45 protein-coding genes, 1 tRNA gene and 2 pseudogenes (1 of these 48 cut by a window edge) are annotated in these 57,671 nt (G+C 54.5%); 24 read left to right on the top strand and 24 right to left on the bottom strand.

The features are described from left to right. Window positions 1-985: 985 nt before the first annotated feature. Both gnd and C7123_RS00735 read right to left on the bottom strand, forming a co-directional pair. A complete protein-coding gene (gene gnd / locus C7123_RS00740; RefSeq protein ID WP_069175438.1) occupies window positions 986-2,437 on the bottom strand; it encodes a decarboxylating NADP(+)-dependent phosphogluconate dehydrogenase in 1,452 nt (483 codons plus the stop codon). 387 nt (window positions 2,438-2,824) lie between these two features. After that, the gene (locus C7123_RS00735) at window positions 2,825-3,052 is read right to left on the bottom strand and encodes a hypothetical protein (protein WP_069175437.1); all 228 of its coding nucleotides are present in this window, start codon (window positions 3,050-3,052) and stop codon (window positions 2,825-2,827) included. Between the two features lie 200 nt (window positions 3,053-3,252). Between C7123_RS00735 and C7123_RS00730 the strand changes: the two genes are divergently transcribed. The 7 genes from C7123_RS00730 (at window position 3,253) to C7123_RS00695 (ending at window position 13,880) form a co-directional block, all read left to right on the top strand. Continuing rightward, complete coding sequence (locus C7123_RS00730; protein ID WP_069175436.1) at window positions 3,253-3,858, top strand: cob(I)yrinic acid a,c-diamide adenosyltransferase; 606 nt, start codon at window positions 3,253-3,255, stop codon at window positions 3,856-3,858. Between the two features lie 6 nt (window positions 3,859-3,864). Next, window positions 3,865-4,113, top strand: coding sequence for a hypothetical protein (locus C7123_RS00725; RefSeq protein ID WP_069175435.1), 249 nt, complete (start codon window positions 3,865-3,867; stop codon window positions 4,111-4,113). A gap of 204 nt (window positions 4,114-4,317) precedes the next feature. After that, a complete protein-coding gene (gene cobJ, locus C7123_RS00720) occupies window positions 4,318-5,727 on the top strand; it encodes a precorrin-3B C(17)-methyltransferase (protein ID WP_069175434.1) in 1,410 nt (469 codons plus the stop codon). Next, the gene (locus C7123_RS00715) at window positions 5,720-6,928 is read left to right on the top strand and encodes a bifunctional cobalt-precorrin-7 (C(5))-methyltransferase/cobalt-precorrin-6B (C(15))-methyltransferase (RefSeq protein WP_069175433.1); all 1,209 of its coding nucleotides are present in this window, start codon (window positions 5,720-5,722) and stop codon (window positions 6,926-6,928) included. Before cobJ ends, C7123_RS00715 begins: the two co-directional genes overlap by 8 nt. 687 nt (window positions 6,929-7,615) lie before the next feature. Next, window positions 7,616-9,559: a precorrin-4 C(11)-methyltransferase gene (gene cobM, locus C7123_RS00705; protein ID WP_083206890.1), complete on the top strand. Its 1,944-nt coding sequence runs from the start codon at window positions 7,616-7,618 to the stop codon at window positions 9,557-9,559. After that, entirely contained in the window at window positions 9,556-11,358 is a 1,803-nt protein-coding gene (gene cbiD / locus C7123_RS00700; RefSeq protein ID WP_069175432.1) for a cobalt-precorrin-5B (C(1))-methyltransferase CbiD, read from the top strand. The genes cobM and cbiD overlap by 4 nt, the downstream gene beginning before the upstream one ends. Window positions 11,359-11,564: 206 nt before the next feature. Next, on the top strand, window positions 11,565-13,880 hold the full coding sequence (locus tag C7123_RS00695; RefSeq protein ID WP_069175431.1) for an outer membrane beta-barrel family protein: 2,316 nt from the start codon (window positions 11,565-11,567) through the stop codon (window positions 13,878-13,880). 40 nt (window positions 13,881-13,920) lie between these two features. On the opposite strand, the gene C7123_RS00690 is transcribed toward C7123_RS00695, so the two are convergent. From C7123_RS00690 to C7123_RS00680, 3 genes are read right to left on the bottom strand one after another with little or no spacing between them, the layout of a single operon-like run. Beyond that, a complete protein-coding gene (locus C7123_RS00690; protein ID WP_069175430.1) occupies window positions 13,921-14,265 on the bottom strand; it encodes a type II toxin-antitoxin system RelE/ParE family toxin in 345 nt (114 codons plus the stop codon). Continuing rightward, a complete protein-coding gene (locus tag C7123_RS00685; protein WP_037984668.1) occupies window positions 14,255-14,503 on the bottom strand; it encodes a hypothetical protein in 249 nt (82 codons plus the stop codon). Before C7123_RS00685 ends, C7123_RS00690 begins: the two co-directional genes overlap by 11 nt. Before the next feature lie 39 nt (window positions 14,504-14,542). Then, window positions 14,543-15,904, bottom strand: a complete 1,362-nt coding sequence (locus tag C7123_RS00680) for a CoA-binding protein (protein ID WP_069175429.1) — start codon at window positions 15,902-15,904, stop codon at window positions 14,543-14,545. Between the two features lie 468 nt (window positions 15,905-16,372). Here C7123_RS00680 and C7123_RS00675 point away from each other — a divergent pair, with 468 nt between their 5' ends. The 3 genes from C7123_RS00675 to C7123_RS00665 all read left to right on the top strand — a co-directional run bounded on the left by C7123_RS00675 (window position 16,373) and on the right by C7123_RS00665 (window position 19,811). Next, the gene (locus tag C7123_RS00675) at window positions 16,373-18,598 is read left to right on the top strand and encodes a TonB-dependent receptor (RefSeq protein ID WP_069175428.1); all 2,226 of its coding nucleotides are present in this window, start codon (window positions 16,373-16,375) and stop codon (window positions 18,596-18,598) included. 165 nt (window positions 18,599-18,763) lie between these two features. After that, entirely contained in the window at window positions 18,764-19,087 is a 324-nt protein-coding gene (locus C7123_RS00670; protein ID WP_069175427.1) for a cation transporter, read from the top strand. 109 nt (window positions 19,088-19,196) lie between these two features. Next, window positions 19,197-19,811, top strand: coding sequence for a flavin reductase family protein (locus tag C7123_RS00665; protein ID WP_159049783.1), 615 nt, complete (start codon window positions 19,197-19,199; stop codon window positions 19,809-19,811). A gap of 462 nt (window positions 19,812-20,273) precedes the next feature. Here C7123_RS00665 and C7123_RS00660 read toward each other — a convergent pair whose 3' ends face one another. Beyond that, the gene (locus C7123_RS00660; protein ID WP_237269324.1) at window positions 20,274-21,977 is read right to left on the bottom strand and encodes an LTA synthase family protein; all 1,704 of its coding nucleotides are present in this window, start codon (window positions 21,975-21,977) and stop codon (window positions 20,274-20,276) included. 697 nt (window positions 21,978-22,674) lie between these two features. On the opposite strand from C7123_RS00660, the gene C7123_RS00655 reads away from it, so the two are divergent. The 6 genes from C7123_RS00655 to C7123_RS00625 all read left to right on the top strand — a co-directional run bounded on the left by C7123_RS00655 (window position 22,675) and on the right by C7123_RS00625 (window position 32,546). Continuing rightward, window positions 22,675-24,024: a TolC family protein gene (locus C7123_RS00655; RefSeq protein WP_237269323.1), complete on the top strand. Its 1,350-nt coding sequence runs from the start codon at window positions 22,675-22,677 to the stop codon at window positions 24,022-24,024. A gap of 253 nt (window positions 24,025-24,277) precedes the next feature. Next, on the top strand, window positions 24,278-25,531 hold the full coding sequence (locus C7123_RS00650; protein ID WP_069175425.1) for an efflux RND transporter periplasmic adaptor subunit: 1,254 nt from the start codon (window positions 24,278-24,280) through the stop codon (window positions 25,529-25,531). A gap of 429 nt (window positions 25,532-25,960) precedes the next feature. After that, window positions 25,961-28,351 (top strand): FtsX-like permease family protein, encoded by a 2,391-nt coding sequence (locus C7123_RS00640; protein WP_237269322.1) that lies wholly within the window; start codon window positions 25,961-25,963, stop codon window positions 28,349-28,351. A 212-nt stretch (window positions 28,352-28,563) separates the two neighbouring features. Next, entirely contained in the window at window positions 28,564-29,058 is a 495-nt protein-coding gene (locus C7123_RS00635; RefSeq protein WP_069175423.1) for a hypothetical protein, read from the top strand. 367 nt (window positions 29,059-29,425) lie between these two features. Continuing rightward, entirely contained in the window at window positions 29,426-30,100 is a 675-nt protein-coding gene (locus C7123_RS00630) for an ABC transporter ATP-binding protein (RefSeq protein ID WP_037996689.1), read from the top strand. Window positions 30,101-30,182: 82 nt separating this feature from the next. Beyond that, window positions 30,183-32,546 (top strand): ABC transporter permease, encoded by a 2,364-nt coding sequence (locus C7123_RS00625; RefSeq protein ID WP_069175422.1) that lies wholly within the window; start codon window positions 30,183-30,185, stop codon window positions 32,544-32,546. On the opposite strand, the gene C7123_RS00620 is transcribed toward C7123_RS00625, so the two are convergent. Both C7123_RS00620 and C7123_RS00615 read right to left on the bottom strand, forming a co-directional pair. Then, the gene (locus tag C7123_RS00620; RefSeq protein ID WP_159049782.1) at window positions 32,533-32,907 is read right to left on the bottom strand and encodes a hypothetical protein; all 375 of its coding nucleotides are present in this window, start codon (window positions 32,905-32,907) and stop codon (window positions 32,533-32,535) included. The two genes, C7123_RS00625 and C7123_RS00620, sit on opposite strands and share 14 nt — an antisense overlap. Before the next feature lie 81 nt (window positions 32,908-32,988). After that, window positions 32,989-33,243, bottom strand: coding sequence for a hypothetical protein (locus C7123_RS00615; protein WP_069175420.1), 255 nt, complete (start codon window positions 33,241-33,243; stop codon window positions 32,989-32,991). A 135-nt stretch (window positions 33,244-33,378) separates the two neighbouring features. Between C7123_RS00615 and C7123_RS00610 the strand changes: the two genes are divergently transcribed. Together C7123_RS00610 and C7123_RS00605 are read left to right on the top strand one after the other, a co-directional pair. After that, window positions 33,379-35,760, top strand: coding sequence for an ABC transporter permease (locus C7123_RS00610; RefSeq protein WP_069175419.1), 2,382 nt, complete (start codon window positions 33,379-33,381; stop codon window positions 35,758-35,760). Window positions 35,761-36,007: 247 nt separating this feature from the next. Further along, window positions 36,008-36,081, top strand: a tRNA-Asp gene (locus C7123_RS00605). 113 nt (window positions 36,082-36,194) lie between these two features. Here the strand turns inward: C7123_RS00605 and mobV are convergent. Then, on the bottom strand, window positions 36,195-37,490 hold the full coding sequence (gene mobV, locus C7123_RS00600) for a MobV family relaxase (RefSeq protein ID WP_107490551.1): 1,296 nt from the start codon (window positions 37,488-37,490) through the stop codon (window positions 36,195-36,197). Between the two features lie 648 nt (window positions 37,491-38,138). Between mobV and C7123_RS00595 the strand changes: the two genes are divergently transcribed. The 6 genes and pseudogenes from C7123_RS00595 to C7123_RS13495 all read left to right on the top strand — a co-directional run bounded on the left by C7123_RS00595 (window position 38,139) and on the right by C7123_RS13495 (window position 45,306). Continuing rightward, complete coding sequence (locus C7123_RS00595) at window positions 38,139-39,725, top strand: META domain-containing protein (RefSeq protein WP_069175418.1); 1,587 nt, start codon at window positions 38,139-38,141, stop codon at window positions 39,723-39,725. Beyond that, window positions 39,725-40,966: a trypsin-like serine peptidase gene (locus tag C7123_RS00590; protein ID WP_159049781.1), complete on the top strand. Its 1,242-nt coding sequence runs from the start codon at window positions 39,725-39,727 to the stop codon at window positions 40,964-40,966. Before C7123_RS00595 ends, C7123_RS00590 begins: the two co-directional genes overlap by 1 nt. Before the next feature lie 1,275 nt (window positions 40,967-42,241). Further along, the gene (locus C7123_RS00585) at window positions 42,242-43,204 is read left to right on the top strand and encodes a hypothetical protein (RefSeq protein ID WP_069175416.1); all 963 of its coding nucleotides are present in this window, start codon (window positions 42,242-42,244) and stop codon (window positions 43,202-43,204) included. Between the two features lie 89 nt (window positions 43,205-43,293). Then, on the top strand, window positions 43,294-43,857 hold the full coding sequence (locus C7123_RS00580) for a reprolysin family propeptide-containing metallopeptidase (RefSeq protein ID WP_159049780.1): 564 nt from the start codon (window positions 43,294-43,296) through the stop codon (window positions 43,855-43,857). Between the two features lie 15 nt (window positions 43,858-43,872). Next, window positions 43,873-44,322 (top strand): annotated as a pseudogene (locus C7123_RS13535) (M12 family metallo-peptidase); the annotation flags it as partial. A gap of 87 nt (window positions 44,323-44,409) precedes the next feature. After that, entirely contained in the window at window positions 44,410-45,306 is an 897-nt protein-coding gene (locus tag C7123_RS13495) for a T9SS type A sorting domain-containing protein (protein WP_083206885.1), read from the top strand. 428 nt (window positions 45,307-45,734) lie between these two features. On the opposite strand, the gene C7123_RS00565 is transcribed toward C7123_RS13495, so the two are convergent. The 15 genes and pseudogenes from C7123_RS00565 to C7123_RS00490 form a co-directional block, all read right to left on the bottom strand. Next, the gene (locus tag C7123_RS00565; RefSeq protein ID WP_069176374.1) at window positions 45,735-46,184 is read right to left on the bottom strand and encodes a DUF3408 domain-containing protein; all 450 of its coding nucleotides are present in this window, start codon (window positions 46,182-46,184) and stop codon (window positions 45,735-45,737) included. Window positions 46,185-46,378: 194 nt separating this feature from the next. After that, entirely contained in the window at window positions 46,379-46,687 is a 309-nt protein-coding gene (locus C7123_RS00560) for a helix-turn-helix domain-containing protein (protein WP_069175413.1), read from the bottom strand. Window positions 46,688-46,690: 3 nt separating this feature from the next. Beyond that, the gene (locus tag C7123_RS00555) at window positions 46,691-46,960 is read right to left on the bottom strand and encodes a helix-turn-helix domain-containing protein (RefSeq protein ID WP_069175412.1); all 270 of its coding nucleotides are present in this window, start codon (window positions 46,958-46,960) and stop codon (window positions 46,691-46,693) included. Between the two features lie 372 nt (window positions 46,961-47,332). After that, window positions 47,333-48,410: pseudogene (locus tag C7123_RS00550) on the bottom strand (tyrosine-type recombinase/integrase). 217 nt (window positions 48,411-48,627) lie between these two features. Then, the gene (locus tag C7123_RS00545; protein ID WP_069175409.1) at window positions 48,628-49,473 is read right to left on the bottom strand and encodes a DNA adenine methylase; all 846 of its coding nucleotides are present in this window, start codon (window positions 49,471-49,473) and stop codon (window positions 48,628-48,630) included. A gap of 257 nt (window positions 49,474-49,730) precedes the next feature. Then, a complete protein-coding gene (locus C7123_RS00540; RefSeq protein WP_069175408.1) occupies window positions 49,731-50,705 on the bottom strand; it encodes a hypothetical protein in 975 nt (324 codons plus the stop codon). Window positions 50,706-50,795: 90 nt separating this feature from the next. Continuing rightward, entirely contained in the window at window positions 50,796-51,299 is a 504-nt protein-coding gene (locus tag C7123_RS00535) for a hypothetical protein (protein ID WP_069175407.1), read from the bottom strand. Window positions 51,300-51,529: 230 nt separating this feature from the next. Further along, window positions 51,530-51,976: a hypothetical protein gene (locus C7123_RS00525; RefSeq protein ID WP_069175405.1), complete on the bottom strand. Its 447-nt coding sequence runs from the start codon at window positions 51,974-51,976 to the stop codon at window positions 51,530-51,532. A gap of 18 nt (window positions 51,977-51,994) precedes the next feature. Then, window positions 51,995-52,495 carry a phage virion morphogenesis protein gene (locus tag C7123_RS00520; RefSeq protein WP_069176373.1) on the bottom strand — a complete coding sequence of 167 codons (501 nt, stop codon included), beginning with the start codon at window positions 52,493-52,495 and terminating at the stop codon, window positions 51,995-51,997. 145 nt (window positions 52,496-52,640) lie between these two features. Then, entirely contained in the window at window positions 52,641-55,265 is a 2,625-nt protein-coding gene (locus tag C7123_RS00515) for a phage portal protein family protein (RefSeq protein WP_069175404.1), read from the bottom strand. 128 nt (window positions 55,266-55,393) lie between these two features. Then, window positions 55,394-55,813 carry a phage protein Gp36 family protein gene (locus C7123_RS00510; RefSeq protein WP_037996522.1) on the bottom strand — a complete coding sequence of 140 codons (420 nt, stop codon included), beginning with the start codon at window positions 55,811-55,813 and terminating at the stop codon, window positions 55,394-55,396. Between the two features lie 31 nt (window positions 55,814-55,844). Continuing rightward, window positions 55,845-56,630, bottom strand: coding sequence for a hypothetical protein (locus C7123_RS00505; RefSeq protein ID WP_083206882.1), 786 nt, complete (start codon window positions 56,628-56,630; stop codon window positions 55,845-55,847). After that, window positions 56,627-56,824, bottom strand: a complete 198-nt coding sequence (locus C7123_RS00500) for a hypothetical protein (RefSeq protein WP_083206881.1) — start codon at window positions 56,822-56,824, stop codon at window positions 56,627-56,629. The genes C7123_RS00505 and C7123_RS00500 overlap by 4 nt, the downstream gene beginning before the upstream one ends. Then, window positions 56,821-57,351 carry a glycoside hydrolase family 108 protein gene (locus C7123_RS00495; RefSeq protein WP_069175403.1) on the bottom strand — a complete coding sequence of 177 codons (531 nt, stop codon included), beginning with the start codon at window positions 57,349-57,351 and terminating at the stop codon, window positions 56,821-56,823. Before C7123_RS00495 ends, C7123_RS00500 begins: the two co-directional genes overlap by 4 nt. A 19-nt stretch (window positions 57,352-57,370) precedes the next feature. Next, a protein-coding gene (locus C7123_RS00490; protein ID WP_083206880.1) for a phage holin family protein crosses the window boundary here: on the bottom strand, window positions 57,371-57,671 show its 3' portion. The gene runs 185 nt beyond the window's last position; 301 of the gene's 486 nt are visible here — the last part of the coding sequence; its start codon lies beyond the right edge, outside the window; the stop codon is at window positions 57,371-57,373.

Raw genomic sequence — 57,671 nt, 5'->3', positions numbered from 1 at the left:
TTTTGATCTGAAAAATGATCATGAAAAATTTCATCTCTTTCTTTTTGATCTAAAAAATAATCATGCGAAACGATATAGCAGGTATTTCTGTAGGGGCGTATTGCATACGCCCCCTTAGGATGTCCCCAAAAGGAACGTATGATTAGAAATCCAGATACATGTAGAGCGTATGCAATACGCTCCTACCCTGACGGACGAAAAGATCTATCCCTAAGATCAATTTTGGGGTTATGCAAAATGGAATGATCCTTTTTTTGATCTGAAAAATGTTCATGCAGAATCGATTATACCTCTATTGGAATCGAGAAAGAGTTATGCGAAATGGCACGACCCTTTTTTTGATCAAACAGAGACCTATGCAAAATGTATTGACCTTTTATTTGAATCGATAAATAGTTATGCGAAATAGAACGACCCTTTTTTTGATCTAAAAAATAGTCATGTGAAACGATATAGCAGATATTTCTGTAGGGGCGTATTGCATACGCCCCCTTAGGATGTCCCCAAAAGGAACGTATGATTAGAAATCTATGTACATGTGGGGCGTATGCAATACGCCCCTACCCTGACGGACAAAAAGGTCTATTCCTAGGATCAATTTTGGGGTTATGCGAAATGGTATGACACTTTTTTTGATCTAAAAAATGGTCATGCAAAATCGATTATCCCTCTATTTGAATCGAAAAAATGTTATGCGAAACGGCATGACCATTTTTTTGATCTGGAAAATGGTTATGCAGAATCGATTATACCTCTATTTGAATCGAAAAAGGAGTATGCGAAACGGCAGGAAAAGATTTCTGGAACATGTTTTTGAGAGGTGTTTTTGAGGCACTTATTTTGAGGGAGTATTTTTCTTTGTTGTGAGGTGGAAATAGTTTAGATTAAAGGGGAAAAAGGGACGATAGGGGCAAAAAAAGTCCTGCCAGAGGGAGAAAATGAAGCTCCACATCTGGCAGGACGGTCATTTTTTAGCTATATTTCTTCACGCCGTATAGGTTGAGGCCGATGTGTCGCCACCTTTTCCTGTCCAATTGGTGTGGAAGAAGGTTCCGCGCTCACGATCGACGCGTTCGTAAGTGTGCGCCCCAAAAAAGTCGCGCTGCGCCTGTAAGAGGTTGGCCGGCAGACGCTCCGTGCGGTAACCATCGAAGTAGGAAAGCGCCGCGCTCATCGATGGCACAGGAATTCCGTTCGTGACGGCCGACGCCACCACGCTTCGCCAACCAGATTGGGCCGTGAGAACTTTCTCCTTGAAAAATGGATCCAAAAGAAGGTTCGTGAGGTTCGGCATGCGGTCAAATGCCTCCTTAATTTTGCCCAAGAAGACCGACCGGATGATGCATCCACCGCGCCACATGAGCGCGATGCCGCCGTTGTTGAGATTCCAGCCGTAAGTGTGGGCCGCCTGACGCATCAGGGCATAACCTTGGGCGTAAGAAACGATCTTGGCGGCGTACAGGGCGTCGTGCAGGTCGCTGAGGAAGGCCGCGCGATCGCCCGCGAACGTCTTTTTCGGCCCAGAAAGTTCTGCGGAGGCCGCCACGCGTTCCTCTTTCATCGCAGAAAGGCTGCGGGCAAACACCGCCTCCGTAATTAGCGTCAGGGGGACACCCTCGTCGAGGGCCGCGATGGCTGTCCACTTGCCGGTGCCCTTCTGGCCGGCCGCGTCGAGGATATAATCGAGCGTATATGCGCCCGTGTCGTCGCGATAGGCCAAAATATCTCGGGTGATTTCGATCAGGTAACTGTCCAAATCTCCCTCGTTCCACTTGGCAAACACGTCGTGCATCTCCGCGTTCGACATTCCGAGCAAATCTTTCATGATTTGGTACGTCTCGCAGATCAATTGCATGTCGCCATATTCTATGCCGTTGTGCACCATCTTGACAAAGTGGCCAGCGCCGTCCTCGCCGACCCAATCGCAGCAAGGCATGCCGTCGGCTTTGGCGCAGATGGATTGAAAGATGGGCTTCACGAGCGGCCATGCGGCCGTGGAACCTCCCGGCATCATCGACGGGCCGTTAAGAGCACCCTCTTCACCGCCCGAGACGCCTGTTCCGATGTAAAATAAGCCCTTGCTTTCCACATACTTCGTTCTTCGGATCGTATCGGGGAAGTGCGTATTTCCCCCGTCAATAATTACGTCGCCAGATTCGAGGTGGGGGAGTAGCTGCTCGATCAAATCGTCGACAGCAGGCCCCGCCTTGACCAGCATCATCACCTTTCGCGGCCTTCGGATGGCCCTGCAAAACTCCGCGATCGTATGCGTGGCGATAAATTTTTTGCCGCGCCCTCTCCCGTTCACGAAATGGTCCACTTTTTCCGTCGTACGGTTATACACGGCCACCGTATAGCCCTTACTTTCCATATTGAGCACCAGATTCTCGCCCATCACGGCGAGTCCGATCAGCCCGATGTCTGCCAAATTCTCCATTTGATTGTTCTATTATATAGTTAGGGGTTGTATGTGATACGTTTTAAGAGACTATTTTTCAGCTCTATTCGTCATAAGTCTTGCTTGATCGATGAAGACATGCGTTCGGGATCTCTTCTGCACGGCCAAACGTCATGAATAATGACTTCCAAACCTTGATTCTCTATTCGATAGATTAATTTGTAGCGCTTGTCTGCAACGATCGATAGGGAGAGATGGGGTGCTTCAGATCGGTTTCTATTCGTCCTGCGGTGGAGAAGATGGAAAGCGTTTTTGCAGCATTCAATAATCGCTTCAATAAATGTCTCGCACCTTGTTCACTAATTGCTGCATGATACGAATAGATCTCATTCAAAGTGATCCAAGCCCTTTTTGTCCAACGAACTTTTATGTCCATTCAGGTCTCATCTTTTTTATTTCATCGGTCGTATAGGTGCGTTCGCCACGCAGCCATCCTTCATAACTTTCGTAGACCTGCCGCCGGAGTTCCTCGATAGGCACACGAAGAAAAGGGGCGATGTCATCTTCATCGGCCCTCGTATCCACTTCATATTCAGCCATGGGTTCTTTCACGTGGCCTTGTTTCGTCTTTGGAGGATAGGTGCACTCTTTCATTGTGAACTACTTATTTGATTCTTTCAGCGGACAAAAGTACGGCACGGCCGAAAACCGATAGCTATTCCCGTGCAACCTGTCAGGAGGCCCAACTTTCCGCCCCCATGCTTGCAGCTCATGCCCCCGAGCCTATCTTTGCCCGCGAGTTTTGATTTTTGGCTACACATTATATATACATCCCTCTATTCTCGACCCACGCAATGAAGATCTACACGAAAAATGGCGACCGCGGACGTACCGGGCTTCACGGCGGATCCCGTGTCGACAAGGACGATCCACGTATCGAAGCCAATGGCTGTCTTGACGAGTTAAACGTGGCTATTGGCCTTTTGCGCGCCCGACTCAATGCCTCGCACGAGTGGCAATTCATGTTGCATGACGTGCAACGGACGCTTATGGTTGTTATGTCACACGTCGCCACTCCGTCTTCCGTGCGACACCTCAACCCGAACGTGTTGCCAGACGATCTTTCGGCACAATGCGAATCGTGGATAGATGCAATGACGTTGCTAATGGCTGACGGCGAAGGTTACTTTATCCTTCCTGGCGGCACAGAAATATCTGCCCTCTGTCATCAAGCGCGCGTAGCCGCTCGACGCGCTGAACGTCGCCTGTGCACGCTCAATAAGCTCGATGCGCTGCCCGCACAGATCATGTCGTACATCAATCGCCTCTCCGACCTCTTTTTTACGATGGCGCGCTACGACTTACACCTCGCCGGAGCCTCTGAGGAGCGTTGGCAGGCCTTCGGATACAAGCGAAAGAGGCGAGAAGACGTGGCGGAGAATCGGGGCGAAGGCAATTAGCACCGCATGGAGAAGGCGTTACAACGACAGAAGGACAAACGGGAGAAAGAAAAGACGCGCCGCGAGCTGTTGGGCAAGTTGTTTTTCGACTTTGCCAAGTTGGTTTTTGCCGCGTTTGTATTAGGCGGATTGTCGCCGTTATTTCAAGGAAAAGCCGAAGGAGAAGTTTCCATACCCGCAGTCATTATCGCGGTGGCATTAGGAATCTCCGGCACCATAGTATTCGTATCGATAGGAAATAAGGTTCTAAAGTAGAAGGATATGACCTCTCTAATAATAGTATTTGCAGTGATCGATGTTATCGCCGTTGGAATATGGCTTTGGCTCTACACTCCCTCTGGCAAGCGATGGCTGAAGAGCCTTGATGATTGAATTAGCATCAGCTACGGATGGGCGAAGACCTCGGATGGCCGCTCCACCGTTTTTAGTTTTCAGATTATAGATTTTCACTACACCTAAATGAATCAAGCAAGAATCATTGTGGCCGGCATCGGGCCCGGATCGACAGGCGACATCACGTCGGCCGTCATCGATGCACTCCGACACTGCGACGCGGTCGTCGGCTATCATTACTATTTCCCTTTTATCGAGGCTTATTTGCCTGCGGACGCACTCCGCATCGACAGCGGCATGAAGCAGGAGCGACGCCGCGCCGAGGAAGCCTTCCGTGTGGCTGAGGAGGGGCGTACCGTCTGCGTCATCAGCTCCGGCGACGCGGGGATTTACGGCATGGCCTCCCTCATTCTTGAGATGAAACACAAGCGCGGCAGCCACGTAGAGGTGGAGGTGTTGCCCGGCATCAGCGCTTTCCAGAAGGCCGGCGCATTGCTCGGCGCACCGATGGGACACGACTTCTGCGTCATCTCCCTTTCCGATCTCATGACGCCGTGGCTACTCATCGAACGGCGCATCATTGCCGCAGCAGAGGCCGACTTCATTACGGCCGTGTATAACCCGAAAAGCGACAGCCGATACTGGCAACTCTATCGCCTGAAGGAACTCTTCCTGGCACGTCGTGCACCGGAGACGCCCGTGGGAATCGTGCGGCAGGCTGGGCGAGACGGCGAGACGACGACCGTCACCACGTTGGCCGACTTTGACCCCGAGCAGGCGGACATGTTCACCGTCGTGCTGATCGGCAACTCGCAATCGTACGCCGTAGGCAACACCTTCGTCACGCCACGCGGATACTACCGCGAGATGGAGCGTGAGGAGGGCGTCAACGTCGGGCAGGGGATTATGATCGAGAGCTTCCGTACCATCGAGCGTGAGCTGAAGCATCCCGACATCCCGCTCGACCGTAAGTGGGCGATGCTGCACGCTATCCACACGACGGCCGACTTCGACATGGAGCGCCTGCTCTGGACTGATCCGGGCGCCGTGGCCGAGATGTACGAGCGACTCAGCTCGGGGCGTACGCGGACGATCGTGACTGACGTGACGATGGTGATGTCCGGCATCCGCAAGGGCGCGCTGCAACGCATGGGCATCGAGGCCAAGTGCTACCTGGCTGACGAACGCGCCGTGAAGATGGCGGCCGAGAAGGGCATCACCCGCGCACAGGCCGGCATCCGCGTGGCCGTAGAGGAACATCCCGACGCACTCTTTGCCTTCGGGAACGCGCCCACGGCGCTGATGGAGCTGTGCACCTTGATCCGTCGCGGCAAGGCGCGGCCGAGCGGCATCGTGGCGGCACCCGTGGGCTTCGTGCACGTCTGCGAGAGCAAGGAGATGGTGAAGCCGTTCACGGACATCCCCAAGGTGATCATCGAGGGACGCAAGGGCGGCAGCAACCTCGCCGCGACGCTCGTCAACTCCGCCCTCACCTTTAACGACGCGGCGCAACTGCGCCCGGGACGCGATGTCTGAGCCGCGACGCACGTTCTACGTCGTCGGTATCAGCGACGAGCGCGACGTCCAACTGCCCGCCGCGGTGCGCGAACGCATCGCCCGCGGACACGTCTTCTCCGGCGGACGCCGTCACCGCGAGATCGTCGGTGGGTGGCTCCCCGAGGGCGCCGTGTGGATCGATATCACGGTGCCCTTGGATCGCGTCTTCGAGCAGTACCGCGACCACCGCGACATCATCGTCTTTGCCTCCGGCGACCCGCTTTTCTTCGGTTACGCCGTCACGCTTCGCCGCGTCTTCCCCGACGCCGCGATCGAGACGTGCCCCTCGTTCAACTCGCTGCAACTGCTTGTCCATCGGCTCGGCATGCCGTATAACGAGATGATCCCCGTATCGCTCACCGGCCGGCCGTGGGACGACTTCGACGCGGCGCTGATCGAGCGGCGGCCGCTCCTAGGCATCCTCACCGACCGCGAGAAGACGCCCGCCGTGATCGCCCGTCGGATGATCGAATACGGCTACGGCGACGATTACCGCATGCACACCGGTGAGCGCCTCGGCAACGAGACGGACGAGCGCATCCGTACGCTTACGCTCTCCGAAGCCGCCGCGGCCACGTTCACGCACCCGAACAACCTGATCTTGGAACGCATCCGCCGGCGGCCACGCCCGTTCGGTATCCCCGAGAGCGAGTTCCACCTGCTCGACGGCCGCGTGAAGATGATCACCAAGCGGCCCGTGCGCCTGCTCTCGCTCAGCATGCTCGACCTGCACAACCGCACGTCGCTGTGGGACGTCGGCTTCTGCACCGGCTCGGTGTCCGTCGAGGCGCGGCTGCAATTCCCACACCTCCGCGTCACGGCCTTCGAGATCCGCCCCGGCTGTCGGGAGATCCTCGCCGCCAACTGCCGACGGTTCGGCACGCCGGGCATCACGCCGGTGATGGGCGACTTTATGGAGGCCGACACGACCGACTTGCCCGCTCCCGACGCCGTCTTTATCGGCGGCCACGGTGGGCGACTGGCGGACATGCTGCGTAAGATCGACGGTGTGATGCGCCCCGGCGGCGTGATCGTCTTCAACTCCGTCAGCGAGGAGAGTCGGCAGCTATTTACCGACGGACTCGCCGCCATCGGCCGTCGCATCACGGAGTGCGTCCGCCTGACCGTCGACGCGAACAATGCGATCGACGTGATGAAGGCGGCCTGCACTTTGCGCTGAAGCCAAACAGGGCCCCTGTTTAGGTTACTCCAGTTTGTGCGGAGCCAAACAGGCGCCTGTTTAGGTCAATCCAGTCTGCGCGACGCCAAACAGGCGCCTGTTTAGGCCAATCCGGTTTGCGCGACGCCAAACAGGCGCATGTTTAAGTCAGTCCAGTTTGCGCGACACCAAACAGGCGCCTGTTTGGGCCAATCCAGTCTGCGCGACGCCAAACAGGTGCCTGTTTAAGTCAGTCCAGTTTGCGCGACACCAAACAGGCGCCTGTTTGGGCCAATCCAGTCTGCGCGACGCCAAACAGGCGCCTGTTTAGGTCAATCCAGTTTGCACGAAGCCAAACAGGGCCCCTGCGGGGGCAGCGAAGTTTGTCCGGGTACCAAGCAAAACTTCCCCGGCCTCGGCAGAGGCCTGCGCGAAGTCAATCGAGCGCTCGTTTGAGGCCGCGCATACTGCGCGAAGCAAAACACGTCCGTGTTTCGAATCAAATCAAGAGGTTTGATTGTTCTCATGGCATAGAAATCATCATATGAAAGAAGATATCGCCCTATCTATTGAAGCAGAAGAAAGAATCAGACGTTCGAGGGAGCAACATAACAGAGGCGAGTTCACCTCTTGCCGCGATGCCAAGGAAGCCATTAGGTTTCTTGAGTCATTATAAATGATTCCACCCTCTAATTACACCATCATTCAATGAAAGAAAACATCGCCATCATCTTAGTGTCGGAAGGTGGACTTCCGACGGCGCGCCTCATCAGTCACGAGCTGGGGGATGCGCCAGTGTTCACCACCCACTCCCTCGAGGGGTGCCAGACCTTCCCCTCGTATGCGCAATTCATGGCCGCGCACTTCCGGGAGTACGATCTCTTCGTCTTTATCGGCGCGATGGGCATCTGCATCCGCAGCATCGCCCCCTTTATTAAGGATAAGTACACCGACCCGGCCATCCTCTGTGTCGACAGCACCGGGCGCTTTGTCATCTCCGTCCTGTCGGGCCACATCGGTGGGGCCAACGACTGGGCACGGCGCGTGGCCGCCATCACCGGCGGCGAGGCCGTCGTCACCACACAGAGCGACAACACCGGCCTCTGGGCACTCGACACCCTGGCCCGACGTTTCGACTGGCGCACGGAAATAACAACGGGCTGCATGCGTGCAGAACCGGATGGAGTGCAAGGCGCCCAGACTAAGGGGGAGGGAGTGTACAAGAAGTACATGACCGATCCCGAATGTCGCAGGCAACGCAGCAATACGCCGGTTATGTCGCATGCAGAGATGAATAATATGATCTCCCTCTTCGTCGGCAACCAACCCACCGCCCTGCTGCTCGATGTGAAGGATCGCGGCACGGACTATCTGGAGCGCACCCTGCCCGAGCACGTCAGCGTCTTCTACCGCTTTGAGAACATCCGCCCCGAGGCGTTTCGGCTCATCATCGCCGTCACGCCCTTTATCTACACCGCCGACGTGCCCATCCTCTATTACCGGCCGCGCGTGCTGCACGTCGGCATCGGTTGCCGCCGCGACAGTGCGCCCGAGGGCGTGGCCGAACACATGGCCGCCGTCATGGAGGCGCACCGACTCTCGCCGCTCGCCATCCGCTCCGTCGCCACCATCGAGCTGAAGAAAGACGAGCCGCTCTTCCACGCGCTGGCGCAGGCTTGGGAGGCTGAAAAGCACGTTTATCGGGCAGACGAATTGGCCGACATCACCGTGCCCAACCCCTCGCAGAAGGTGTTCGACACGACGGGCGTTTGGGGCGTATCCGAGAGCACCGCGCAACGGGCTTCCGGCTTCGGGCCACTCGTCATGGAGAAGCAGAAGGGCGTGTTGAGCGCTTCGAGCGACTTCACCTTGGCTGTGGCCCTCGACGCCGATGCGCAGCGTGGTGGCTTCATCGAGATCGTCGGCGCTGGGCCGGGCGACCCAGAGCTCGTCTCCGTACGCGGCAAACGCCTGCTCGAGACGGCCGACCTGATCCTCTACGCCGGCAGTCTCGTGCCCCGCGAACTGACGGAGTACGCCAAGCCCGGCGCCACGGTGCGTAGCTCGGCCGGTATGACGCTCGAGGAGCAGTTTGAGACGATGAAAGCCTTCTACGACCGTGGCCTCTTCATCGTCCGCCTCCACACCGGCGACCCCTGCATCTACGGCGCCATCCAGGAGCAGATGGCCTTCTTCGACCGTTACGGCATGCGTTACCACATCACGCCCGGCATCTCCTCCTTCCAGGCCGCAGCCGCCGCACTCCGCTCGCAATTCACCATCCCTGAGCGCGTGCAGACCATCATCCTCACCCGCGGCGAGGGGCGCACGCCGATGCCGGAGCGTGAGAAATTGCACCTCCTGGCCCGCTCGCAGAGCACGATGTGTATCTACCTCAGCGCCGCCATCGTGGACGACGTGCAGGCCGAGCTGCTTCAGGCTTATCCGCCCGAGACACCCGTGGCGGCTTGTTATAAATTGACGTGGCGCGATGAGCGCATCTATCGCGGGCAACTCAAAGACCTGGCACAGATCGTCAAGGAGAATCACCTTACGCTGACCACGATGCTCGTCGTCGGCGAGGCGATCGACAACCGGCAGGGGCTGTCGCACCTCTACGCGTCGGACTTTAAGCACCTCTTCCGGCCATGATCCTGATCCTTGGGGGGACGACCGAGGGGCGCGCCGCCGTGAAGACGGCCGACGAGGCGGGCAGTCCGTATTTCTATTCGACGCGCGACGCGCACCAGCAGGTGGATTGTCATCATGGCACCCGCCTCACGGGTGCGATGGATGAGGAGGCGATGGAGGCGTTCTGTCGGGAGAAGGAGATCCGGCTGCTGGTCGATGCCGCCCATCCCTTTGCCGAGGTGCTGCATCGAACGGTGGCCGTCGTGGCCGAACGGCTCTCGCTGCCGGTGGTACGTTACGAGCGCGTCTATCCGCCGCGCAGTGCGGACATCATTTGGTGCGATGATTACGACGATGCCATCCGTCGGATGGAGGCGGACGGCGTCACCCGACTGCTGGCCCTGACCGGCGTGCAGACCATCGGCCGGTTGCGGGCGTATTGGCAGGCGCACGACGCGTGCATCTTCCGCATCCTCGACCTGCCCACATCGCTCGCGTTGGCCGAGCGGCAGGGTTTCCCGCGTGAGCGGATCGTCTATTACGAACCCGGCGGCGACGAGGCGCTGCTTGAGCGCGTGCGTCCGCAGGCCATACTGACGAAGGAGAGTGGCGAGTCGGGAGGCTTTATCGATAAGGTCGAGGCGGCGCATAAGCTGGGCATTGCCGTGTACGCTGTCCGCCGTCCGCCGATGCCCGCGGGGTTTGTCACCGTCACGGGGCGCCACGGCTTTCGCAAACAGATCGAGCGCTTCGTGCCCGGCTTCTTCCCGCTGCGCAGCGGCTACACCACCGGATCGTGTGCCACGGCTGCGGCTAAGGCGGCGCTGATGGCGTTGCTCACGGGCGAGGAGCAAAGCGAGGTGTCGTATGCCCTGCCCGACGGCGAGGTGATGACGCTACCCATAGCCGAGACGCACCTCGGCGAGCGAGAGGCAACGGCCGCAGTGATCAAGGATGCGGGCGACGATCCGGACGTGACGAACGGCTGCAAGATCTGCGCAACGGTGGCGCTCCGTGACGAGGAAGGGGAGGGGATCCGCTTCCTACAAGGTGAGGGCGTGGGTCGTGTGACGTTGCCCGGCCTTGGCCTCGAGATCGGTGGCCCGGCCATCAATCGCACGCCGCGCGAGATGATCACCCGCGAGCTGACGGCGCTCTGCGATGCCCCCTTGGACGTGACGATCGCCGTGCCCGATGGGGAGAAGATTGCTCGGCAGACGTTTAACCCGAAGCTCGGCATCGTGGACGGTATCTCCATCGTCGGTACGTCAGGCATCGTCATGCCTTTCTCGTCAGACGCCTTCGTCCGCTCCATCCGCCGCGAAGTGGAGGTCTGCCGTGCCCTCAGTCCTGAGCGCTTGGTCATCAATTCCGGCGCTCGCAGCGAGCGTTTCGTCAAGGCCGAATACCCCGACCTGCCCGCGCAAGCGTTCGTCCACTTCGGCAACTTCATCGGCGAGACGCTGAAGATCGCCGCGGAACTTGGTATCCCGAACGTGACGATGGGCATCATGGTCGGCAAGGCGGTGAAGCTGGCCGAGGGCTCGTTGGATACGCACAGCAAGAAGGTGGTGATGAATAAGGCATTTCTGCAAACGGTCGCTGCCGAGTCGGGCTGCTCGCCGTCGGCCAGCGAAGCTATCACGGGCATCACGTTGGCCCGCGAGCTGTGGCACGCCCTCACCGACAACGACCGCGATCGGTTCTTCCCCGCCCTGCTTCGCCTCTGCCACCGCCACTGCGCCCCCCTGCTCCCCGACGGTCATCTCACCATCCTGCTGATCGACGAAGACGGGAATATCCCGTATCGTCATGCTTGATGCGTACCCAGCAAACTTGGCCGGCGCCCCTTGGCGCCTTGACTTTCTTTTGCCTCCTTTTCTTGTCTTGACACAAGAAAAGGGGGTGGGGAATGCGTCCCAAGCAATCAAGTTTTATAGACCCATTTCTCTTCCAACCTCGATAGACCTGTAGCATTTTCTCTGCCTCTTCGTCCTGTTTGTAGAAACATCAAACCCAGACAAACATGAGACGATACTACATCTTGCTGATCGGTACACTGGCCGCAGCATGTGCGACTTACGCACAACAATTGACCGGACGCGTGGTGGACACGCAAAACCAACCCATCGAGTTTGCCAACGTGGCGCTGTATGCGCCGCCTGACTCGGCGCTTGTGACGGGAACGATCACCGACGCAGATGGGGATTTTACGTTAGAAGGTGGTATGACGAAGCGAGCTTTTCTGAAGATCTCCTTCGTGGGATACGAGACGCAGACGGTTGAGGCGCGGCCGGGTGTGACCGTCACGCTTAAGCCCGAATCCACGCAGTTAGCCGAGGTGACGGTACGGGCGAATCGGCCAGCTATCCGGCTGAAGAACGATGCGCTTGTGGCGTCGGTGCAAGGCTCCATGCTGAGCCAAGCGGGCACGGCGAACGACGTGCTGCGCCGGTTACCCTCGCTGACGACGGATAACAAGGGCAACATCTCCGTTTTCGGTAAGGGGGAGGCCAAGATCTATATCAACCGCCGTGAGGTGCGCGACCTGTCGGAGTTAGATCAGCTGAACTCGGCCGACATACGTGACGTGGAGATCGTCCGCAATCCTGGCGCACGCTACGAGGCTTCGGTGAAGGCGGTGATCCGCATCAACACGGTGCGGCATGCCGGAGATGGCTTCGGATTCGATGCACGGTCGAGCTGGTACGAGGGCGAAACGACCGACCTGCGCGAGCAGTTGAATGTGAATTGGCGCAAGAGCGGTTGGGACGTGTTCGGCACCGTCCTTTACGGCCGCGGGGCGTACCTTATCGACAGTCGCATCACGCAGCAGACGCGCCTTGATACACTTTGGCAACAGGAGAATGCGCTTTATGCCACGGGTATCGACCGGTGGATGCGCATCACGGCTGGCACCAATTGGGAGATCTCGCCTAAGCATTACGTCGGCCTCCGCTACACGCTCTCGCCAACCCTACGCGACGACATCAACCACACGACTTTCAACAGCATGGTTCACGCCGACTCGGCCTTTTACGACGAATGGCATAGCGACAATGCGCGCCGTACGACGAACGACCCTGCACACCGTCTCAATGCGTATTACAACGGCACGGTGGGTCGCTTGGGGATCGACTTCAACATCGATTTCTACACGAGTGGCAGCACGTCGCGCTCGCATGCCGTGGAGACGAGTCGCATGCAGGAAGACCGCGTGGTGAACTCAGAAAATCGTGTGCGCAACCGGCTCGCAGCGTCGAAGCTGATCCTGTCGTACCCCGTTTTTGGTGGCGAGCTGTCCGTCGGTGGAGAGTATGTCCGCACGCATCGCACAGACGTGTACAGCAACACTGAGCGCATTGTCCCGTCGTCTGATATGACCGCGGACGAATGGAACAGTAGCCTCTTTGCGGAGTATGCACGGGAGACGCCTATCGGGCAATTCGGCGCGGGGCTGCGCTATGAGCACGTTCGCTCCGATTACCTCAGCGACGGCCGACCGCTCGACGGCTTGAACCGCAGCTACAACCAATGGTTCCCCAACGTCTCGTTCGGCACGCGGGTGAAGGGCGTCGACTTGCAACTGGCTTACACGGCGAAGACGCAGCGCCCGTCGTATCGCCAATTAACAAGCAACGTGTATTACGCCAACCGCCTCACGTTGCAAACGGGTAACCCGCTGCTGAAGCCAACCCTAACGCACGACGTAAGCCTCACGGCTTCGTGGCGCATCGTGCAACTGACGGCAAGTTACCGGCAGGAACGCGACGCCGTGATTGATCGCACGGAGCGCAGCCGAATAGATCCGAAGGTGTCTCTCATCACCTACACCAACCTCGATCGGCTGCCTTTGCTGACGGCTTTTGCCACCGTCACGCCGACGTTTGGAGTGTGGACGCCGCAGCTCAGCGCGGGGTTTGTCAAGCAGTGGGCCGAGGTGGAGATTGACGGGAAGCCGGTGCGCTATGACAGGCCGATTTTTCGCATCTCGCTGAACAACTCACTCCGGCTGCCGGCTGGCCTACTCTTCACGCTCGACGTGCGTTACCGGAGCAAGGGCGACGAGCGCAATCTGCACCTCACGGATAATACGTGGGTGGTCAACATGGGGTTGACGCGATCGTTCTTCAGCGATCGCCTGAGTGTGATGCTGCGGGGTTGGGACGTGTTTCGCGGCGAGGGGGGTGGCGCCATTTACCGCTCTCCGCGCATGGAGTCCTATCAGGTAGACCGCTACGACTCGCAGGAGTTCGAGCTTACTCTGCGCTACCGGTTCAACGCGGCCAAGAGTAAATACAAGGGCACGGGCGCGGGCACCGGTGAGTTAGAGCGGTTATGACCACTCCTGGCCGGTGGGGAGGAGGGGATTAAGGTCGGTATCAAATGATGCCGGCCTCTTTGAGTAGTTCGCGGATGATTTTATCAGAGATGGAAGACTGAGCAGACTTGTCGTAAAGGGCGAGGAAACAGATCGCGCCCTCGTGCATTCCGGTTAAGAGCTCGATATGGATGATCACCCTTGCACCGCCCCGCTTACCGCTCTGCTTGGAAGTGATAGCAAGTCTGATTTTACGGATGCCGCCTCCTAAGTCTGCACCTTGCAACGGGTTTTCCAGTAGTTGCCGGGCCAATTGCCGGAGATCGTCGCGTAGAGAGTGATAGTGCTTGGCTAACCGTTTGACATCTCGATCAAACGAGCGGATAGTTCGCAGCTTATAGCTCATCAAGCAATTCCTCTAATGATCGGGTCTGTAGCTTACCCTCTTTCACGTCTTTCCATTCCGAGAAAGCATGCCGTAAGCCGGCAATAATCTCCCCGTCGTCCTGTCCGGCGTATTCCTTCTTTTTTACCTCACGGCCGATGCGGCGCAGGGCTTGAAGCGCTTGTTTCATCATCGTTTCATTGCCTTCCATTCTGTCCAGTTCACGTTGGATGGCGGCGCCCAATTCTATCGTTGTCATGATCGTCTTTTATTAATGGATTGATAGGGCAAACATAACTCATAGGCTTGCCATCCGCCCCAGCGCTTGCGCCAGTGTGACCTCGTCGGGGAAGGTGATGCCGCCGTGGCGGACGAAGTGGGCGATCTCCTCTGCCGTGTTGAGCACCGAGGGGAGGATGGGGTAGATCGGCTTGGAGCACGTCTGCATCTTCTCAAGGATGACGTCCACCGCCGCTGTGATCTTTCCCAGACCGATGCTGCCGAAGATCACGGCGATGGCGTCTGTCTCCGGGAAGTGCTGATCGGCATAGTCGATCGCCAGACCGAAGTCCGCCGCGGAGCCCGTGCCGAGGATGTCGATCGGATTAGCCACCGACGCGCCCGGCAAGAGACGCGCCTTCAGCTCGTCGGCCATCGCACCACGGTAGGCTGGCACCTTCATGCCGCAACGCACGAGCGCGTCGGTCAGGATGACGCCTGCACCACCGGCGTGGGTGACGACCGCAAAACTTTTTCCCTGCGGTCGTGGTAGCGCGAAGGCACAGGCTACAGCGATCAGCTCCTCCCGACTGTAACACCGCACGATACCCGCCCGACGGAAGATCGCTGCCACCTCCTCTTCGCTGGTCGGCTGCGCGCCCGTGTGCATGGCTGACGCCCGCATGCCATCGGCCGTTGTCCCGCCCTTGATGGCCGCGATGCAGCACCCCTTACGAACGAGCGATACGGCGTGGCGCACGAGCTTCTCGGCGTCGCGGATGTCCTCGATGTAAAGCGCCTTGATGCGCGCATCGGTGGAGGGGTCGAAGTGCTCGTCCATATACTCCAACACCTCCTCGATACCCGTCTGCGCAGCGTTGCCCACCGACCAAAGCGAGTGGAACCGCAGCCCCTTCGTCAGGGCGCATTCGATGATAAACAGCGCCACGCCGCCCGAGGCCGAGATGAGGTCGATGCCGCCGGGGCCGAGCGTAGGCACGGGCGATGTGAAGACGGCATGGTGGTGCGGGTTGGCCAGCCCGATGCAGTTCGGGCCGATAAGCGCCACGCCGGCCGCGGTGCAGATGCGGCAGATCTCCCGTTCGATGGCCGCACCCTCGGTCGACTCCTCACTGAAGCCAGCCGAGATGATGATGATGGCGCGCGCACCTTTCTCTTCCACCAACACGCGCACGGCCTCCGTGCAGTGCGCCGCGGAGACGGCCAGCACGCCCAGTTCGATGCCCGTCGGCAGGTCGTTTACGCTGCGCGTCACGGGGCGCCCCTGGATCAGACGCTCCTTCGGGTTGACGATGTATAAGTCGCCCGTGAACGGGCCTTCGATCAGGTTTTTTACTAACCGCCCGCCGGGCTTGTGTATGTGGTTCGAGCCGCCGATGACGGCGATTGATCGCGGGTTGATGAGTGCATGCGTAATCATTTGAATGGGATTTAATGGGTGATTGATGGCCGCAAAAATAGGAGCCTTATCATCTGCAGCGGCCGGAAATAATGTATTTCGAGCGTTGTAAATTCTGCGGCGACCAGAAATAGTGTATTTCGAGGCCATGCAAATCTGCGGCGGCCGGAAATAATGTATTTCGAGGCCATGCAAATCTGCGGCGGCCAGAAATAATGTATTTCGGGCATTGTAAAATCTGCGGCGGCCAGAAATAATGTATTTCAAGGCCATGCAAACCTGCGAGAGGCTGTCGAAGTGTTCGGCGAGATAACCTCCATGATGAGGCCTTGAAGCTCGCATTTCCCCTGCCCAAAGTCTCTACAAAAGACTCAAAAACCGTTTATCCATGCGCTTTCCACAGGAAATTGCACGTCTTTTGCCGCCCTCAAATGACAAGTGAGGGTGACAAAAAGTCCCTCGAAGATTCTATACACACGACTTACGTTTATGAAGTTACGATTCAAGTACACCCTGCCCGTCCTTGCCGCCGCGCTTAGCGTCAATGCGGCCCGGGCACAATTCAATGTGAAAGGAAACGTCGCCCTCGACAACGGCGACAAAGCCATCGGCGCCACGCTGCGCCTGCTCCGTTCGGGCGAAGTGGCCACGACCGACGCCGACGGAAACTTTACGCTCCACAGCAGCCACGCCACCGATCGACTCGTGGCGGCCTATATCGGCTTCCGTTCGGACACGATCGACGTCACCGCGGCCAACGCGAACGCGCTGGCCATCGTCCTCCGCGAGGAGGTGCAGCAGGTGAGCGAGGTGGTCGTCAAGGGCCGCGTGGCCAACACGCTCAAGTCGCGTATTGCCACGGTGCAGACCGAGAAGATCAACTATGAGGAGCTGACGCGTGCCGCCTGCTGCAACCTCTCGGAGAGCTTCGAGACGAACGCCTCGGTCGACGTCTCCTATTCCGACGCGGCCACGGGCGCCAAGCAGATCCGCCTCTTAGGCCTGCCCGGCACGTATGTGCAAATGCTGACCGAGAACGTGCCCAACTTCCGCGGCGCCGCCTCACTCTTCGGGCTGGACTATGTGCCAGCGCCGTGGATGGAGAGTATCCAGGTGTCGAAGGGCAGCGCGTCAGTGCGCAACGGCTACGAGTCGGTCACGGGGCAGATCAACGTGGAGTACAAGAAGCCCATGAAGGCGGCGCCCCTTACGCTCAACCTCTTCGCCTCCGACGCCGGCCGCATGGAGGGCAATGCCGACGCCGCCATCCGCCTCTCGAAACACCTCTCCACGGGCCTCTTCGCCCACTATTCGCGCGACAAGCAGTCGCACGACGCCGACGGCGACGGTTTCCTCGATCTGCCGCTCACGGAGCAGTTCAACGTCTTCAATCGCTGGTTTTATAACCGCAAGAATTACGTCTCGCAGGTGGGCGTGAAGCTGATCCATGAGACGCGTGAGAACGGTCAGACGGCGCATGCCACGCCGGCTCGCCCCGGCGATCCGCTGTATCGCATCGACATCCGTACGCTGCGCGGTGAGGTGTTCACGAAGAATGGTTACGTGCTCGACGACGAGGCCAACCGCAGCGTGGCCCTCATCCTGGCTGGGTCGTTTCACAAGCAGGACGCAACCTATGGCGCCCTCCCCTACGACCTGCGCCAGTCGAACGTCTACGCCAATCTGCTCTTCGACACCGACCTCGGCGTCAAGCATAAGATCAGCACCGGCCTCAGCCTGAATATGGATCGCACGGAGCAGATGTCGAACTATTTCGCCGACGATCCCGCCTTCCTCCGCCTGCGCACGGAGTGGACCGCTGGCGCCTTCGCCGAATACACGTGGAAGCCGATGCGCAACCTCGACCTCATGGCCGGTCTGCGCGCCGATCGCCACAACGAATACGGCGCCTTTGTCACCCCGCGCCTGCACCTCCACTACACCCCCATCGAAGCCCTCAGCGTGCGCGCCTCCGTGGGCAAGGGCTACCGCTCGGTGAACGTCTTTGTGGAGAACAACTTCCTCTTCGCCTCCAACCGTGTGCGCAACCTCAGCGTGGCGCCTGACCTGCGCATGGAGTCGGCTTGGAACTGGGGCGCAAGCCTTACGGGTTACCTCCCCATCGCGGGGCAGGAGCTGACGCTCTCGGCGGAGTATTACCAGACGGATTTCCAGAACCAGGTGGTGGCCGACGTGATGACCGACGCCCACGGGGTGCGCTTCTACAACCTCGACGGCCGGGCCTATGCGCGTAACATCCAGCTCGAGGCGGCCTACACCTTCTTTAAGACCCTCGACGTGCGCGCGGCTTGGCGCTGGACGGACGCGAAGGAGACCTACAACGGGCGCCTGATGGAGAAGCCACTCACGAACCGCTACAAAGGCCTCCTCACGGTAGGCTACCGGACGCCGCGCTACGGCTGGCAGCTGGACGCCACGGCACAGTTCAACGGCGCCGGTTCGATGCCCACCCCCGACGCCGCACGCCCGCTCTGGGAGCCGACGTTCGACCCCTACACGATGCTCGGTGCGCAGGTGACAAAGCGCTTCAAAAAGATGTCCGTCTACCTCGGCGCCGAGAACCTGCTCAACTTCAAGCAGGCTCACCCGATCGTCGCCTCGTCCGACCCCTGGGGTAACGACTTCGACGCCACGATGGTCTGGGGGCCGGTGCACGGTCGGAAGATCTACGCGGGGCTGCGCTGGTCGCTCTAACCTCTCTTCATGGGGACTTTTCCGCCGGCGGGTTAATCGGTTATCTTATTTTTGCCGGCGTCGCTCTCCTCGGGGCAAGCATCGGACTCGCCCCTGCAATGACGACTTATAACTACCGCGCCACACTGGCGCATTCGATTATTCACCCTCAAAACAAAACTGAGTATGAAAGCAATTCAATCAATGATCGTTGCCCTGCTGATAATGGCAATGGGTGCAACCCACACGATGGCGCAGGATCAGAAGGCGCCTAAGAAAGACGAGCGCGTCACCTTCGCCGTCGAGATCGTGTGCAGCAGCTGCGTAAAGAATATCAAGAAGCAGTTCGCTTATGAGAAAGGTGTGAAGGACGTTCGCGTCAACCAGTCCAAGCAGCAAGTGACCGTCACCTACAACCCCACCAAGACGGACACCAAGCGCATGATCGCCGCCTTCAAAGAGATTGGCAAAGACGCCACCGTAGCCACTCCGCCCGAGGTGATCAATTGATGCCTCGTTGCGCAGATGTATGTATTCAAGCAGTCCTGTCGGTCTACACATGACCCGGCGGGACTGCTTGCCGTTTTTATCCATCCATTATCCCCCATACGTATTCACGATGAAAGTCTCCCGCCTCCTTCACCTCCTATTGGTTGCGACGCTGCTCGCCCTGCCTACCTTATCCATGCTGGCCGACACCCCGAAGACGGCTGTTCCGACCGGCACCTTCAAAGCGTTTCCCGTGAACGAAGATTTCACCCTCAATCCCTTCACCTACTTCCGTGGGGGCCTCCTTTTGGCCGCTGGCGACCGTGAGAAGAGCAACGCCATGACCATCGGTTGGGGCGCGATGGGCTGCCTCTGGGGACGGCCGACCGTCACCGTCTACGTGGCCGAAAAGCGCTACACGAAGACGTTCATGGATCGCTCGCCCTACTTCACCGTCATGGCCTTTGCCGAGGGCGACAGCATCCTCCGCTACATGGGCCACCACAGCGGACGCGACGGCGACAAGGCCGCTGCGCTCGGCCTCCACACGCTTTACACTGAGAACGGCACGCCTTACTACGCCGAGGCCGACCTTGTCCTAGAGTGCCGCCTGCTCTACGCCGCGCCCTTCGACTCGGCCGCGTTCAAAGACGATGTGCCCCGCGAGTTCTACAACAAACGCGGCAAGGCCGGCCTCCACACGATGTACATCGGTGAAGTGGTCCGCGCCCTGCGCAAGGAGTGAGCGCTGCCGAACGCGCCCTGCAATAGGTCGAAACGATAAAAAGACGCTCCGTTATCCCAGAGATGGCGGGGCGTCTTTGCGCTGACACCCCTCGTCTCTCCTGAGGGAACAAGCGTCATGCGACATGATGGCGTCTCAACGGCCATTTTGGTCTCGTCATGCGACATGACGGCGTCTCAACGGCCATTTTGGTCTCGTCATGCGACACGACGGCGCCTCAATGGCCATTTTGGTCTCGTCATGCGACATGACGGCGTCTCAACGGCCATTTTGGTCTCGTCATGCGACATGACGGCGTCTCAATGGCCATTTTGGTCTCGTCATGCGACATGACGGCGTCTCAATGGCCATTTTGGTCTCGTCATGCGACACGACGGCGTCTCAACGGCCATTTTGGTCTCGTCATGCGACATGACGGCGTCTCAAAAACAGCATTCTCTGACGTCGAACACACGTTTTTAGCTATCCCTTCTTAGCTTTCCGTTTGAAGTAATCGTATCGGATGATCGCGTCCGATACGGGCCAGGCTTCCTTCAGCCGCTGGAGTGTCGGGGCGGCGATGGAGTCGGGCCGACCGTAGATCGTACCGTATGGATCGACAGCCACGGGCGGACGCGTGGGGTCGGTGAGGCTACGGCCCATGCCGCGCCAGGCATAGCGTCGCAGTCCGAGTAGCCGGAGCAGGGTGGGGTAGATGTCCACTTGCCCGCCGACTGCCTCCACGCGCATTCCCCGCGGTGCGTTCAGGACGATGAAGGGTACCATCGGCCGGTCAGCGACCAGACCGCGTCCGCCAGTGCTCTCGCACCACGCCCGACGCATCTCACCGAGTCCCTCATGGTCGCCCGTGATCACGACGAGCGTGTTGTCGTAAACGCCGGCCGCCCGGAGTCGGTCGACGAAGAGGCCGATGGCGCGATCGGTGTAGCGCGCCGTGGCCATGTAGTCGCGCATACGCTCGGGGTAACGATCGGAGAATCGCACCTCTCGCAGCCGCTCGGGCAGAGCGAAGGGGAAGTGGCCCGAGTAGGTGACACATTGCAGGAGCATGTGCCGGCGCGCATCCCAGACCTCGCCACGGACGATTTTTTCGGCGATCTGACGCAGCAGGGAGACGTCGCCGATCTGTGGGCGGTACCTCGGGCCCACGGGCTCGTCGTTCACGAAGCTGCCCTTTGCGATCAAGCTGTCATAGCCCAACGCCGGGTCGATGACCGCTTGGTTCCACACCATCGGCTTGTCGCCTGTCAACGCGTAGGCCCGCACCGCGTCGACACCATACTCCGCGCGCATGGCTTCGGCCAGCGAAGGGTACGTCGTGTGCGGATACTTCAGGCTGTAGGCTCCGCTGGCGATCGGTAGCAGCCCCGCATTGATCATGAGTTGGGCGTCGATCGACCGTCCACCTTTAGCTTGCGAGAGGATATGTGGCGCGTAGATCGTCAGCGAGTCGCGCAGCAGGGCGTTGAGGCGCGGGGTTAGCTCCTGCCCCTCCACCGTGCGCTCCAAGACCCAGCTTTCGAGCGATTCGGCCAGGATAATGATGACGTGTTGGCGCACGACCGTGTCCGGCAGCAACGTATCGGCGTCGGCGACCATGCGGGCGGTGCGATCGGCCGTCATCCAGGCCTCGATCCGCTGCCCGACCTCCGGCGTGAACGTCTCTGCGCCGCGAATACAGTCGTAGTAAAACGTCCCGAAGACCGTGTACATCGGCGTCACGCACGTGTGGGTGTACGAGCCTTGCATCGACTCGTAAGCCGCGCGGAATCCACCCTTCACCAGGGTCAAAGTCAGCAGTGCGGCGGTCGTGACGGTCGTCGCGATGGTATAACGTCGCAGCAAGACCGATCGCCGGAGTCGCGAGGCTTGTCCCCGTCGGCGATAACGCAGTGCGGCGGCTACGACGGTCGATGCCGGGAAGAGGGCGTCGGTGATTTTAAGTGACCCCCAGACGCTATCCGTAAAATCTCGGAGGTTGCCCACCAGCAGGTAGCTATCCGGCGGGATGGCGGTGTAGTAGGTGCGGAAATACATCAGATTGCATACCAATAATATGTCCGTGAGGATCGCCACGGCCCATGTCGTCCGCTCCATACGCCAGATGACGAGTGGCAGCAACAAAATGAGCGCGGCGAGCGTAGCGCTGAGGTATGTCTCGACCATTGAAAAGGGGCGGTAGGTGGAGGCGGCACACCAACAGACGTCAAACCACAAGAATTTGAACCACAACAGCCCAAACAACAACGCCGTACGGCGTCGTTCTGTCCGTTCGGACGGTGAGGCGAAGAGCGGCCTCCGGCTAACAAGCATATTTTTATTCCACATCGTTCAAATACGTCCGCTGCGCGGTGTCCGGGCGGGATCATCCTCTCATGTCGACAGGCGTTTGGGACGGCTGCAAAAGTACAAGGATCGCGGTCGGAGCCATGCGGCGTAGCTGCAGCGTGACAGGAGGAAATAAGAAGCTGTTTTGAATTTATTGGATGATTGTTTGATGGAATTGTTTGGGCGGATCTTTCTCTTTTCTGTTTCGGGTCTATCAGGGCCTGTTTCTGCCCTTTTGTTTCATCATTCATCCTCACATAGCCGGCTATGCTCGTCAAATGATGAAACAAAATCATCAGAAACATCCTCCCGATAGTCTCCGAAATAAATTCAAAACAGCTTCTTAGTCCGAAAAAAATGGGTGCTGAGAGTTTGTACGGCCGTTTTGCGTTTCGTTTTGTCTAATACGTTGACGCTCCCGTCTAAGTTTTTGACAAGGACTATTGGCGTGCATTTCCGCAACTGATTGAAAGCAATGCTCTTGCCTTTGGCGGCATAGTTTTGGCATGAATAAGTGCAAAACGAAATCACGAAAATGATGTACAAGAGATGGATCTTAAGCGGGTGGCTTTGCGTGGCGTTCGTCGGGGCACGTGCCCAGGAGGCGAAAACGTGGACGATGGACGACTGCATGCGTTACGCCGCGGAAAATAGCCTCAAGGTGCGCGCCGAGAAGCATCAAGACGATACGTATCGGGCGGAGTATCGCGCCGCCATGGCCGACTTCTTCCCTTCGGTGGGGATGCGGATTGGCGGGCAACTCAACTACGGGCGGTCGATCGACCCGCAAACGAACACATATAATAATGTCTCCACTTTTAATAATTCCTATCAGGCATACGCCTCGCTGCCGCTGTTCGACGGTGGACAGCTTGTGAACCGGGCTAAAGCGGCGGCGATCAACCGTCAGCTGGGTGCGCATGAGGTGCGTCGGGTGCAGAACGAGGCTGCGCTGGCGGTGATGGAGGCTTTTTCGAATGCGGTTTATTATGGCGGCACTGTGCGGCTGGCTATCGAAAAGTTGGGCGAGAGTCGGCAGACTTTGCACAAGACGCGCCGCATGGAGGAATTGGGCCTGAAGGGTGCCGCGGACGTGGCCCAGGTGGAGGCGATTGTGGCGGCGGATGATTACAACCTCATCCACCAGCAGAATTTGTACGACGCAGCTATACGGACGCTGAAAGAGGCGATGAATTATCCGGCCGAAGATGCATTGATGATGGATACGTCCGTGACGGTGTGGCGAGGAAATGCAGCGAGCCTTTCGGCGGAAGAAATTTTTAGCCGCGCAGTGACAGATAACCCTACGATGCGCGCAGCAGAGTGTCGCAGGTTGGCAGCGCAACATTTGTACCGTGTGGCGCGTGGTGCGATGTTTCCCCAGCTGACTTTTGAGGCGGGTATTTCGACGAATTACTTCCGCAACCTGGCCGACCCACATACGACGGCTTTCAGCCGACAGTTCTTCGACAATAATCGCGGCGAATATTTGGCCTTGACGCTCAGCATACCCCTTTTCGACGGCTTGGGAAGGTACACGTCGGCTCGCAGAGCACGAAACGCGATGCGGGTGGCGGATGTGCAACGTGACGAGGCGCTTCGCCAGCTGCGGACGGCTGTCGAGCAGGCTGTAGCGGATCGAGATGGGTTTGAAAAAGAGGCTGTGCAGATGGCGCGGAAGGTGGCCGCGGACTCGATGGCTTACCGCGTTACGTTACGTAAATATGAGGAAGGACTTTCGTCCGCAATCGATTTGCAAACGGCCGCGAATACGCTCATTGAAGCCCGGGCCAACTTGCTACAAAAACAACTCTCGTACGAAATTAAACGCCGCTTGGTGGCATACTATAATCAGGGAGAGCTAATCTGTGAAAACGAAAAATGAACAGCGTCGGGCACTTGAAAATGATTATCCCGAAAAAGTGCTTGACCCTTTTAGACGGTTGGAATTTTGTTTTGCGCTTTTCCACAGACGATTTTTTGGGAGCTAATCGGTGAAAATGAAAAATGAACAGCGTCGGGCGCTTGAAAATGATTATCCCGAAAAAGTGCTTGACTGTTTTGGGCGGTTGGATTTTCGTTTTGCGCTTCTCCACAGACGATTTTCTGTTTTAGGTTTTTGAATTAAGGTTTTGATCATGGATATACTGTTGGAAAAAAAGAAAGGAATACGGAAGAAACACCTTCCATACATTGCGGGCGGGGCTGCTGTCGTTTTGCTGCTGTCGTGGATTGTGTTCGGAAATCATGCTGCAACGCTGCGCGTAGACGCCCGGAGCTTGAGCATCGGTGATGTAAAACGGGATCAGTTCAACGACTTTGTCCGCGTGGATGGACAAGTTCAGCCGATCACAATTGTGCAGCTGAGCCCCGAAGAAGGAGGAATTGTTCAGGAACTTGTGGTCGAGGAAGGCGCTCGTGTGCATCGTGGCGACGTCATTGTGCGACTGAGCAACGCTAATTTGGAGTTGCAGATCCTTAATGCGGAGGCGGAATTAGCTGAAAAACAAAATCTGCTTCGAAACACGCAAGTAACTATGGAACAAGACCGTTTGCGCAACAAAACCGAGGAGCTACAATTGGATCTTGCAACTACGCGGAGCCTTAGAAATTATCGGCAACAGGAAAAGCTGTATAACGAGAAGCTCACCGCCCGGGAGGATTATGTGCAGGCAAAAGAAGACTACGAATTGGCGCGGCGGAAACATACGCTTATTAATGAACGGCTCCGTCAGGACTCACTTTATCGGTCTATCCAAATGGATCAGATGGAAGATAACCTCATGAATATGCGCCGCAATGTGCTGCTCATTCGCGAGCGGAAAAACAAGCTTGAAGTACGTTCCCAGATCGATGGCGAGCTGGGTTTGCTTGACGTGGTGCTTGGCCAGAACGTTCAACCGGGACAGAAAATAGGGCAGATAAACGACCTCTCTGATTACAAGGTTCAGGCATTGATCGATGAACATTACATCGATCGTGTCCGCGTTGGGTTACCGGCTACGTTCGATCGCCAGGGGACTCACTTCGCGCTGACGGTACGTAAGGTATATCCCGAGGTTCGTGACGGGAAGTTTAGGACGGATTTTGTGTTTACCGGCGAACGTCCGGATAACATTCGGAGTGGGCAGACGTATTACATCAATCTCGAACTCGGTCAGCCGACGGAGGCGGTGGTTATCCCGAAAGGAACCTTCTTCCAGAATACGGGTGGGAACTGGATCTTCGTTCTTGATCGGGACGGGAAAAAGGCGTATCGACGCCGCATAAAGATCGGCCGGCAGAATCCTCAATACTATGAAGTTACCGAGGGTCTCGAACCGGGAGAAAAAGTGATCGTGTCGGGCTACGAGAGTTATAAAGACAGCGAGGTGCTGATCCTGGAAAAGTGAACCGTAAAAAACAGAGAGCCGAAAACGGTGCTTCCGGTCTGCATGAAAAATTTTTAGCCCTCGTTTTTTGTCCTTCCGATAGGTTCGTATTTATTTTTTCGGTCTGAATTGGTTGTGCTGCTTTACATGATCCTTTTTCCGTTCGTAGATTTTCATTTTGAGTGTAACAATAGTTCCACGGTTCGGTCTGAATCATTTGTGCTGATTTACATGATCCTTTTTCCGCTCGTAGATTTTCATTTTGAGTTCAATAATAGTTCCACGGTTTGGTCTGAATTGGTTGTGCCGTTTTACATGATCCTTTTTCCGTTTGTAGATTTTCATTTTTAGTTCAACAACAGTTCCACGGATTGGTCTGAATGGGTTGTTCCGTTTTACATGATCCTTTTTCAGTTTGTAGATTTTCATTTTTAGTTCAACAATACCTCTATGATGACGAATTATTTCCTCTCGGCTTTTCGTTCGCTGACTAAACGCGGGCGAAATCATGGCATGAAAATCCTCTCGCTCGGTGTCGGGCTGGCGATGGGGCTGGTGCTGATTGCCAAGGTCTTTTTTGAGCAGTCGTACGATACGTTCTATCCGGATGCAGACCGTATTTATCGCATGAATGAGATATATGTAATAAACGGAGAGCTCAAAAATCATGAACAGGTTAGTGGCGGTGTGGCCGTAGGTATGCGGCAGGATGTGGCGGGTGTGCAGCAAGCCACGCGTTGCACCTGGATCTATATCGGGAACGTGTACACCGACGACAAGAAAAAAATCTCGATAAATATGATCGCGGCGGACGACTCCTTTTTTAATGTCCTCCCGAGGCCGATGCTGCAAGGCAACGCGGAGAAAATCCTTAGCGCGCCGAGGGGCGATCGGTTGATCATGGTCTCTAAAGCGTTGGCGGATAAGCTCGGGGGAGATGTCGTGGGAAAAATCCTCCGGGCGGAAAACTGGGGGGGAGAGGTGCTGACCATCGGCGGCGTGTTTGAGACGATCCCGGAAAACGCCACGCTCAAATATGACGCCGTGATTTCGATCGATCTGCTTCGCACGCCCGATTTTGACGGCACGATGAATTGGATCGGAAACGATCGATATATGGCTTTCGTCAAATTGCAGCCGGGCGTTTCGGCAGATAGCCTTTCCGACGCCATGCACGCTATGCAGGAAAAACATCAGGATCTGGAGCAGTTAAAAAAGGCCGGTGTGGAGCTGAGCTACTCCCTCACGCCCCTGAACGACCTTCACGACAGTCTGCCCGAAGTGCGCCGGATGACGTGGCTGCTTCTTTTGCTTGCGTTTGCGCTTGTTTTTACGGCGGTCATGAATTATGTGCTGATCGTCGTCTCTTCCTTAGTGTCGAGAACGAAGGAAGTGGCTGTGCATAAATGTTATGGCGCCTCGGGACGCGATATTGTCCGAATGATCCTTTCCGAAACGTTCCTCCATTTGATCCTTTCACTGCTGCTTGCCGTCGCCCTCATTCTGGCTTTTCGCGCGACGGTTGAAGAGCTGCTCGACGCCTCGCTGGGGGCACTCTTTACGACGCGCAGCCTTATTTTTTTGTTCGCCATTTGCCTCGTGGTCTTCCTCACGGCCGGATTATTGCCCGGTAGACTCTTCGCGCGGATCCCCGTGGCCGCCGCTTTCCGCCATTTTTCGACCCATCGGCGCCGCTGGAAGCTCGCCCTGCTGGCGGTGCAATTCATGGCGGTCGGATTCCTCCTTTCGCTGCTCGTGGTGATTGCCCTGCAATACCGCCGCATGATCGACGACGATCCGGGATATCGCTACGAAAACCTCGCCTATGTCAGTATGGGCGGGATAGACTCCACGCTGCGCCGCAAGCTGATCGATGAGGCGCAGAGGCTGCCCGAGCTGTCCGCCGTGTCTACATTTTATCAGCCATTTTTTACCGGGACATCTGGCAACAATGTTTATCTGCCCAATGACAGCCGCGAGCTGTTCAACATAGCCGATCTCTACGAGTGTGGAAACGGATTTTTAGAAGCACTTGAAGTGCCCATCATCGCGGGAAAGAGCTTTACAGAAGATGTCGCATGGTCGCACGAAGTGATGGTCAGTCAGCGCTTTGTGGATAAGATGAAAGCGTTTGCAGATTGGAGGGATGGCGCTGTGGGCAAACAAATTTTAGTCACGGAACATAGTGGTGCAAACAACGACGAGCCTTTTACGATCTGTGGCGTCTATGATGACATTCGGATCGGAACGATTCAAGAGGAAGACGAGCGTCCTTCGATTCTGTTTTATAGTTCTGATCCGGAAGAATCGAACTATTTGCTTCTGAAGTTCCACCACATGACGCCCGAAGCCATGCAACACGTTCGGCAGGAGCTTCAAAAGTTGATGCCCGACCGTGAAGTGGAGCTGTGCGATTGGCGCGCGGAGATGGCCGCCCGTTATGCTGATACGCAGCGCTTCCGCAATGCCGTCATGATCGGTGTTGTGATTACGCTGCTCATCTCCCTCGTCGGATTAATGGGTTATACAGGTGACGAGATCAATCGCCGGCGCAAGGAAATCGCTGTTCGCAAAATCAACGGGGCCACCCTGGGCGAAGTATTGCATCTTTTTGAACGCGACATCATTCGCATTGCGGCGCCCGCCCTTGTTGTAGGTTGTGGCGCAGCCGCCTACGTCGCCACTTTATGGCAAACAGGATTCAGCGAGAAAATTTCGCTCGCGTGGTACCTCTTTGCCCTTTCCGGGCTCCTTCTCCTGTGCCTCATCGTCGTTGTTGTTGCGCTGCATGTGCGACGCGCGGCGGCGGAAAATCCCGTGAAGAGTATCAAGAGCGAATAATGGGAGACATTTATATCGCAGCGCATCTGCGGCGTTGCCTTCGACACTCGGTGTTCGGTCATGTACTTCAGTACACTCCCTCCACCTCGGTCTTGGACGCCTTGCATCTGCACCACGCTATAAAGTCTCCCCCATTACGCTATCCATCTCCTTTGCATATTGCATTTATAGAAGTAAAAAACGAACTCGTAAAAACGAAAAACGTATTTCCGATGAAAGTCATCACACGTACCATTACGCATCAGGCAAAATCGGCCGGCGGACAGATAGAATCCATCATGTACCCGGCAAACTTCCCCGCCCCCGGCAGGGGGCTTGATCTTCTTTTGCCTTCTTTTCTTCCATCAAGGGAAGAAAAGAAGAAACAAGAGAGAAGAAAGCAATCGATAGATAGTGGCGCCGAATGGCATAATCTCCACACGGATTGCGAAAGGATAGAAACGAAGATGCAAGAGAGAATAAAGCAATCGATAGATAGTGGCGCCGAATGGCATACGCCCTTTATGCGCCACGGAAAGAGAGACGCCGTTTGGCGAGATACTTTTTTGGAGCAGAGAGCGCATGTTGCCATTTGGCGAGACAGGCGCTTGGAGGAGAGATCTTCACACGCAAGGTTTCAAATGAGGATTTCTGGAGAAAATAGTAATCCGTATAAATCTTCTTTAGTTGCTCTATCAGAGCAATTAAGAGACATTTTTGCGGCTTAATTGCTTCAGCCGAGCAACTAAGAGACATTTTCACAGCTTAATTGCTTCAGCCGAGCAACTAAGAGACATTTTCACGGCTTAATTGCTCTAATGAAGCAACTAAGAAACATTCTTGCGGCTTAATTGCTTCAGCCGAGCAACTAAATAAGATTCATGCGGTTTAATATTTTCAAGCCGAGCAAGAGGCAAATCGTTTTACAGGAGACCTTTTCGAAATCGAAAATGTGTGTTGCCGTTTGGCATGATTCCCATAGGGGAGAAAAGAATCATACCGCACTTTTGCAATACCCTTTCTCGAGATCGAAAAACGTGCTCTCATTTTCACCGACAACAAATAGACATTCATTTTTATAACACGCAAAACATCATGATCAAAGTAGAGAATCTGACAAAGTATTTTGAGACCGAAGAGATCCAAACCATCGCCCTGAATAAGGTCTCGTTAGAAGTGGCGGACGGAGAATTTGTGGCTATTATGGGCCCGTCAGGTTGCGGCAAGTCCACCTTGCTCAATATTTTAGGCCTGCTGGACAACCCGACCGAGGGTAACTATTATCTGGACGGCCGCGAAGTGGGACATCTCCGCGAAAAGGAACGCACCGAAGTGCGCAAAGGGCAGATAGGCTTCGTGTTCCAAAGTTTCAATCTGATCGATGAGCTGAATGTTTTTGAGAACGTAGAATTACCCCTGACGTATCTCGGCATCAAAGCATCGGAGCGAAAGGAACGCGTGCAGAACATCTTGAAGCGAATGAGCATCAGTCATCGGGGGCGACATTTCCCGCAGCAGCTTTCTGGCGGCCAACAGCAACGCGTGGCAATTGCCAGGGCCGTTGTTGCGAATCCAAAATTGATCCTGGCGGACGAGCCGACAGGAAATTTGGACTCAAAAAATGGCTTGGAAGTGATCCGTCTCCTTAACGACCTGCATGACGAAGGCACGACGATCGTCATGGTGACTCACTCGCAGCATGATGCAGGCTTTGCGAATCGCATCATCAACCTTTTCGACGGACAAATTGTGAATACAACGCGTTTATAAGGCGTATCGGACGACGATGGCTGGGGCGAATGCTGTTTCGCCCCCGTTTATCCTCATTTTTTATCCCTGTAATTGATTTTCTATGCATACGATATACAGAAATCTCCTGAGCATTTTTCGCCGATTCAAGATGGCGACCCTTTTTAATTTATGCGGGTTGGCGGTGGCTTTTTCTGCCTTCATGACAATCCTCATGCAAGTGGAATATGATTATACTTTTGATCATTTTGACCCAAACTATTCGCGGATATTCCGTGTGGAGTTTGTGCATAAAGAGGGCGGAGTGCAAGCAATCCTTAGTAGGCCCATGATTGAAACGCTCATTGCTTCATCACCTCATATTCAGGCGGGAACGTATCAAAACATGGATTATGATTTTGTTTTTTCCATAGAAAATGGTGCTGACAAAAAGAAATTTCGAGAACTGTATCAAACCGTTTCTCCGGGATTTACCGACGTCTTCCACTTTGATTTTGTAGAAGGCTCGCCAGATGTCTTGAAGACTCCCGATCAAGTGATGATCCCCGAGAGTATGGCCCGCAAGATATTTGGCCAGGAATCAGCAGTCGGGAAAAAGCTCATCAACCCATATCTCACGCCGACGGTGGGTGCGGTGTATCGCGACTTCCCCGATAACACGCTGGTGAGTAACGTGATTTATCACGCCATCTCAGAGCAAGAGAATAAAACGAACTGGGGCAATTGGAACTACACCGCCTTTATTCGGGTGGACGACGCGGCCAACCTCCCGACCATTGAAGAGAACTTCAAAAAGCATTTTACGAATGTCTTGAAGGAACAATTCGGAGCGGAAGGTGTCGCGGAGTGGGAAGCGGTAGGTGCCGACCTGCGTTTTACTCCCCTGCCGGATGTGCACTTCGTTTCTAATGTGCAGTTTGACAACATGCCGAAAGCCAACGCCCAAGCCCTGCATGTGTTGACGGCCATCGCATTCGTCGTGCTCCTGATCGCGGGAATAAATTTCACCAACTTCAGCATCGCACTCACGCCCATGCGCATTCGAAGCATCAACACGCAGAAAGTACTCGGGAGTTCGGTCGGGAATATCCGCCGCGCTTTGGTGGCAGAGTCTACTTTGATCAGTTTGGCCGCATACATTTTAGCGGTAGGGCTTGTTGCGCTCTTTGCGCGTAGTCCGCTTTCTGCATTAGTCACTACCGACCTCGGAATTTTATCGCACAAAGTCGTTGTAGGAGCAACGGCGTTCATTGCTTTATGCACCGGACTTGCAGCGGGCCTTTATCCGGCTTTTTATATGACGTCTTTTCCGCCCGCACTCATTCTGAAAGGCAGTTTTGGCCTATCCACACGCGGACGGGCCTTGCGCAACGCCCTGATTGGTGTGCAATACTTTGCATCCTTCGCGCTCATCATCGGGGCGGGGTGTATGTATTTGCAAAATCACTTTATGCAGCACGCACCGTTGGGTTACGAACGTGATCAGATCATTATTGCCGAGCTGAGCGATGAGGGCCGATTGCATCCGGAGACTTTTATGAACAAAATCAAGTCGTACGCAGGTGTTTCAGGCATTACGCGCTCCGAACAAATCCTATCCAGTGCGGATTCATACATGACTTGGGGCCGGGATTATCGCGGCAAACAGATAGATTACGTAGTCATCCCCGTGGAAGCTTCGTTCCTCGATGTTTTGGGCATTTCGGTCAGCGAGGGGCGAACGTTCCGAACGGAAGATGCCCTTACACGGCATGGGGCATATGTATTTAATGAACGCGCAAAGCAAGAATATGGGCTGGAATTAGGCGCGATGATCGACAGCACCCAAATCGTCGGCTTTATGTCAGACGTGAAGTTTGCATCGTTCCGTAATGCAGTCGAGCCGATGGCATTCTATGTGTGGGGAAAGGAAAATTGGGGAAACAACTCCCGCTACGTTTATATCCGTATGAAAGCGGGCACAGATATGCGTGCCGCAATGGAGCATGTACAGTCTGTGCTGAAAGAATTGGATCCGGACTATCCGTTCAACGTATTTTTCTTCGATAAAGTCCTCCAGCAACTCTACGAGAAGGAGCGCGCCGTCGGTTCTTTGATCACGCTGTTCAGCGCGATAGCCATTTTCATCTCGATGGTAGGCGTGTTCGGCCTCGTGGTCTTCGACAGCGAGTATAAAAGGAAGGAGATCGGCATCCGGAAGGTTTTTGGCTCGTCCACGAGGCAGATTCTGGTTCGTTTTAATCGCACCTATTTCAAGATTGTGATCGTGTGCTTCGTCATAGCCGCCCCCGTCGCCTATTATGGCGTGTCGCAATGGCTCACGAACTTCGCCTACCGCACGCCGATCCGCTGGTGGATCTTCGCACTCGCATTTATCGCCGTGACAGCGATCACGTTTTTCACGGTAACGTTTCAGAACTGGCGCGCCGCCAATGCCAATCCGGTAGACAGCCTCAAGAGCGAATAAAAAGGTATAGCGAAACGGCAAGAACGAAAAATGCCCCAAGTCGAGAGCCGAGCAGTTTGCCGGGTACTTTTTTCGAGCGCATGATTGTCTTCCGCAACTTGGCAGAGGTCAATTTGTTTCGTTTGAAGTACCCGGCCAACTTGGCAGGCATCCCTTCTTTCTCGCATAAGTGGTCCCTTCTTTTCTTCTCTTGATAGAAGAAAAGAAGGCAAAAGAAGATCAAGGCGGCTTCGGCCGCCGGCGAAGTTTGGCCGGATACATGCAACTTGGCACGAGCCTCTTTGTTACGTTTGAAGTACCCGGCCAACTTGGCAGGCATCCCTTTGTTACGTTTGAAGTACCCGGACAATTTGGCAGGCATCCCTGATGCCTTGATTTTCTTTTGCCTCCTTTTCTTTCATCAAGGAAAGAAAAGGAGAAAGAGGATCCTCCATTTCTCACATCAAGAAAAAGCCTGAAATCGAGAGCGGAGCAGTTTGCCGGGTGCTTTTTTCGAGCGCATGATTGTCTCCCGCAACTTGGCAGAGGTCTCTACTTTCTCGCAAAAAGAGTCCCTTCTTTTCTTCTCTTGATAGAAGAAAAGAAAGCAAAAGAAGATCAAGGCGGCTTCGGCCGCCAACGAATTTTGGCCGGATACATGCAACTTAGCACGAGCCTCTTTGTCGCCTTTGAAGTACCCGGCTAACTTGGCAGGCATCCCTGATGCCTTGATTTTCTTTTGCCTCCTTTTCTTTCATCAAGGAAAGAAAAGGAGAAAGAGGAGCCGCCTTTTTTCGCATCAAGGAAAGAAAAGGAGAAAGGATCCAAGCAATTCAAATACAGTTTCTCCGATATGAAAACGATATCCCGCAACCTACTCAGCATCGTCCGCCGCTTCCGTGTGGCGACCGTGCTCAACGTCTTCGGCCTCTCATTCGCCTTTGCAGCCTTCATGACGATTCTCATGCAGGTCGATTACGAGCGAAATTTTGACCGCTGTCACCCCGAGGCCGAACATATTTTTCGAGTGGATCTCTCGCAACCCGGCGAGTTCTCCACTGTCCTGCCGCGTGCCTTCGTGGAGGCCGTCATCGCCTCGTCCCCACATATTGAAGCAGGCACGCTGATCAACCCCTTCGTCGGCGAGGTCTATTTTACGGTCGTGGGAAACGACGGCACCCGTCATGGCTTCCGCGAAACAGTGCAGACGTGTCACCCGACGCTCGTCCGAACATTTAATTTCCCCATTACGGAAGGCGACACCGATTGTCTCCGCAGTCCGGATAAGGTGCTGATCCCCGAGAGCATGGCTCGCCGACTTTTTGGATCCGTGTCGGCCGTCGGGCGTCCATTGCGCGCCGAAGAATCGATCTGGAGCAAAAGCCGCGACGACGATAGCACGCAGTTGGAGCTTACGGTGGGTGCCGTCTACCGTGATTTTCCGGGGAATACGCAGCTGCGCAACGTCATCTATACCGCCATCGATGGAGCATTTCTGAAGGAGAATTACGACGCCAGCAACTTCATCTGTTACGTTCGCTTGGACAATGCCGCCTCAGCCGTCGACGTAGAGGAAAACTTCAATCGACATTTCAACTTTAGCCAAATCGGCCATCCGGTTGAGCAGATGAAGCTCACGCCCCTCACCAGTATCTATTTTATGAACGAGAGCGGCGACGGACGTCTTTTTCGGAGTGGTAACGCCGATGTTGTAAATCTACTTATGGGCATCGCACTGCTGATACTTGTCATTGCAGCAGTGAATTACACCAATTTCAGCACCGCCATGACACCGCTGAGAATGAAGAGCATCAATACGCAGAGAGTTTTAGGCAGTACAAATTCCGCTCTTCGCCTCTCGCTACTGATCGAGGCTTGTGCCATTTGTCTCACGGCGTTTTTGCTCGCGGTAATACTTGTTTGGGGCATGCATCAGAGCCGTTTGCTGGCTTTCGTTGAGGCCGACACATTGCCGCTTCATCACCCGGTACTTTTATTGGTTACCGCCATTGTATCGTTACTCGTCGGCCTCGCAGCAGGCGTCTATCCGGCTTACTACATGACCTCTTTCCCACCTGCGATGGTGCTGAAGGGTAGCTTCGGCCTCTCACCTCGCGGAAGGAGGCTCAGGCTCATGCTCGTCAGCCTGCAATTCGTCATATCGATGACGCTGATCATTGGCGCGGGCTTCGTTCAGTTGCAAAACCGTTTTCTGCGCACCCACATCATCGGTTTTGACCGCGATCAAATCGCCGTGGTAGAGCTCAACGGAGCCATCGCTGGTCATCATGCCCGTGAGTATGTCGACGGATTGAAATCTTACGCAGGTATTGAGGACGTGGCGTTTGCCTCGGAGAAGATCGGCGCGAAAGATGTCTACATGACGGAATCGTCAGACTACAACGGCCGCAATTTTTCCTACAATCTAATCTACGTATCGTGGAACTTCCTCCGGACAATGGGCATTCACATAGTCGACGGCCGCGATTTCACCGAGGCCGATGCGCGCAGTGACCGGCCAGCCTTTATTTTCAACGATCACGCTCGGCGCAGTCTGCAGATGTCCGTCGGTCCTTTCAAATATTGGCGTGACAACTCGGGCGACCTTGTCGGCTTCACGGGCGACTTGCATATCGCTTCGCTGCGACAAGAATCGACCAACATATGCCTTGCTGCCAGTCCGCTCGGTTCCCGTCTGCCCGTCTCTTACATCCGCCTAAAGTCCGGCACCGACGTTCGCGCCGCTACAGCACACATCCGAAAGACCGTAGCCGCCATCGATCCCTCTTTTCCGATCGATATCACCTTCTACGACACAATCTACAACGAGCTTTATCACCGCGAAACGACACTACGCACGCTCATCACATTTTTTGGTCTGCTGGCCGTGTTACTGTCTCTCGTCGGCGTATTTGGCCTTGTGGTGTTTGACAGCGAGTACCGTCGGAAGGAGATCGGCCTCCGCAAAGTTTTCGGATCGTCTACCGGACAAATTCTTATCCTATTCAATCGCACTTATCTGCGTATTGTCGCTATCTGCTTTGTTGTAGCCTCGCCCGTGGCTTATTACGGCGTAACAAAATGGCTCGAACATTTCGCCTACCGTACCCCGATTCGTTGGTGGGTATTTGCGATAGCATTTGTAGCAGTCTCGGCCATCACTTTTATCACCGTAACGTTCCAGAATTGGTGCTCGGCTAATGCTAATCCGGTGGACAGTCTAAAAAATGAATGAGGGCAGCGGGAAAGGGAGCTGTGCTTCCGCACAGGCCTCAATTGACTGTTAAATCACTCATTTTCAAATTGTAGGTAAGGGGTTAATATGCGATGTATTCCTCTCGGAATGTACGCATGCTCCTCTTTCCCGAGATTTTTTCTCGAGAAATTTTGCGTGAAAGCTTTGCGCGTTTGAAAAAGCCATTATCTTTGCAGCGCAATCAAGGAAACGAAGAGACGTTCAAACAAGAGATTGCTCCCAATATGGTGTGGTAGTTCAGCTGGTTAGAATACCTGCCTGTCACGCAGGGGGTCGCGGGTTCGAGTCCCGTCCATACCGCAGCAAACGTCAATAATCAACACGTTGCACAGTTTACACCCGATTTCATACAATGTGAAGTCGGGTGTTTTGTTTCTATATGCTCGGAATAAGCCGTCTAATGAGTTGGAATTTCACCGCCTCACACCGCGGCTTTGCTTGCGAGGGATGCCCATATCCTCACGCAACCGATCCATGCGTTGTCTGAACCATCGGACGAAATCCACGCCGTCAAGAAGCAGCGTGAAGTGTTCGTCGGTTTCCTTTTCATGGCCAAAGGCGACGGATGTGTTCTCTGCCGGGAACTTGCGGTCGAATTCATCTGAATAGAGCATTCCGGACACTTTGAGCGGTTTCAGCCCGCACAGTTTCCGACATAGTTCTTCGGAGAAGTGCATTGTCTTCCGAAAGAAATCAACGAGCGGCAGCAACTTCTCCACCTGAGGGAAATAGCGCTTCACCTTTTCGATGTATTCAACCAGTCGCGAACGCTCTTCTCGATGTGCTTGCTCCATCTGACGGAAATGTTGTTCACGCTTTTGAGCTTGACTTTCGAGGGATTCAATCTGCTTTTTCAACGCCTCGTTCTCCTTCTCGAGAGCCTTGACTTTGCCGCCGCCGAAGAGTGAACCAATGCTGTCTGTGATCTGGGTGGCAGCCGTTACGGCTGATCCCTTCAGACGTTCGACCTGAACTTCTCTTTTCGCTTGTCGGAGCGCTTCATCTGCGACGGTCTTGTCGGCCTGCAGCTGAGTGATGTCTTCTTGCAGTTCATGGCTTTGCTTCTTCAGGTCGCGATAGTATTGCTGAGTGGAGATGTGTCGAGCCTCCGAGCCATCGATTCCTCGCTGTAGCCCGTGGTGGCTCATGGCTTTGGCGTATCCGTCTTGGTGGGATTTGAGCCTCCCGCGGGTCATGATGTCGTCAGCACATAAGCGGGGTGTGTCGGCCGATTTCTTGCGATAATGCCTCTTGACTTGATCCTCTTTTTTTCGGCGTGTGCGTGCCGCCTGAACAATGGGGACGAGGGTGGCGTGGATATGTGGTGTTTTCTCATCCATGTGCAGGTGAGCTGAGACGATGTTTTCCCGCCCGAAGGTGTCGAAGAGGTATTGGAGGCTGTCGGCGCACCAAGCGTCGAGCTGTCCTGTGGCTTCGATGCGTGCCATATCCTCGGGCGATCCCGAGAGGTTGATACGGATGGCTCGCACCTGATTGCTGCCGATTTTTCGTTTCAGTCCGGCATGCTCCAAGCGATGTTGGATGGCGGCCGTGCGATCTTTCACTCCCTCGGGGTATTCGATGAGTGTCCGATTGAGGTGCGTGCGACTTTCGTCAGCATTCTTCGGATGCGACGTCCGCTCGATGTGTGAGGTCATGGCGCTGTCCGAGCCGCGTGCTTTTTCCCCATAAAACAAAAGAATGGGGATTTAAGTGCTTGCCAGTGAGTGGATAATGATTGCTCTGCTCACCCAAAGGGAACGAATAGGAAACGAGCGAGGTGCTCCTACTTTCGTCACTTTGCTGTAGTCATAAGACATCTCATTTCTCGCCCGCAAAGGACGCCAAAATCTTCGACAAACGTCACAGCAAAAGTTTTGAAGCCTGCGAAACTTCCGCAACGGCTACGGAGGCCTACCCTTCGATGATTACGTAGCTTCCTTTTATCGAAATGCTGTCGATGGCGGAGGGTGTTTCCTTCGCGCTCATATCGGACTTGACAAGTAACTGACGAATGATCACTTGTCAGAAAGTTTTCCCTCTCTGTAAGTTCTATAGGATACGAGAAGCGGGAATCAGGGGAGAGCGAAGTTTTTCATCGAATAAAAAGTTTGATTTGCAGGAAAAAGAGATCTTTTGAGAGTAAAACGCCAAGAATTATGGAAAACAACTTTCGTATTACAACTATATATGCTATATTTATGTCGAATATTCAACAGGTTATTTATATGAAAACTATAGAGAATACTCCGCCAGACCTATTTGGGCGCCCTTAGGAACCGCACCCCGGAGGCGCAGCGAGATCAATCGATCCGGACAAGCGGATTTTTGACTAACCCCAAAAACGTTGATGAGAAATGAAAACGAAATACATGATATGGATCACCGCCCTGCTCCTGTTTGTGACGGGATGCGGTAAGGAACCGCTGACACCAGCGCCACCTCCCCCGACACCGACGCCTCCCCCGACCGAATTATCCAAGCAGTGGCACTTGGTCAGCTTTGTCCACGCGGCAGACAGCACAGTGACGCCTCCCGGGCGGATGGCGTGCAAAGGTTGCTTCAGCCTGGCATTAGGAGCGGACGGGACGATCAGCGGACAGGGTTTCCTCACCGTGTTTGCCGGCTCCTATCGGGTGCATAACGGCGACATTACACTCGAAGGGATCGGCGGTGCAGCAGACGGTGAGCAGCCCGACGGCAAGCAATACATCGAGGCCTTGCGCACGGCGGTTCGCTACGAAATCCTCTCCGCCCGACGCATGCGGCTGTATTACAACGGCGGGAAGGATTACCTGCTGTTTCGTGAATGGGGGGAGGCGGACAGCAAGATTCCGGCCGCGCTGCTCGATAATATGTGGAAGCTGTCGGGCTTTGTCCGGACGGCGGACGGCGTGGTGCAGGAAGTGCAGTCCGGGAACTGCGGACGATGCTACAGCATGCAGATGCTTTCGAACGGCGTGATCGCCGGACGCACGTCGGCCAACGAGATCCACGGGAATTTTGAAGTCTGGGGCGATCAAATCCGGATCGACCGCTTCTTCGCCGTCCAACCGACCCGAGACGAACCTACCGACGGTAAGCGATACATCGCCACCATGCCCGAAGTCACCCGTTACGAGGTCAAAGACGGACAGCTGAAACTCTACTACAACGACGATGAAAACTACCTGCTTTTCCGCGCATGGAAAGAGTCGAAAGAGGAGATCATCCCCGAGGCGCCACCGGCCGAATTACTGGGCCGGACGTGGCGACTGCTCGGCTTCGGCGGCCCATTCGACTATGCCGTGCGCGAGCCCGAACCGACGGAATGCCGGGTGTGCTACACGCTGACGTTCTCGAAAGACGGCACGATGAAAGGCCGCACCTCATCCCGCGAAATCTCGGGGCAGTACAAGGTGCGCGGCGGCACGTTTGTGATGCTCTTTTCCGCCAACGAATCCGCCGAATCGTCGGCCGACGGGCGGGAATACATCCGGGCCTTGGACAGCATATCTACGTACATTCTGTCCGGCGATCGGCTGACCTTTTACAGCGAAGATCAAAGGCGGCATCTGCTGTTCTGCGACGAGAAGGCGCTGTCGTTCGATCGGGTTCCGCCCGGGCTGTCCGGCGTATGGAAGTTGGTCGGCTTCGTCAGCGCGGACGGCATCCTGAGTGAGGCGGATCCGAAAGATTGCGATCGGTGCTACACTATCTCGTTTTTAAAAGACGGCTATCTGACAGGACGGACAATCAACAACGAGGCATGGGCACGCTACCAATTCAATGGCCACAACATACGCATCAGAGATTTTGGGATGACCATGGTGGGCGAATATGGTGATAGCGATACTTACGTGAAGGCCTTAAAACAATCCACCCGCTACGAACTCGTCTCAGGTCGGTTGAGATTATATTACAACAATGATAGGGATTATTTACTGTTTAAAAAGATACAATGATGAGACAGACTATTTTATTAATGAGCTTATTCATCTGCGTTTTCTTTTCGGTTAATGCGCAGATAAGTACCGATGAAGAGCCTGTGAGCTTTAGGGAAGGTAATATACCCTCTCGCTTCTCGGTATCGCAGGATATCAGGATCATGCCAGCGTTGGATATGAACCGCATCGAACAGGAAGATGCGAAAGACGAGGCAAACGGACTTCCTCCTCGCTTCGGTTATCCTCACGAGGTTATCCTCGATTTGGAAAATTCCGGTCACTGGCAAGAACTTTCCAATGGAGATAGATTGTGGCAATTGACTATACGCTGTCCACAAGCGCTTTTCATAAACCTGCTTTACGATAGATTTTGGCTTCCGGAAGGAGGAAAGTTTTTTATTTATACGACTGACCGAAAACATTCGATCGGTGCCTTTACTTCGATAAATAATAAAGGTGGTCGAGATAATGTACAGGGCTTTGCTACGGGATTGCTGTATGGAGACGAGGTTACGCTGGAATATTACCAACCTAAGCAAGTAACAGAACAGGCAATTATATCTGTGTCATCTGTAATTCATGGGTATAAATACGTGCGGATTGCAAGCGATAAAAAGCTCACCAATTCAAATTCTCCAGTTCCACCTGGTTATTGCTTTGTGGAAATAAGTTGTCCGGAAGAGCGTGATTGGCAAAAAGAAAAAAATGCGATAGCGATGATTGTCAAAGGAGAGAGGGCTATCGGAACAGGTGCTCTGATAAATAATACAAAGAACAATGGCGAACCTCTATTTTTAACAGCGAACCATTGTCTTGACAACAAATATGATGCTAGAGGAAATCGGGCTATAACCGATTGGTTGTTCTATTGGCGTTATGAAGATCCAAATTGTAAATATGTATCGGCGATAAAGCCAAAATTTTCGACATCTGGAGCAGAGGTTATTGCCAATAACCCTGGATCTGATTTTGCTCTATTAAGATTGGCAGAGGATCCTTCACGTATAGTGGAAGTAACACCTTATTATTTGGGATGGGATCGTTCTGGAAATCCTGGAGGGCAAGGTGCTTCTATCCATCATCCTTTTGGCTCAACCATGAAAATCAGCATTGTTAAAGATAGGCCATTAGAAGTCGACTATAAACCTGAGAATAACCATGTTGCGAGATGTTGGAAAGTTAATTGGAGCAAAGGAATGATAGAACAGAGTTCATCTGGGTCACCTCTTCTTAATGCGGAGCACAGGATTATTGGATAATTATATGCGGGAACGTGCTATTGTGACGAGACTTATAATCCGAGAAAAGATGCCTATTATGGTTATTTCCACGTTTCATGGACTGGAAAGAATGACCCAGACGAACGTCGTAGTTTAAAAAGATGGCTTGATATAGCAAATATAAATCCTCAAACATGGAATGGGATTGGTGTTATAAATACTTCATCCTCCATCTCCGGCCCCACCGTAGTATGCGATCAGGAGACGTACACCATCCAAAATCTTCCGTCTGGAGTTTCGGTGCAATGGAGTACGAGTAACGGAAACTTGCAATTGATTTTCAGGGCAAGGAGCGAGAACCGCTGTGTTCAGGAAAAACGGTTCAGGGGAATGTATGATTCGAGCAAGAATTGCATCATCTACCATTACATATCGCGTTTGGGCAGGGGTGCCATCCCGAGTCGATTATATTGAAGGGATGAGGGAAGGATCTCAATTTAAGCCGAATTCCACATACGTTTTCCCCATAAAACAAAAGAAGAGGGATTTAAGTGCTTGCCAGTGAGTGGATACGGATTGCTCTACTCACCCAAAGGGAACGAATAGGAAACGAGCGAGATACTCCTGCTTTCGTCACTTTGCAGTAGTCATAAGACATCTCATTTCTCGTCCGCAAAGGTGCCAAAATCTTCAGCAAACGTCACAGCAAAAGTTTGAGAGCCTGCGAAACTTCCACAACTGTCCTCCATTTCACGTTTGAACCTTCACTTCCACCGCTCACTCGGTAGGGGATGCTATAGGTGTATCTGTCGAAGAGGCGGCAGATAATGATCCCTATCCGATACGTGCCGAGCTTGAGACGGTGCGTATCGATGACGGTGAAGATGCTGCAATGTTCGATGCGGTCGAGGGAGGTATCGAGTTACAGGCCGTAGCAGCACTCGGCTAACGAGGTGCAGAGGCATTGCGCTGCCTCGTTTGTCAGGCAAATGGAGATGTCGCTAAAGTTCTATAGGATGCGAGAAGCGAGAATAGGGGAAGAGCGAAGTTCTTCTTCGATTGGAAAGTTTGGTTTGTAGGGAAAAGAGATCTTTTAGAAATAAAATATCAAGAAGCACAGAAAACAACTTTCATATCACAACTATATACGCCATATTTGCGTCGAACATTTAATAGGTAAGTCTTATGAAAGCCATAGATAATACTCCACCAGCCCCATCAGGGCGCCCTGAAGCAACCGCACCTCCGGAGGCGCAGCGAGAAAAATCTTTTCCGGGACAGCGGACTTGTGATTAACCCTAAAAACAAAACAAGATGAAGACAACAAAATATATCACATGGATCGGAGCCCTTCTTTTGCTGTTGGCAGGGGCGGGGTGTGGAAAAGAGAAGGAGGATGTTCCGGTCGTAGTGGATCAGGATACGATATCGACGCGACCCGATACAGGTGCGTTGCGACCCCATGACGATAATAGATTGAACTCATTCCCGCCTTCCGAAATACTTGGAACATGGAAATTGATCGGTTTTGGAGATGCGATCGGCAATACATTTCGGGAAGTTGAGCCTAAAGATTGCAAAAAGTGTTATACGATAACGTTTCGGAGAGATGGAATATTTACGGCGATTTCGTCCGAAAATATGATTTGGGGAAGTTTTCAAGTGATAAATGCGAGGATAAACGTTGGAAATTGGTCTGAATTAGGAATAGACGAATCAAACGAGGGGAAATCCTATGTAGCTGCTATACGCAAGATGACACGGTATGAAGCTACATTAAAACAATTACGGCTGTATGACGAAGCCGGGAGGCATTTTCTGTTGTTCGCAGAGAGTGAAACACGGGATGAATTGGAAGCACAACGGAATCAAATATTGGATCACATCTTATGCCGCGCTCCAATGCGTCGTGATCGAACGTGTGCTATTGTAGGGAAATGGAAGCAAGCGATGGTGTACGATAAGGAGGATAGTACAGACTGTTCATGCCACGATCTTATTTACGAATTCCGCGATGACGGTACGCTCATCGTATCCGGTGAGAGCGAGATGGGGCAATCGTACCCTCCTGTTTTGGGCACGTACCGATATACATACAGCGAGATTTCGGATTGCCCAACATGTTTTCCGGCCGCCAATCTTTCAATAATAGATGCTTGGGGAAAGTCTACGCACCTATTTTGTTTCGTGGGGATAAGTACAATGGATATCAAACGACTAAACAAACCGGATGCAATTTTGGGAACATATAATAGAATATATATACGGACTAATTAAGAACTCGATTATGGAAAAGCGATTTTTGACAGTGTTGCTATTTACCTTTGCATTTATAACATATGTATTGGGGCAAGAGAACAGTCTATGTGAAAAAAGTGTATCAAACAAAGGGGTTAAATGTTGAATTTATAGACATTTCATCATCTCTTGCCAAGGCAAGGGATGAGATTGCTATGCGGAAATATTTTACGCATCCTGAAAGTGTTTCTTATTTCCATTATACACCCATGGAATTAAATTCTGAAAATCGAGCCATACGATTAACTATTCCTATTGGAGGGAGGGACAGGGCATTGGAATTGGTGGAGGCTTCGGACCCTTTTTATGATTACGAAGTTGAAACGCCGGACGGAGAGGTTCGTAAAGCAGATAGAAGTATAAGGCATTTCCGAGGTATAATAGAGGGGGTGCCCAATAGCTTTGTTGCTATATCCTTCAATAAGGACAAGATGTTTGGCATTGTATCTACCAATGAGGGTAATTACAATATCGCACCAATAAGAAGGTTAAATAAAATAGTTGTTTATGACGCTCAAAATCTAAATTCAAAATTAGATTTCATCTGCGGTACTACAGATGAGTATCCCATATCTTATTCATCTGATATATTAATGGAGAGCTTTTCAAAAAGCTTTCAATCGGCTATTTAGGGAAAAGTCGTTTGGGTTTATCTTGAAACCAGATACAATATATATCAATCAAGGGGCAGCATTAATGCCGTTGAAGAATATATTTCTAGTATTGTCAATCAACTGTTCGCTCTTTTTCAAAAAGAAGGCATACAGCTGAATATATCAAAAATATACATCTGGAACAAACAAGACCCCTACACTAATAGTGGTGACAAAGAACGTCTATTGTCGCAATTTCAAGATCAAAGAACAGATGGTTTTGATGGAGATCTTGGACAGCTGCTGACTTTCGAAAACATTGGATGTTTAGCAGCTGGAGGGTATAATGGATTATGTAATCCAGATGCACGTAGAAAGTTAAGTTTAGCAGGTATAAGCCGTTCTGGAGATGACCTCCCCTCAAGTTCTAACTGGTCTGTATATGTTATGGCGCATGAACTCGGTCATCTATTAGGTTCTAAGCATACGCATGCGTGTGCTTGAAATGGAAATAATACGGCTATAGATGGCTGTTATAAAACAGAGGGGAATTGCACAAAGCCAGCTATACCAACCAATGGAGGAACAATCATGAGTTATTGTCATCTGCAGGATTGCGGTATTAATCTCAGTTTGGGATTTGGCCCACAGCTGGGTGGTGTTATACGAAATAGTGTAAGAAAGGCAACATGCTTATCTACTTGCTCCATCTCTGGCTCTTCCTTTATTTTTTGTAATAATTCAGAGAGATACACTATTCAAAACTTACCAGCTGGAGCATCTGTACGATGGAATGCGAGCAATAGTAATTTGCAATTGGTCTCCGGACAAAGAACAAGAGAGGCCGTATTTTCAAGAAGGAGCAATGGGAAAAGCGCAATTAAAGCTCAAATAACCATCAATGGAAGCTCGATTAGTGTGGAAAAAAAAGATATTTTAGTTGGGGAACGACCGGAAATTCGGGGTATTGATGGATATGAATCGTTGCCTGCTCCAGGGGCTGAATATTATAGAGCGCATGTTTCCGGTAATACAAGTTGTATTTGGGAGTGTAATGACAAAACGTGGTGTGAAATTACCCCTTTCAAATCAAGTGCAGTATATGATTTTAAGAGAGCCGGTATCTATATTATATCTGCAACCGGTGTGAATGATTGTGGCCGTTCTAAAACCGTATCTTATACTGTAAGAGTTGATAATCGCCGCACGTTTTCTCTCTCCCCCAACCCCGCCACGGATGTAGTGACACTCAAACTGACGGAACCGGACGATGGCATTTTGTCTCCCCAAGGTCAAGGCTCTTTGACCACAAGGGGCGTTACAAGTACGTATGAGATTCAGCTTTGGAATGGGCTAACGATATTGAAATCGTTCAAGACGAATCAGCCGACTTTCCAGATCCCGATCGCGGGACTTCCGGCAGGGTTGTATTTCGTGCGTGTGATCAAAGACGGACAGACCTATACCGAGAAGTTGATCAAGAATTAGCCTCGAAAGGATCGCTGTGTAAAAGCAGCATGCAAGCAAACTGTTATCGGGCAGGCCGAAGGGATGAAAGTCCCTCGGGCCTGCCCGATTTTCGTATGGACGAACGGCAACGCCCCCTCCGCTTCCCTTTCATCGCCCTCTTTAGCTTCGGGTCGGCTTTGGTGCGGACGTTCCACTTCGAGGGGGCGCACGGGGAGCTTGGGTCGATTCATAGGGGGGGGGTCGTATAAGATCAGATGGCGACTTTGGAGCCGAACCGCCGCGGAGAGACCGCTCCGGGCGCAAGGCGTTTTGTAGCACAAAACGGTTTTTGTGTCACAAAAACACACCTTGCCCGGCCCCGGAACGGGCCCTGTCCGTAGCCTGAATGCTTGCACTCAACACATGCAGGTGTTCGGATGGACACGGAACGCAAAGTGTGCATGTGTTCAGAGCTTTCGCCAGACTTCGATGCAGTCCTTGTACCCGTCGAGATGCTCGCGAAGCACGCGCTCGACATAGCCCGAGATGCTGGCGCCTCGCAGGCCGATCCGGCGGACGACAAAGTCTAATCTCTGCTGGGTCTCGTCAGAGACGTAGACCGCCCTGCGGTGGCTGATGCGCGCGGGTTGGAGGTACGTCTCTCGGAACGCCGCCAAATCCTCCTTGTGGTTCTTGAGCTTGCCGACTCTTCGAGGAGTCGGAGCGGGTGGTGGGGCCGCTATGACTTCCTCCTTGGGCTTATCCGCCTCCGTCTGAGGATGAATGACTGCCTCCTTAGCCTCCTCCGCCTCCGCCGGAGAAGGATCGAACGCGCTTTTTGTCGGCGCTACCTCTACCGGCGGATCGAAGAAAGGCGACTCTTCCACCGTGCGCCGTTTGACGCCCATGTCGCCCATCTCTTTCAGCTTGGCGGTCAAGACGGCTTGCCGCTGTTCTTCCGTCGGCTTTGCGGGCGGATCAAAGAATAGCGATTCTTCCGCCTTGGCCTCCGCCTCCACTTCCGCCTTGCGCTTGGTTTCGGCATTGCCGCCCATGCCGCCCATCGCTTCCTGTTTAGCGGCTAATCTGGCGCGCCGTAGTTCTTCTATCGTCATACCGAAGGCTTTTGAATGGGATTATAATGTCGGTCGAGCATCGTTTGCAGGTCGCTCTGTTTGTAGAGGATCTTGCCACCGATTTTGTAGAAGGCCAAGAGGCCGCGGCCGCGGTACTCCTGCAGCGTGCGGGCGCTGAGCTTGAGCCGCTCGCAAACCTCCTCGCCAGTGAGATAAACCTCCCCTGCGAGCGTGGGGCGGGCCGAGGCGCAATAGCGCTCCAGCATCTTCAATACGCCCGCCATGAGCTGGACAAACAGTTGCATTTGAGGGCTTTCTTCCGTAATGATTGCATGCTCTGCCATCGTTCATTCAGCGTTTGAATTCAGTAAATCAGCGATGTCGCCGGCTTTGTAATAACACTTATGCCCGACCATGGAGAAGGGGATTTTGCCCGTATCTCTCAAGGTTTGCAGGGTGCGAGGGCTGATGCTCAGCCGGCGGCATACGGCGTCGTTGTCGAGCCATTCGTCGACCTCGGGCGGATTGCCAATGAGCCGCTCGATGCGGTGGATGAAGTCGGCAAAGGCGGAGCGATGTCGCTCCCAAGCCTTGCCATCTAACAGGATGATTTGCATGCTGCTTTGATAAGTATGAGGTTGCGTAATTGGATTGAAGCAAGCCAGTGCGACTGCCCGCGCTTGCTGTTTCTTTTGACAGCAAAAGTCGGCGAAAGGACACGCTGCGCCATGGATTGATGGAACACTGAGGATAAGGAGGGAGAACGCTGGAAACAGGCGGGCTTAATCGTGAGAAATTCTCCGGCAGGCGGCCTGCCAACATCGCTGGAGTGTTCGATGACTCTGGCAGGCGGCCTGCCAACATCACCTGAGTGTTCGATAGCCCTGGCAGGCGGCCTGCCAGCATCACCAAAGTGTCCGATAGTCCTGGCAGGCGGCCTGCCAACGTCACCGGAGTGTTGGACCACTTTGGCAGGCCGCCTGCCAGAGTCATTCTTGATCGAACGCCCTCTTCCTCGGCGGACAAACTCGCAAGGCACGGCGTAGCTTCTGCGTCTGCTCGCTGCCCATCAGCGGACGCATCTCTTGGGCGATCTTCTGCTTGCTCACCTTGGCATATAACTCCGTGGCGGAGATAAAACGATGCCCCAACATCCGACTCACGGTCTCGATGGGCAGGCCGTTTTCTAAGCAGATGGTGGTTGCGAAAGTGTGGCGCGCGGTGTGCGAACTGGCCTCGGTGTGCGGCGAGCAACCAGCCTTGACGAGCAGCTCGCGTATCTTGCGATTGAAGTGGCTGTTCACGGGAAACTCCCGAAACCATAGCCTCTCAGTACGACCCTGTCCCACGTAGGCGAGTATCTCTTCGGCGATGGGAAGCAGGGGCACGATGCTGCCGCTCTGCGTCTTGGTGCGACAGATGGAGAGGTATCGGCGCCCGTCGCTGAGCGTGTAAACATCCTCTATGCGGAGCTTTTTGAGGTCGGAGAATGCCAGGCCGGTAAAGCAGCCCAAGAGGAAGATCAGCCGGAAATGGTTGTCCACGGAGCGATGCGGGCGATAAGCCAAAAGCCGTTGCAGGTCTTCGGCACTGAGGGCGTTGCGTTCGTAGGCCGGCGTCTCGATGTCGATCAGGTCGAACGGATCCTCTCTCAGCCCCGCCTCTAACATCGCCCGCCGGAAGACTTGATGCAGACGCCTCAGGTAGACGGCTACCGAACTCATCTTATAGCCTAAGTCGCGCAACATGTAGAGGCGATAGGCTTCTATCAGCGCCTTGTCCACCTCGTGGGGCAAACTGCGCTGCAGCCCGCGTGTGTCAAGGACTCTTGTAGCTGTCTCGAAAGCCCCGCGCTGTGGCCTTGCTTTTATGGGCCGCCTTCTCCTCACAAAGAGCCGAGTAAATGTCGGCGAACGTCTGCCGCGGCTTGTCCTGAAGCCGGTATTGCTCCTTGAGATACTCGGCCGTGATGTATCGCTCCTCCCGGAGCGTGCGCTCATAGAGTGCATTCAATTGTTGTTCGATGTCACTCAGCGCATGATTGACACCTATAATCCGCAAAACGATTTGTCCGAAATCTCAAAACGATTTGTCCGAAGATTGGGGTGACACCACCGCTTTTTTCGGACGCGTCGTTTTTGGGTGGTTTGTATATCCTTAACGGTTCGCCCGGTGGGGCGTCGGTGCGCTGCTGTCCAGATATGGTTGACCCCGCATCTCCTCTGCCTATGGCTGGGGGTGCGGGGTCTTCCTTTTCATGGCCGCCTTGGATAATGGGCGGGTGTTATGCTGTCGGCGCGGAGCTGTCCCCCGTAGGACTATCCTCCGAGGGTAGAGTCGGGTCGGGCGCTGGAGTCAGGGTGGACGGGTCGTAGTTCATCGTGAGCACCTCTATCTTGCGTCCGCCGCCGGCTGAGCGTTGCTGCTCTACCTCGACAGTGTGCCAGCCGTGTGTTGCGGTACGCTCGGTGAGCAACTCCGAGGGGTAGGAGGAAAGCATGAATCGCCCCTTGACCTCGGAGAGCACCTCAAGCAGGCGCCCGAAGTCCTCCTCGGTGTAGCCACCATAGTGTCCCATGTCGGAGTTGAAGTAGGGCGGGTCGACATAGAAGAATGTCTCCGGGCGGTCGGCCCGTCGAATGACGGTCAGGGCGTCGCGGCTGAAGATGGACGTGTGCTCGAGTCGGCGGGTGTAGTCGGCTGTGAAGGATGCCTTGCGACCTTGGATCTGCCCGGCCACGTTGCGCGTCATGCTACATTTCCATGTGCTGCCGAGAATGGCGTAGAAGGACTGGTGCGAGAGCGTCCACACGGCCCATGCGCGGCGGACGGGCGAGTGTCCCTCAGGGGAACGGTAGATGGCGCGAGCCTCGCGGTGGGCGTGCTCGCTGTGGAGCGTGCTGTCGACTTCGCGTTTCAGGGCCGGGTAGTCCGTCTGAAGGACGCGGTAGAAGTTTGTTACCTCACCGTCGATGTCGTTGATGAACTCCACTGGTGCCGGCTGCTTGGCCCAAAAGACCGCACCGCCTCCGAAGAAGGGTTCTACGTAGATGTTGTGCTCAGGGATCATCGGCAGGATGGCGCCGAGCATTTTCTGTTTTCCGCCGTAATAGGTAATCGGCGTCTTCATGATTGGTTTGTTGTTAGTCATTTAGTCGTTGTTTAATCAGTATTCGTATATCGTTTAAATTCTATTTTTGCGGCCTCTCTCACATAAAAATAGGTGCTGCTACACCGAATCAAAGGCCATAAAAAGCCTCTGTCGTGGTGTAGCAGCACCTTTATCATTCCGGGCCTGTGTGAGAGCTATCCCGGGTGGAGACAGGGGCTTCTTTTTTGCCCCTACAGTTAGCCGTCTCCCTTGTTTGTTTGTATTTAGTTGATTGGTTACACGATGGCCGTGACCTTGTCCAGATTCACCCAGTAGGGGGCGTCTTTCTCGTTGTAAAACTTCACTTGTCGGAGCTCGAAGTCGACGGCCGTCACGTAGACTGTCCGCCCATCCATCAGCCGCGCCCTGGTCTTTCGTGTGAAAGCGAGAGCGTCGAAGGCTTCGGGGGTGATCGGCGTGGGTCCTTGCACCAACGTAGGCTGGGGCGGTACGACCGGGGCCGCGGGATCCAGCGGGCGGATAGGTGGTACCACAGGCGGTTCGATGGGGGTAGCCTTGCGCTCGAAGTCGGGCGTGTAGGTCACGTTCGGGTCGCCGCCGGCCATCATCTGGCCTACCTGCCGGCCGATGGCGGTCATCTTCTCACAATAATACTTCTTGCGGGCGCTTTGGATGTCTGTGATCCCAAGGGCGCGGTAACGCTTCACGATGGCCTTCTCGTAGTCGAACTTCAAATCATCGATACCGAGGCCCTTCTCCAGCGCCCTTTGTGCGGCGGGGCTGAAGAGGGTGCCCCAAACAATGGGCGTGCCCTCGATTTTGTCGATCACCTCCGAGGGGGTATCCGTTGCAAGGTTCACGCCCCATCGGGGGTGCTGAATGAGCTGCAATTTAGCCCGGGCAAAGTCCACATGACTGGTGTAGTTGGCATACGGATCGAGACTTCCCTCTACTTTGTCATCTCCAAGTCGCCCGCTTTGCCCGCGGCGTGCCTTGATGTTGCAGTAATTGTAGTCGCCTACAGGCTTCATGCCTGCGCCGGTGTCCAGTACGTCCATCGCAATCATCAGCTGGCGCATCGCGTTGCTGAGCGTATTGTCAGCCTCGAAGTAGGCGCGGTCGCTGGCCTTGACAAAGTCGGGGCGGGTGTTGGGCCCAAAGGCGCCCTTGACGGGTTGCCCTTTATAGCTGTAGGGGGCATAGGCCGGGATAAACTCCGGCGGGATGGTAATTTTTGTTGGAGTGTTCATTGTTGTTGAATCGTCTATTTGTTGGGTTGTTGAGGGAGGGGGCGACCGAAGCTGCCCCAGCTACTCACCAAATATTAACCGTTGCCTTGGTTACTTACATATCGCGTCGATCTCAGCGTCAGAGAGGGTGCTGGGCGGTGTGTTCCATTCGTCGATGTCCTCTTGCCGAATGTTGCCGGCGGGGGAGTTCTGGAAGACGGGGTCGACCTCTTCACCAGCGCTGTCGCCGAAGGCCACACTGACCTCGAAATGGCCCGTCATGCCGTAGCGCGTGGTCTCGTAGACGGAAGGCGCGGGGGTGCGAACGATGACGAAGGCGTAGGGATCGAAGGCGATCCACTCTCCCTCATACTTGCCACGCACGAGCACTTTGTATTTCCCCACGCGGACGGTCAGCGTCTTGTCCAAGAGCAGCGTCAGGCAGTCACCACTCACGCGGAAATGTTCACCGGGGTTCAGCTCTGTGCGGACGTTCATGTTGTCGCATAGCAGGGCCACGGTGAGGTCAGTTACCTTGGAGAAGTCGATGAAGCGCTTGCATTTCTTCAAGTTCAGGTTGAAGGTGGCCGATGCGCCTTGGTTAACTACCTGCATGGCTTTGCCTCCTTTTCGTCTGTGTCCCCCACTTGGCGGCGGATGGCCTGAATGATCCGAAAGGCCAGTTTTCCCTCTATGTTCTGAAGGACGTCGTTATATATAATCCGCCAATCAAAAAGTACAAGGTTTCCAATCAAAAAGTACAAAAACGGGGCGTGTTTTTCGTGCCCCGTTTTTTGTATCCCTTTCACACCTCGAAGGGGGGTATTTTCACCCCTTTTGATTGTCTACTTTACTTCTTGGAAGGTCGTCGAGTAGATCAGATTGAACACGACGATCTTATTGCTGCGTGTCTGCATTGTGGCACGGCTGCGGCTGAGGGTGGAAACCGTATCGCCCAGCGTCTCACCTTGGAGGGCATCGTGTAGCTTTTCCACCGTGTCGAGCATTTGCAGGGCCATGTCGCGCACCTTTTCAGGGGCGTGGTTGTGCGTTTCGCCAGCCGGTGGAAAGGCCACGCGTAGGGTGATGTCAGCCATTACCAATTGCGTATTCACTTCCACGGCAAGGTCACGGCAATTCGTGTAGTCGATGCTCAACAGACAGCAAGGCCATTCCACGGGCGGGCGTTCGCCGGATGCGCTCAGCTGCCCGCGGTCGAAGTCTATAAAACGAATCTCGGGCACACACTGCCCGATTCGGTCGCATAAAGCGATAAACAGTTCCTTATTCATTGCCTCTATTCTATTTGATTACAGTATGCCATCGATGGCCTCATCGAGACGCTTTTTGATGCGGTCGGCCATGTCTCGAGAATAGCCCATGAATTGCCGCTTGGGGATATTCATGTGACGCGTGTGCGCCTTTACCGTGCCCGGGGCGTCGCCGGCATCCGCCTTTTTCTTATTCGCTTTGCCCTTCGTGCTGCGCACGTAGGACTGTATAGCCACATCCCCCTCGAACCCCTCATTGTGCACTTGTGCGTAGGGCACTTGGGCATTACCGGCTGAGATGACGACCTTATCCGGCCCCACGTAGGCGGGACGGATACTATTCATCAGATTACCGCTTTGCACCAATAGGGAGCCGCTCTTTTTCGGTCTGCCTAGTATCCACGGAGATCCATCGAACCCTTTCACCGCAAAGCGCTCTTTGTAATACTCTACCGCTGTCTCTGACACAATGGCAGGCGCAGTGCTCAAAATCTTTTCCGGTAAAGCCTTCAAATAATTCTTGAACTCATCTATATCCATATTCTGTTCCCTGTTTCGTTGTATATTTGCATTGAAGTTTGCGGTCGCGGGTAAGGCTATAGGCATCTCGGGGATGATGAGGCTTTCGCCGACTGGATTCACAGCGTGCCCGCAGACCAATCCCCATAAGCCGGAGCAATCCGGCTTATTTTGTTTTCGGGCGTTTCCTAATCAGCAACCCACGGCGCGGCGCTTTATCCCTTAGCACATACCATGATTTGAGAGTCAACTTTGATTTTTCGAGCTTCCCCACTACGGCCAACGCGATGTCCTTATAATATTTGATCATCACGTAGTTGTTCAATGCCTTTACCTTATTGATCCGATCTTTCCGCTCACGTGCCAGCCATACTTCATCAGGCGAAGCGGCAACCTCTCGGATGGCATTCAAAAACTCAGTGCGGAAACCACGCTTCTTAACTGCGTTCGTTGAATGTGTGACAAATGCCGCCTTTGCCATCTGCCACACGCGGCCGATGTAGTCTTCCACCTTCAAAAGTTCCGTTCCGTCTTCGACTACCTTATTAGCTTCGAACCATTCATCTGCCGAACCTTCATATTTGGGCACTTCATTTTCTGCCTCCCGTTTCAGCGTGTCGACGGATTCACGGACACCCCACTCTTGCGGAGTGATTTTTTCGAGGGTCTTACTCGACATGTTCGGGAACTTATGAATGTACATCTGATTAGCCGTAAACACCTCGGCTTCATTCGCACGATTGATGCCGAATCCCTGCGCCTCACACTGTTTCCATTCGGGCGATTCGAGGTAATCATCGCATCGCTTTTGCATGGCTCCAAAGTCGACGTTTACCCCTTCATGCCTCATTCTGGGGGTAATGTAGCAACGGCAGTTCCATCCATTGGGTGGCATAATCTTTTGCCAGCGTGGATCATCTGTCGGCAAGGTCAGCCCCTCCAAGGCCTGATGCTCCAAACGAACACGATTATCGCCCACGGTGCGGTATTCCCAAAACGGAAAGATGTTTGCCTGTACCACCAATCGCCGGTAGGTGCTTGCCGATTCTGCCACGGATACGGCCGTATTGTACTCCGTGCGCAGCCATTGCTCATTGTAGACCTTTAGCAGCGCTCTGGCCTTCTTCCTGAAATCGCTGTAGCCCTTGCTCTCGCGGAACAGACGGTTCAACTCACTTACCTCAGCCAGTGTTTTGGCGGCTGAGAAATGAAACAGGTTTTGCTCCAAGGCGGTGATGTAAGCATCATCGTTGGCATTGTAGACAAAGCCACTATCAGCCAGCCGGACGTCCGCGCGGCGATAGCCCTTTCGCAGTCCGCGGATGAGCTCCGTGTGGGTGTAGGCAAACAGGTCGGCGCTGAAATAGGCACGTCCCTTTGTCTCAATCGTCTGTCGGATCAGGGCATCCGCAAGCGTGGCTTCCGAGAGTGTGAGGATGTCGGATGTCGCCCGGCCGTATGACCGGGCGGGGACGAAAAAATCGAACAACCGGGTAAAGAAGTTGCCGCGGTCGCGATCCGCATGTTTCACTTTACGACTTGTCGGCGCATCATCCTCCGCTGCCTTTTTGTCAGACTCTGGCGCATCCGCCTTGCCTTTGTCGGGCGCGTCTCCCTCGTCCGTTTCATCATCCTCTTGCGACCCATCAGGCACCCCAAACAGCGGCTGCGCCTGTCGGCGGGCGATAGGCTCTCCGGGCTCAGGTAGAGGGATGTTGTACTTTTCATGCAGGTAGCTCTGCGGGATGGGTAGGATGTCCGAGAGTTGGATGATCTCGGGCACCTCGAGCTCGCGTTTGGCATCCATGTAGCGGAACTTTCCGCCGGTGATCGGATAGCCGCGGCGGATGAGCATGGGCACGAAATAGCGATTGAGCATGCGCTCCACGAACCGCCTATCGGCACGGTGCTTCTTTTCTTGAACAGCCATGTGCACCTGTCCCTGCGCCAGCGAACTGCCGTCTACGGTGGTCATCGTCTGCCCCAAAATGGTGATCAGGATTTCCTCCGTGCAAGCCTGCCGGAACTCTTTATATAGAAGTCCGTTGCCAGACGCAGCGTTGGCTTCCTGCGTGGCCTCCGTCTCTTTGGGGATAACGAGATAAGGTGCCGATCCGGCCGTCTCAAAAGCACGGATCAATTCGCGGCGGCTGGCTTCATCCATTGCGCTGTATTTGCCGATGCGAAGGGGCATGCCGAACAGCTCGACAAACTGCGCCCAGTCGCCAAATCCGCCGCGTTTGTAGATGACCAATGGCGAGACCTTCAGCAGTAGCCCGAGATCGTCGTCTTTGCCCCACTGAATGACCCGATCATCACCAGCGTAGGAGATGCCGCGGTCGTCCGTCTGCTGCCTTACGATCTCTTTCAACTTCGGGCGGATGTGCTTCCGATTGATAGACGTAAAGCGGAAGGTTCGATCCTCGTCAAAATCGAACTCATCGACGGAGATACCCCAGAATTTAGCCATCATAATCTCGCCGATCAATTCCTCGAACTCGACCGTATCCATCAGATCATACATCACATCCACGTCTTTGTTGTCGATCGTGAACGACAGATCGGCGTCTTTGACGGCGTCGATACGTTTATCGATGGCGTCGGCAAGCACGCCATCCAGCAGGATGTCACTATACAGGTCGTAGAGCTTTGTACGGTTACCGTTGTCGGCCATACGCAGTGCGGAACGCCACGCGGCCACATCGTGGACGGTGCGCACCACAGGCTGCACAATGATCTGCGTAGAGATAGGGCCAGCGGCGGCCTGTTTATGCTTCGTTTTATTGCTCATTAAATGGCGTTTAATCGGTGTTGAATCGTTGAATTGTTTAGTTGTTTAGTTGTTTAGTTGTTGAACAATTCAACGAATAAACGGGGCGAAGCCCCCAACAACTAAACAGGCCGCAAGGCCTAAACAGCTTAATAATGCTGGCCGCGCTTGGGATTGCTGCCAAAGTGGATCTTTCCGATCGGCGACTCATTGCCGGGCTCAGCGGTGCGCGGGGGTAGGTCTGGTGAGAGATCGCCCTTTTGCACAAGTCGCAGCCACGCGATGGCACTGTCGTAGCGCTTTTCGCGCAGTTCCATATCGATACAGGCATTCCCGAGGTTCACAAAGTGCCACACGGCAATGTCTTTGACAAATAGCAGCAACAGCGCATTGCGCGCCTCACCTTCAGCTGAGAAAATGGCAGCCGTATCGAAGTCATGCAAGTAGCTTTTGGCCTCGGCAATGGCAGCATCGATGGCGGCCACGGGTATGGCCTCCGTGTCGCGGCTAATGACGGCCACCGTCTCGTCATGCAGGTGGGTATAAAGTTCGTCGACGGTCAGAAACATGGGGAAAGAAGTGAAAACGAAAAGTGAAAAACTAAGCCTGCCCGGCGCTCAGCTGGGCGATGATTTCGCGCTCACGGTCGGAGATCGCCCACGTCACGCTGGCAGCCTTTTCGGCTTTAAGGCGGTCGGCCTCACGAAGGGCTTCTTCCATGCGGCCGGCTTGTCGGTCAGACAGCAAAAAGCCACCGCCGTAGATAGCTTTTTTCACCGCTTGCTGGCTGTCCAAACGGCGGACAAACGTGGCCTCGCCGCGAGGGATTGAGAGCGCTACGCCGTGGCTGGCGCAGCGGGCCAGATCGGAGAATGTCAGCAAATGCGAGGGGTAGCTATAACGCGGCAAAGGATCTTTGCTACGCACAGCCGTCGTGAGGCGCTCATAAAGATCGGGCACGGACATGGCCAGCGTGTCCCCGAACAGGTTGCTGGCAAAAGAGGTGGCCACGTTTGCCCCATTTTCATAGATCACACCTGCGCCGCAAACGAGGCGTGTGTAGGGCGCATCGAGACCCAAAATCGTCTTATGCTGAGCGAACAGGAAGAAGCGTACGCTGCGCTCTAAGTACCACCGTACGATCTCGGCGAAAATCGAAAACGGCGGGTTGTCCACCACGACGCACCCGTCGGGATATTCCACTTCGCGGTAATCCGTATCCGGCCAAAAGGGGCGTACGATCTGGGCGTCGGCGAGGTCGACCTGTTCGCCGAGCCAGCCGCGCACGATGTCGTACACCTCGGGTGGCGTGTAGCAATCGTCGGAGGTGCGTTTGCGCTCAAATTTGGCCACAAAGGCCTCATAATCGTCTTGCCTCTTTTTCATGTCGTATCGTATTCCTTTTTCAGCACCGCCGCGATGCGCTTCAGCTTCACCCAGTGGGGGAAGTCGCTCTCGCTGTAATATTTCACCTCGCGCTGCTCGAAGTCCACGGCTTCGATGGAGTACTCGCGGCCGTCCATAAGGCGCACCACATGACGGCGCGTGAAGGCTATGCTGTCGAACTCTTCGGCGCTCATCGGGCTTGCTCTTCAAAGGTGATGCTATGCAGCCGGCGTAGCCACCCGCGGCGATACTTCATGCTCCGGGGGCGGCGTCGGCAGACCTCGTCAATGAATTCTTCCCGGGCGCGCATGATGCGGTCGAAGAGTTTGCGCTGCGGCGTGTAGGTGTTCACGGCGCGGAGCGTCTCGGGGCCCACACGGCCGTCCACGCGTACGCCCAGGAGGCGCTGCGGGATGCGCACACCGGGCCAGCCCGAGGCCCAGACCCAGTCTACGAGCAGCTCGGCGATCGATTGGTTTACGATGTGATCCGCCTGCCAGCGATCCCAGTAGAGCGTGCGCAGGATGTTCCACCACTCCTCGTCCGAGATGCTGCGCAGGCGCTCCACCGTGGGGCGCGGATAGCCCCGGAGGCGGCAATAGTGTTCATACGTGGCGATCGTCACGCCGCGCATCGTGGGGCCGCCCGGATCGTCCTGATCATTAGCGAAGCCGCCCTCAAAGTGCCGGATGAAGGCGCCTAATCTGTGTATATCTGCCATTTGTTGGTTGTTGAATCGTTTATTTGTTGGGTTGTTGAGGGGGCGCTTGGTGGCCATGCAAGGTGTCATCTGCCTTCTTCCGTAGAATCTCGGCGAGGTTATCCGTTCCAAGGGCTTCAATCACGGCTTGCACGATAGCCTCAGAGCGGCGGCGGGTCTTTTCGTCGGCCTTTTCGCGTACGCTGAGAATCTCGATGATGCAGAGAAAGACACTCATCAGACAGGTAATGACGGGCAACCCTACGATGGGGTGCAGCTTCATCAATACAAACAGATGCGAGAAATGCAGCATGTAGTCGATCATGGTCGCAATGACCACG

The sequence above is a fragment of the Tannerella serpentiformis genome (assembly GCF_003033925.1).
Taxonomy (GTDB): Bacteria; Bacteroidota; Bacteroidia; order Bacteroidales; family Tannerellaceae; genus Tannerella; species Tannerella serpentiformis.
This window is presented reverse-complemented; position numbering and strand designations above follow the sequence as displayed.

Coding starts and splice junctions, on each gene's coding strand:
- gnd (WP_069175438.1), bottom strand. CDS start 2,437: ATGGAGAATTTGGCAGACATCGGGCTGATCGGACTCGCCGTGATGGGC.
- C7123_RS00735 (WP_069175437.1), bottom strand. CDS start 3,052: ATGAAAGAGTGCACCTATCCTCCAAAGACGAAACAAGGCCACGTGAAA.
- C7123_RS00730 (WP_069175436.1), top strand. CDS start 3,253: ATGAAGATCTACACGAAAAATGGCGACCGCGGACGTACCGGGCTTCAC.
- C7123_RS00725 (WP_069175435.1), top strand. CDS start 3,865: ATGGAGAAGGCGTTACAACGACAGAAGGACAAACGGGAGAAAGAAAAG.
- cobJ (WP_069175434.1), top strand. CDS start 4,318: ATGAATCAAGCAAGAATCATTGTGGCCGGCATCGGGCCCGGATCGACA.
- C7123_RS00715 (WP_069175433.1), top strand. CDS start 5,720: ATGTCTGAGCCGCGACGCACGTTCTACGTCGTCGGTATCAGCGACGAG.
- cobM (WP_083206890.1), top strand. CDS start 7,616: ATGAAAGAAAACATCGCCATCATCTTAGTGTCGGAAGGTGGACTTCCG.
- cbiD (WP_069175432.1), top strand. CDS start 9,556: ATGATCCTGATCCTTGGGGGGACGACCGAGGGGCGCGCCGCCGTGAAG.
- C7123_RS00695 (WP_069175431.1), top strand. CDS start 11,565: ATGAGACGATACTACATCTTGCTGATCGGTACACTGGCCGCAGCATGT.
- C7123_RS00690 (WP_069175430.1), bottom strand. CDS start 14,265: ATGAGCTATAAGCTGCGAACTATCCGCTCGTTTGATCGAGATGTCAAA.
- C7123_RS00685 (WP_037984668.1), bottom strand. CDS start 14,503: ATGACAACGATAGAATTGGGCGCCGCCATCCAACGTGAACTGGACAGA.
- C7123_RS00680 (WP_069175429.1), bottom strand. CDS start 15,904: ATGATTACGCATGCACTCATCAACCCGCGATCAATCGCCGTCATCGGC.
- C7123_RS00675 (WP_069175428.1), top strand. CDS start 16,373: ATGAAGTTACGATTCAAGTACACCCTGCCCGTCCTTGCCGCCGCGCTT.
- C7123_RS00670 (WP_069175427.1), top strand. CDS start 18,764: ATGAAAGCAATTCAATCAATGATCGTTGCCCTGCTGATAATGGCAATG.
- C7123_RS00665 (WP_159049783.1), top strand. CDS start 19,197: ATGAAAGTCTCCCGCCTCCTTCACCTCCTATTGGTTGCGACGCTGCTC.
- C7123_RS00660 (WP_237269324.1), bottom strand. CDS start 21,977: ATGGTCGAGACATACCTCAGCGCTACGCTCGCCGCGCTCATTTTGTTG.
- C7123_RS00655 (WP_237269323.1), top strand. CDS start 22,675: ATGATGTACAAGAGATGGATCTTAAGCGGGTGGCTTTGCGTGGCGTTC.
- C7123_RS00650 (WP_069175425.1), top strand. CDS start 24,278: ATGGATATACTGTTGGAAAAAAAGAAAGGAATACGGAAGAAACACCTT.
- C7123_RS00640 (WP_237269322.1), top strand. CDS start 25,961: ATGATGACGAATTATTTCCTCTCGGCTTTTCGTTCGCTGACTAAACGC.
- C7123_RS00635 (WP_069175423.1), top strand. CDS start 28,564: ATGAAAGTCATCACACGTACCATTACGCATCAGGCAAAATCGGCCGGC.
- C7123_RS00630 (WP_037996689.1), top strand. CDS start 29,426: ATGATCAAAGTAGAGAATCTGACAAAGTATTTTGAGACCGAAGAGATC.
- C7123_RS00625 (WP_069175422.1), top strand. CDS start 30,183: ATGCATACGATATACAGAAATCTCCTGAGCATTTTTCGCCGATTCAAG.
- C7123_RS00620 (WP_159049782.1), bottom strand. CDS start 32,907: ATGCCTGCCAAATTGTCCGGGTACTTCAAACGTAACAAAGGGATGCCT.
- C7123_RS00615 (WP_069175420.1), bottom strand. CDS start 33,243: ATGCCTGCCAAGTTAGCCGGGTACTTCAAAGGCGACAAAGAGGCTCGT.
- C7123_RS00610 (WP_069175419.1), top strand. CDS start 33,379: ATGAAAACGATATCCCGCAACCTACTCAGCATCGTCCGCCGCTTCCGT.
- C7123_RS00595 (WP_069175418.1), top strand. CDS start 38,139: ATGAAAACGAAATACATGATATGGATCACCGCCCTGCTCCTGTTTGTG.
- C7123_RS00590 (WP_159049781.1), top strand. CDS start 39,725: ATGAGACAGACTATTTTATTAATGAGCTTATTCATCTGCGTTTTCTTT.
- C7123_RS00585 (WP_069175416.1), top strand. CDS start 42,242: ATGAAGACAACAAAATATATCACATGGATCGGAGCCCTTCTTTTGCTG.
- C7123_RS13495 (WP_083206885.1), top strand. CDS start 44,410: ATGAGTTATTGTCATCTGCAGGATTGCGGTATTAATCTCAGTTTGGGA.
- C7123_RS00565 (WP_069176374.1), bottom strand. CDS start 46,184: ATGGGCGACATGGGCGTCAAACGGCGCACGGTGGAAGAGTCGCCTTTC.
- C7123_RS00560 (WP_069175413.1), bottom strand. CDS start 46,687: ATGGCAGAGCATGCAATCATTACGGAAGAAAGCCCTCAAATGCAACTG.
- C7123_RS00555 (WP_069175412.1), bottom strand. CDS start 46,960: ATGCAAATCATCCTGTTAGATGGCAAGGCTTGGGAGCGACATCGCTCC.
- C7123_RS00545 (WP_069175409.1), bottom strand. CDS start 49,473: ATGAAGACGCCGATTACCTATTACGGCGGAAAACAGAAAATGCTCGGC.
- C7123_RS00540 (WP_069175408.1), bottom strand. CDS start 50,705: ATGAACACTCCAACAAAAATTACCATCCCGCCGGAGTTTATCCCGGCC.
- C7123_RS00535 (WP_069175407.1), bottom strand. CDS start 51,299: ATGCAGGTAGTTAACCAAGGCGCATCGGCCACCTTCAACCTGAACTTG.
- C7123_RS00525 (WP_069175405.1), bottom strand. CDS start 51,976: ATGAATAAGGAACTGTTTATCGCTTTATGCGACCGAATCGGGCAGTGT.
- C7123_RS00520 (WP_069176373.1), bottom strand. CDS start 52,495: ATGGATATAGATGAGTTCAAGAATTATTTGAAGGCTTTACCGGAAAAG.
- C7123_RS00515 (WP_069175404.1), bottom strand. CDS start 55,265: ATGAGCAATAAAACGAAGCATAAACAGGCCGCCGCTGGCCCTATCTCT.
- C7123_RS00510 (WP_037996522.1), bottom strand. CDS start 55,813: ATGTTTCTGACCGTCGACGAACTTTATACCCACCTGCATGACGAGACG.
- C7123_RS00505 (WP_083206882.1), bottom strand. CDS start 56,630: ATGAAAAAGAGGCAAGACGATTATGAGGCCTTTGTGGCCAAATTTGAG.
- C7123_RS00500 (WP_083206881.1), bottom strand. CDS start 56,824: ATGAGCGCCGAAGAGTTCGACAGCATAGCCTTCACGCGCCGTCATGTG.
- C7123_RS00495 (WP_069175403.1), bottom strand. CDS start 57,351: ATGGCAGATATACACAGATTAGGCGCCTTCATCCGGCACTTTGAGGGC.